Origin of the sequence: Clostridium ihumii AP5 (assembly GCF_000612845.1) — a bacterium.
GTDB lineage: Bacteria > Bacillota > Clostridia > Clostridiales > Clostridiaceae > Clostridium_J > Clostridium_J ihumii.
Genome location: NZ_CCAT010000067.1, coordinates 1 through 49,683, shown reverse-complemented (window position 1 = coordinate 49,683; position 49,683 = coordinate 1). Strand labels below are relative to the sequence as shown.

Annotated in this window: 33 protein-coding genes, 1 pseudogene and 2 riboswitches; of the genes and pseudogenes, 28 read left to right on the top strand and 6 right to left on the bottom strand. The window is 26.4% G+C overall.

The window, feature by feature from the left end:
- On the top strand, window positions 1–920 hold a 920-nt coding region (locus tag BN346_RS14520), incomplete at its 5' end, for a hypothetical protein (protein ID WP_040329574.1).
- Window positions 921–961: 41 nt separating this feature from the next.
- Here the strand turns inward: BN346_RS14520 and BN346_RS14515 are convergent.
- Window positions 962–1,699 carry a sensor histidine kinase gene (locus BN346_RS14515; RefSeq protein ID WP_158644502.1) on the bottom strand — a complete coding sequence of 246 codons (738 nt, stop codon included), beginning with the start codon at window positions 1,697–1,699 and terminating at the stop codon, window positions 962–964.
- A gap of 607 nt (window positions 1,700–2,306) precedes the next feature.
- Window positions 2,307–3,038, bottom strand: coding sequence for a LytR/AlgR family response regulator transcription factor (locus tag BN346_RS14510; RefSeq protein WP_040329572.1), 732 nt, complete (start codon window positions 3,036–3,038; stop codon window positions 2,307–2,309).
- Window positions 3,039–3,231: 193 nt separating this feature from the next.
- Window positions 3,232–3,316: riboswitch (cyclic di-GMP riboswitch) on the top strand.
- A 62-nt stretch (window positions 3,317–3,378) separates the two neighbouring features.
- On the opposite strand from BN346_RS14510, the gene BN346_RS22260 reads away from it, so the two are divergent.
- Window positions 3,379–7,332, top strand: a complete 3,954-nt coding sequence (locus BN346_RS22260) for a glycosyl hydrolase family 18 protein (protein ID WP_074432723.1) — start codon at window positions 3,379–3,381, stop codon at window positions 7,330–7,332.
- 175 nt (window positions 7,333–7,507) lie between these two features.
- Here the strand turns inward: BN346_RS22260 and BN346_RS14495 are convergent, their stop codons facing one another.
- Window positions 7,508–8,200: a hypothetical protein gene (locus BN346_RS14495; protein ID WP_040329571.1), complete on the bottom strand. Its 693-nt coding sequence runs from the start codon at window positions 8,198–8,200 to the stop codon at window positions 7,508–7,510.
- A 308-nt stretch (window positions 8,201–8,508) separates the two neighbouring features.
- Between BN346_RS14495 and BN346_RS14490 the strand changes: the two genes are divergently transcribed.
- From BN346_RS14490 to BN346_RS14475, 4 genes are all read left to right on the top strand, one after another.
- Window positions 8,509–9,807 (top strand): MATE family efflux transporter, encoded by a 1,299-nt coding sequence (locus tag BN346_RS14490; protein ID WP_040329570.1) that lies wholly within the window; start codon window positions 8,509–8,511, stop codon window positions 9,805–9,807.
- A gap of 174 nt (window positions 9,808–9,981) precedes the next feature.
- Window positions 9,982–10,527, top strand: a complete 546-nt coding sequence (locus BN346_RS14485; RefSeq protein WP_040329569.1) for a hypothetical protein — start codon at window positions 9,982–9,984, stop codon at window positions 10,525–10,527.
- A gap of 220 nt (window positions 10,528–10,747) precedes the next feature.
- The gene (locus tag BN346_RS14480) at window positions 10,748–12,496 is read left to right on the top strand and encodes a 1-deoxy-D-xylulose-5-phosphate synthase (protein WP_040329568.1); all 1,749 of its coding nucleotides are present in this window, start codon (window positions 10,748–10,750) and stop codon (window positions 12,494–12,496) included.
- A gap of 343 nt (window positions 12,497–12,839) precedes the next feature.
- Window positions 12,840–14,345, top strand: a complete 1,506-nt coding sequence (locus BN346_RS14475; RefSeq protein ID WP_051540432.1) for a CotH kinase family protein — start codon at window positions 12,840–12,842, stop codon at window positions 14,343–14,345.
- A 668-nt stretch (window positions 14,346–15,013) separates the two neighbouring features.
- On the opposite strand, the gene BN346_RS14470 is transcribed toward BN346_RS14475, so the two are convergent.
- Complete coding sequence (locus BN346_RS14470) at window positions 15,014–15,448, bottom strand: VanZ family protein (protein WP_040329567.1); 435 nt, start codon at window positions 15,446–15,448, stop codon at window positions 15,014–15,016.
- A 439-nt stretch (window positions 15,449–15,887) separates the two neighbouring features.
- Between BN346_RS14470 and BN346_RS14465 the strand changes: the two genes are divergently transcribed.
- Window positions 15,888–16,277, top strand: a complete 390-nt coding sequence (locus tag BN346_RS14465; protein WP_040329565.1) for a (deoxy)nucleoside triphosphate pyrophosphohydrolase — start codon at window positions 15,888–15,890, stop codon at window positions 16,275–16,277.
- Window positions 16,278–16,319: 42 nt separating this feature from the next.
- Here BN346_RS14465 and BN346_RS14460 read toward each other — a convergent pair whose 3' ends face one another.
- A complete protein-coding gene (locus BN346_RS14460; protein WP_040329564.1) occupies window positions 16,320–19,286 on the bottom strand; it encodes a DEAD/DEAH box helicase in 2,967 nt (988 codons plus the stop codon).
- A 154-nt stretch (window positions 19,287–19,440) separates the two neighbouring features.
- Between BN346_RS14460 and BN346_RS14455 the strand changes: the two genes are divergently transcribed.
- The 5 genes from BN346_RS14455 (at window position 19,441) to BN346_RS14435 (ending at window position 24,368) form a co-directional block, all read left to right on the top strand.
- A complete protein-coding gene (locus BN346_RS14455) occupies window positions 19,441–19,746 on the top strand; it encodes a hypothetical protein (protein ID WP_040329563.1) in 306 nt (101 codons plus the stop codon).
- A gap of 607 nt (window positions 19,747–20,353) precedes the next feature.
- Window positions 20,354–20,962 (top strand): methyltransferase, encoded by a 609-nt coding sequence (locus BN346_RS14450; RefSeq protein WP_040329562.1) that lies wholly within the window; start codon window positions 20,354–20,356, stop codon window positions 20,960–20,962.
- Between the two features lie 721 nt (window positions 20,963–21,683).
- Window positions 21,684–22,553: a PhzF family phenazine biosynthesis protein gene (locus BN346_RS14445; protein ID WP_040329561.1), complete on the top strand. Its 870-nt coding sequence runs from the start codon at window positions 21,684–21,686 to the stop codon at window positions 22,551–22,553.
- A 107-nt stretch (window positions 22,554–22,660) separates the two neighbouring features.
- Window positions 22,661–23,410 (top strand): propanediol utilization microcompartment protein PduB, encoded by a 750-nt coding sequence (gene pduB, locus BN346_RS14440; protein ID WP_278245520.1) that lies wholly within the window; start codon window positions 22,661–22,663, stop codon window positions 23,408–23,410.
- A gap of 232 nt (window positions 23,411–23,642) precedes the next feature.
- Window positions 23,643–24,368, top strand: coding sequence for a DUF421 domain-containing protein (locus tag BN346_RS14435; protein WP_040329558.1), 726 nt, complete (start codon window positions 23,643–23,645; stop codon window positions 24,366–24,368).
- Between the two features lie 106 nt (window positions 24,369–24,474).
- Here the strand turns inward: BN346_RS14435 and BN346_RS14430 are convergent, their stop codons facing one another.
- The gene (locus tag BN346_RS14430) at window positions 24,475–24,918 is read right to left on the bottom strand and encodes a hypothetical protein (protein WP_040329557.1); all 444 of its coding nucleotides are present in this window, start codon (window positions 24,916–24,918) and stop codon (window positions 24,475–24,477) included.
- A 643-nt stretch (window positions 24,919–25,561) separates the two neighbouring features.
- On the opposite strand from BN346_RS14430, the gene katG reads away from it, so the two are divergent.
- The 16 genes and pseudogenes from katG to BN346_RS14355 all read left to right on the top strand — a co-directional run.
- Window positions 25,562–27,754, top strand: coding sequence for a catalase/peroxidase HPI (gene katG, locus BN346_RS14425; RefSeq protein ID WP_040329556.1), 2,193 nt, complete (start codon window positions 25,562–25,564; stop codon window positions 27,752–27,754).
- A gap of 820 nt (window positions 27,755–28,574) precedes the next feature.
- Entirely contained in the window at window positions 28,575–29,669 is a 1,095-nt protein-coding gene (locus tag BN346_RS14420) for a hypothetical protein (RefSeq protein WP_040329555.1), read from the top strand.
- Between the two features lie 274 nt (window positions 29,670–29,943).
- A complete protein-coding gene (locus BN346_RS14415; RefSeq protein ID WP_040329553.1) occupies window positions 29,944–30,489 on the top strand; it encodes an ATP-binding protein in 546 nt (181 codons plus the stop codon).
- A complete protein-coding gene (locus BN346_RS14410; RefSeq protein WP_040329552.1) occupies window positions 30,462–31,034 on the top strand; it encodes a hypothetical protein in 573 nt (190 codons plus the stop codon). The genes BN346_RS14415 and BN346_RS14410 overlap by 28 nt, the downstream gene beginning before the upstream one ends.
- A gap of 472 nt (window positions 31,035–31,506) precedes the next feature.
- Window positions 31,507–31,933, top strand: a pseudogene (tnpA, locus tag BN346_RS14405) (IS200/IS605 family transposase).
- A 326-nt stretch (window positions 31,934–32,259) separates the two neighbouring features.
- The gene (locus BN346_RS14400) at window positions 32,260–37,791 is read left to right on the top strand and encodes a DUF4011 domain-containing protein (protein ID WP_040329550.1); all 5,532 of its coding nucleotides are present in this window, start codon (window positions 32,260–32,262) and stop codon (window positions 37,789–37,791) included.
- Between the two features lie 91 nt (window positions 37,792–37,882).
- Window positions 37,883–38,050 carry a hypothetical protein gene (locus BN346_RS21750; RefSeq protein WP_158644501.1) on the top strand — a complete coding sequence of 56 codons (168 nt, stop codon included), beginning with the start codon at window positions 37,883–37,885 and terminating at the stop codon, window positions 38,048–38,050.
- A 169-nt stretch (window positions 38,051–38,219) separates the two neighbouring features.
- Entirely contained in the window at window positions 38,220–38,852 is a 633-nt protein-coding gene (locus BN346_RS14395) for a DapH/DapD/GlmU-related protein (RefSeq protein ID WP_051540431.1), read from the top strand.
- A 95-nt stretch (window positions 38,853–38,947) separates the two neighbouring features.
- Window positions 38,948–39,044, top strand: a riboswitch (TPP riboswitch).
- A gap of 94 nt (window positions 39,045–39,138) precedes the next feature.
- Window positions 39,139–40,173, top strand: a complete 1,035-nt coding sequence (gene thiE, locus BN346_RS21745) for a thiamine phosphate synthase (protein ID WP_158644500.1) — start codon at window positions 39,139–39,141, stop codon at window positions 40,171–40,173.
- Window positions 40,174–40,215: 42 nt separating this feature from the next.
- Window positions 40,216–41,520 (top strand): phosphomethylpyrimidine synthase ThiC, encoded by a 1,305-nt coding sequence (gene thiC / locus BN346_RS14385; RefSeq protein ID WP_040329547.1) that lies wholly within the window; start codon window positions 40,216–40,218, stop codon window positions 41,518–41,520.
- A 465-nt stretch (window positions 41,521–41,985) separates the two neighbouring features.
- Window positions 41,986–42,258 carry a CD3324 family protein gene (locus BN346_RS14380; protein WP_040329546.1) on the top strand — a complete coding sequence of 91 codons (273 nt, stop codon included), beginning with the start codon at window positions 41,986–41,988 and terminating at the stop codon, window positions 42,256–42,258.
- Between the two features lie 201 nt (window positions 42,259–42,459).
- Entirely contained in the window at window positions 42,460–44,262 is a 1,803-nt protein-coding gene (locus BN346_RS14375) for an ABC transporter ATP-binding protein (protein ID WP_158644499.1), read from the top strand.
- Window positions 44,259–46,067, top strand: coding sequence for an ABC transporter ATP-binding protein (locus tag BN346_RS14370; RefSeq protein ID WP_051540430.1), 1,809 nt, complete (start codon window positions 44,259–44,261; stop codon window positions 46,065–46,067). The genes BN346_RS14375 and BN346_RS14370 overlap by 4 nt, the downstream gene beginning before the upstream one ends.
- A gap of 183 nt (window positions 46,068–46,250) precedes the next feature.
- Complete coding sequence (locus BN346_RS14365) at window positions 46,251–46,727, top strand: GNAT family N-acetyltransferase (RefSeq protein ID WP_040329544.1); 477 nt, start codon at window positions 46,251–46,253, stop codon at window positions 46,725–46,727.
- A gap of 54 nt (window positions 46,728–46,781) precedes the next feature.
- Window positions 46,782–48,542 carry an ABC transporter ATP-binding protein gene (locus BN346_RS14360; RefSeq protein WP_074432724.1) on the top strand — a complete coding sequence of 587 codons (1,761 nt, stop codon included), beginning with the start codon at window positions 46,782–46,784 and terminating at the stop codon, window positions 48,540–48,542.
- On the top strand, window positions 48,539–49,683 hold a 1,145-nt coding region (locus tag BN346_RS14355), incomplete at its 3' end, for an ABC transporter ATP-binding protein (protein ID WP_040329542.1). The genes BN346_RS14360 and BN346_RS14355, both read left to right, overlap by 4 nt.

Sequence of the window (49,683 nt, the reverse complement as noted above, 5' to 3'; positions counted from 1 at the left end):
TAGGAGGAGAAGAAGGAAACTCCAATGAAGATGGTAACTTAGGAGGAGAAGAAGGAAACTCCAATGAAGATGGTAACTTAGGAGAAGAAGAAGGAAACTCCAATGAAGATGGTAACTTAGGAGGAGGAGAAGGAAACTCCAATGAAGATAGTAATTTAGGAGGAGAAGATGAAAACTCCAGTGAAGATGAAAATTTAGATGAAGAAGAAAATAATAAATTTGAAGATGTTTTTAAAGTGCCTAAGAGTGAAATAACTCAAAATTTAAAGAATATGATTATACTTGATGGGTATGGAAATGAAGAGAATCCAGTAAGAATAGAAGTAAATAGAGAGTTAGCTTCTATTAATAAAATACATACCATGGATGAGTATTTAAAGAAATTGATAAAATTTAAGAATTTGAAAGTAATAGAAAAAAGGGAAACATCTGAATATAGCATATACAATATAAGAGTACAGGATAAAATTTTAAGTCAAGTATTAAAAATTAATGATAATAATGATTTTTATATAGAAATTATAGTTGATAAAAATGATAAAGAGTCCTATAAGCCTATAATTGAAATGTTAAATAAATTAGACAGTGATATAATTAATGATTTAGATATAAATATTAATGAAAATATGAATGGAAACATTAATTATATTACAGGTAAAAATGATAAATATGAAGTTGAAGAAATTAGAAATATAATTCTAACTAGTAAAATTACTAAAAAAGACGAAAGTGTACAAAAAGAAGAACAATTGATTGTAACTAAAAATAGTTCAGAGGACAAAATAATAAAAAGTAATTATATAATAGAAGGAAGTAAGAAAAAAAATGAAATTGAAGCATTATTAGATACTGCTATGATTTTATTAATAGTTTTTGGTGTAGGGATATTAAGTATTAAAAAAATATTTAAAAGAAAATAAAAGATTTTAAAATAAGAGTGCAATTTTAGTATTTTGCACTCTTATTTTATTGGAATCATAACAAATGAAGAAAATTCATTAGAATCAAAGGAGAACTCATAACAACCATTATATTTAAGAACTGTACTTTTCACGTTAGATAACCCAAAACCATGGTTAATTGAATCTTTTTTTGAAGTTAAAAATATCTTTTTTTCAGTCTTAATTAAACCATCAAAGTTGTTTTTTATTTCAAAAACAAAGTTATTATTAATAATTTTTGACTTTATATTTATATAACTAGGTTTTTCATTTTTAGATTTTTTACAAGCATCTATAGAATTATCTATTAAATTACCTATAATTATGCATAAATCAAAATCTGATATTTCTACCTTAGTAGGTATATTTATATCTAATGTTATATTAATATTATTGGAAATACAGATTTCTTTCTTTTTTAAAAATAAAGCATTCAATATTTTATGATTGGTAAAAACTTCATAGTTAGTACTATTAAATCCAGTGCCGAATTTTTCTAAATATTTAAGGGCTTCTGTATAATCTTCATTTTTTATTAAATTATATAAAATTATTTTGTGATTTATAATATCATGGGATATTCGTCTAATATCAGATTGATATTCTTCTAATTGATTTAGATTGCTTACTTGAAGTTCATATTGCATGTTTAGTATTTTATTTTTATGTTTATAAATAGATAAATCATAAGCCTTAGATATACCAATAATTATAAAAATACAAAAAAATATTTCAATTAGAGAAGAAGTTAAAAACATAGTACTTACTAAATGAGAGTGCTTTGAAAAATTAAGAATGAAGAAAAAACTATAATTTTTTACTATAAGTAAAATAAAAATAAAAATAGGTATAAACATGTTTAATGATGAAAACATAAACTTGAATTTATCAATTGTAAAATTTTTAAAAAATAAAAATTCACATAAAAAATATAAAATTATTGAAGCTAAGAATAATTTTATAAATTTATTATTGGATAAAGCTAAAAAATAAATATTATTTTTGCTAGCAACTTCATATAAGCTAAAAATGGTTGTAAATGATAATAGAAAAATATAATAGGATTTAAGTGAAAGTATTAAAAAACTAAAAAAGTTTTTATTAGAGAAAACATATATAAAACAGCATATAAAAGAAAGATATAGAGAAAATCTTAACAAATCAATTTTGTTTGTATAAACCAACAAAAACAAAGTGGATAGCAAAGTATAATATGGAGTAGTTAAATGTAAAAAACATTTTAAATTAATTTTAAAAAATTTATGGTATGAATAAGGTAAATATATACCAATAAGTCCAAGAATAATAAATAAATATTCTATGCTAATTTTTCATCACTCCTTTATACATTATTAGATAAAGTTATTAATTATTTAAAAGTTTAGATTTTATAAAATTAGTAAATATGTCTCGTGTTGAATTTAGATATTTTTTACTTATAGGTACAGAATCATTTGTAGTAGTTATAATGTTAAAACCTATAATGCTTTTAAGATAAACTAAGTTAACTAAAAAACTTCTATGACATCTAACAAACATATTAGATGATAATTCATTTTCAAAAGTAGACATTTTATTATAAAATGTAATTTTTTCTCCATTTAATAAATGAGCAGTAATTTTTCGTAGATTAGATTCAAAGTATATTACATTATTTAAGTTAAATGAACATATATCTTGATTATTTTTTACATAAATAATGTTTTTGCCATTTAAATTAATCTTTTCATTTAAATCTAAAATAAGTTTTTCTATAGTGTCATAGGAAAAGGGTTTTAATATGTAATTGTAAGCATTTACACTGTAACTATCCAAAGCATATTCCTTACTAGTAGTAATAAATATTATATATTCATTGTAATTATAGTTTCGTATAGATTTAGCTAAATCTACACCATTAATACCATCCATTAATATATCTAAAAAAAGTATATCAAAATAATCTTTATGGTTAGAATAGAAATCAAGTAGGCTTTCACCAGAATTAAAAATACTAATCTCAAATTTAATATCCGTAGAAATGGATATATTTTTTATTATTTTAGATAGCTGTTCTAGATATAATTTATTGTCATCACAAAGTCCTATTTTTATCATAATTAATAAAAATCCTTTCTGTTTAAATATACTGTAAAAAGATTATATATTACTTCAAAAAAAATCACAATAAAATAGAAAAATATTATTATCTAAAACTTACAAAAAACATATCAAAACTTTCAAAGGTATATACCTTGATGATTTTAATTTATATACTAGCAGTGTAAAGAAAAAACATATTATTTAAAATATGAAGAAAAGGCAAACTTAAAGAAATTTAAGGACGCAAAGCTATAGGGACTAAGGTGTTAAAACTATGTCAGCCAGCTACCGAGGAGTATTTTATAGGCTCTGAGGATTAATTTAACAAAAAAATTAATTGAAGGAGAAATGAAGGATGAAAAATAAAGAATTAATGAAAAAAGTATTAGTAGCAACAATGATGACAACAATGATATCTTCAATGGGAGCAGGTGCATTAATACCGAGTATGGAAGTTTTTGCACAAACAGTTAAAAGTGAAGAAGTATCTAAAAGTGATAATAAAGATTCATTAGGAAAACGTAATGTTATGTATTATGGAGATTGGTCAATATGGGGTGGTCAAGGTAACTTTTATCCTAAAGATATTCCAGCAGATCAATTAACACATCTAAACTTTGCGTTTATAGATTTTGATGCAAATGGTAATTTAATATTTACAGATAAAGATGCAGCAGTAGGTGCACCAGTTGGACAAGAAGGTGTACAGTGGGGTGCTCCAAATGCAGGTATTTTAATTGCACTACAACAATTAAGAGCTGAAAATCCAAATCTAAAATTGGGTATATCAGTAGGTGGATGGTCTAAATCAGGAGATTTTTCTGAGATGGCTTCAAATTCTAAATCAAGAGAGAATTTTATAAAAAACATAATCAAATTTATAGATTACACTAACATGGATTTTGTAGATTTAGATTGGGAATATCCAAGTGAAGTTAGAGAAGCTGATTTAGTTGATAATGCTAATGACGAGGGAACACCAAATGCAAAACCACAAGATAAAGAAAATTATATAAAACTACTTGAAGAATTAAGAGTAGAATTAAATAATAAAGGTATAGAAACAAATAAATATTATGAATTAACAGTAGCGCTTCCAGCAGCTAAAAGTAAGGTGGATTCAGGAATAGATGTGGATAAATTATTCAATATTGTTGACTTTGCTAATATAATGACATATGACCTAAGAGGGGCATGGGATAATTATAGTGGTCATCAAACAGGATTGTATCCAAATGAAAATGATCCAATAAATAATCAGTCAGGAAATAAATTATCAGTTGATGAATCAGTAAATTACCTTATTGAAAAAGGTGCTGAACCAGAAAAGATAGTTATAGGAGCTGCTTATTATACAAGAGGTTGGAACAAGGTAGAAAAAGGAAGTAATGCTGAGCTTCCAGGATTGTTTGGAGAAGCTGAAAAAAATGGAAGAGATGCAGATCAAACTCCTTCTTATGGAGCACCAAATGAAGCACCATTAAAATCTGGTGATGGTGGACGAGCTAGTGGAGTATGGGCATATAGAAGTTTAGATAAATTAAAATCTCAATATCCTGGTTTAAAAGAGTATTGGGATGAAAAAGCAAAAGCACCATATCTTTATGATGAAAGCACAGGCAAGTTTTTTACTTATGATAATGTTAAGTCCATAGAAGAAAAAGGAAAATATGTTCATGAAAATAATTTAGGTGGAATTATAGGTTGGATGTCTTCTCAAGATGCATCAACTAATAATACTAGTAAAAGAGATGAATTACAAAGTGCCACTAAAAATGTATTGTTTGGTGATGAAAAATTACCTGAGTATGAAATAAATTATTCAGATTTAGATGTAACTGCTACTGTTAGTACATATGAACAGCAATGGGGAGCAGACAGAAAAGGATATGAAATAACTATAAAAAATAATGAAAGATCAGAAGAAACAGATTCAGTATTAAGAGAAGTTGAAAAAGGTGCAGAAACAATTAAAGCACCTAAATTATATATAAAATCAGATAAGTCACTAAAGAGTGGAGATTATACAGCAGGTACGGTAACTTATGAAAATGGATATACAGTAGTTGATTTACAATCTGTATGGGAAGGCAAAAATATAGAGCAAGGTCAAAGTTACACATTTAAATTATTAGGTGATGCTAAAATTGAAAGTGTAGAGTTAGTTCAACGTATGTCGTCAAACAGTCCTGATATGAATAGACAAACAATATTTGGAGAAGTTGATGAAGAAGTAAAGCCAGAAATAAATAATGCTCCAATTATAATAGGATTAAGCAATAAAACTATAAATATTGGAGATGACTTTGATCCACTACATGATGTAACTGCAAATGATAAAGAGGATGGAGATTTAACAGATAAAATAGTTGTAGAAGGAAATGTTGATACAAATAAACAAGGAAAGTATACATTAAAGTATTCTGTAAGTGATAGCAAAGGTGAGACTACAACAAAAAATAGAATTATAACTGTAGAAGAAAAAACTACAACTCCAGAACCAGAAATAAATGAAGCACCAATCTTAAAGGGTGTCATAGACAAAACTATAAATATTGGAGACAAATTTGATTCATTAGAAGGAATAACTGCAAATGATAAAGAAGATGGAGATTTAACAGATAAAATAGTTGTAGAAGGAAATGTTGATACAAATAAAGTAGGAAAATATAAATTAACATATTCTGTAAGTGATAGTAAAGGTGAAACTGTCAATAGAAATAGAACTATAACCGTTGAAGAGAGCATAACAGGAGAGCCAGAAGATCCAAAATCAGACTTTGGGGTTGGACAAGGTATAGAGTGGCCGTCACAAGTAAATTCTCCATATGCAGATATGACTCGTTGGAATAGTGGAGAATTCTCTAATAATGGAGCTTTAAATTTAAAGAAAATTGCTGAAGATACAGGGGTAAAATTCTTTAATTTAGGATTTATCCAATCAACAAGTGGAATATCTAATGGAAAAGTAAATTGGGGTTGGGGAGGATATGATGTATTAAATGAAAAAAATGCAGATAATTCTCAATACCAAGGAATAAAAAAATCTATAAAAGATGTTAGAGAACTTGGTGGTGATGTAACAATATCCTTAGGCGGATTAAATGGAGTATCAATTTGGGAAGTAACTCAAGATGTGGATATACTATTTAACACTTACAAGGAAATAGTAGAGGGATATGGTTTAACAAGGCTTGATTTAGATATTGAAGGTGGACCAGCAACTAATAAGAATCATAATATAGCTAATGCTAAAGCTATAAAAAAATTACAAGATGCAACAGGGGTTGACGTAGTATTAACATTAGCAGTACTACCAAGTGGGCTTACATCAGTACAACTAGATGTTTTAGAAGCATATTTATCACAAGGTGTAGATGTTAAATTAGTAAATATTATGACTATGGCTTATGGCAATGGAACATTGCTTCCAGGAGAAAATTATGGAACTGGATCATTAAGAGCTGTAGATAGCACAAAAAATCAATTAAAAAATTATTTTAAAAAATATGCTGATGTAACACTTACAGATGAAGAAGCTTATAGAAAGATAGGAACAACTCCATCAATAGGATTTGAAGGAGCAGCCCATCCACTATTTACAACAGAATGGACTGAACTAGTGGTTAATCATGCAATAGATAAAGGGATAGGCATGACATCAATGTGGTCTATAAATAGAGATTCTATGGCTGAATCTAATGAAGGTGTATTAAATCAATATGAATTTAGTAATATATTTAAGAATTTTGGTATAGATGATGAAGTAAATCCAGGAATAAATTCAGCTCCAATATTAAAAGGAGTAATTGATAAGACTATAAAAGTTGGAGATAATTTTGACCCAATGGAAGGTGTAACTGCAAGTGATAAAGAAGATGGAACTTTAACAGATAAAATAGAAATTGAAGGTGAAGTAGATACTAGTAAGTCAGGTAAATACAAATTAATATATAAGGTATCTGATAGCAATGGAAAAACAGCAACAGCAACTAGAGTAATAACAGTAAAAGAGGAATCACAAACTAGTGATACTTATGATGCAAATAAGATATACTTACAAGGAGATACTGTAATATATAAAGGTGACAAGTACACAGCAAAATGGTGGGTAAAAGGAGAAAATCCAGATAAATCACAAGCATGGGAAAAAGAAGTTATACCAAATGAAGATGGAAGTTTAGATTATTATGAAGGAATGATTTGTGTAGGTGGAACACGTGTAGTTTATAATGGAAAAGTATATGAAGCTAAGTGGTGGACAAATACTCTTCCAGGTAGCGATGGATCATGGAAAGTAATAGAATAAAACTATAAAATAGAAATGTACAATTATAGGAAATCAAGCTTAGATTTTAAAATCAATAATTTTGAAGATGAGCTTGGAACTCTATAAGGAAAAAAACCTCAAAGATATAATTTCAAAAATATGTCTTTGAGGTTTTTTTATATAGATATGAATAAATATAGTTTCAAACAAATTGTTAAATTGTACTATCATTATATTCAATAATTTTTTGAAATTTTACTACTTCTGTTTTATTGGTAGCTTTATTATAAAAAGGAATGCTAATAAAAGCAGTTACTTTTTTAGGTGGTGATTTTAATTTGCTAAAGCTTCTAATCATAAAATTGAGATTAAAAGAATCTAAAGTAGTATTTTTACCATATTCAACTTTAATATTTTTAGTAAGTACATTGCTATCAAAATTATTATAGTAAGCTTCACTTTGATTGTCATTAAGGTTACGAATAGTACTCCAATCAAAACAATCCTTACTATCATCATCAAGATATAATTCAATAATTATGTTTTCATTTTTGCACATTTGAATTTTGGAATTCATAATTTTATTAGAATTTAAGTTTTTAAGAAAACTGTTATTAACTTTAATATTTAATGTGCAATCAATAACGCCACCTAAAGGAAGATTTGGAGGCACAAATAAATCTATATAAACACCTAATAGGTCTCTATAATTATTATGTCTTTTAGTGTATTCATTTATATAATAATAGTTAGCTAGGTTATCTGTATTTATATTATTATTACTTTGTAATTTGTTTTGAGATAAAATGTAATCTGAATTGTTAAGATCATATACCTTATCATTTTTAATAATATTTTTTTTATTAAATGTTTTATAATATGTGTTAATGCTAAAAAAGAAAAACATTAATGTAAAAATTATTATCAGCGTAGCTTTTTTCTTATTTTTAATTTTAATCACCTCTTAGAAATTAATTTTATGTACATTAAAATAATAACATTCTCAAGTTTATATTACAAATTATAGAAAAATATCAATTAATTTTAAATTATTTTTTATGTTGTGATACAATATAATCATAAAATGTAAAAGGGAGAGATTTTAATGAATTATCTGTATGTTTTCAGCCTATTGGAAGAATAGGCTATAAAAACAGCTATTCTTCTTTAATCAAGTAAAAATATAAAAGATTATTTGAAAAATGGAGAATAACTATGATAAAAGAAAAAAGAGAATATTATAGGATTTTACTAGGAATGTCATTTCCTATATTAATGAACTATTTAGTTACTACATTATTTGAAGTTTTTGATAAAGCAATTGTAGGAAACTATTCTACAGAAGGTTTTGCAGCAATAAGTATTGCAAGTTCAGTTATATATACTGTGACTGGTTCTTTAGGAATGCTTTCAGTGGCATATAATATAATTGCAGCAGAACGTATGGGAAAAAATCATATTGATAAATTTAGAGAAGATTTTAAGTTAACAATGATTATTTCTATATTAGTTGGATTTATTGTGATAATCGTATCATTATTAGGAGGAAATTTTTTATTTAAATATATCTTTGCAATTGAAGATAATATACTAAAAAAATGTTTAGACTATTTTTATATTTCATCAGTAACAATAATGTTAAATATGATTATATTTATCTTCTCTGCTTATTATAGAAATCTAAAAAATACAATAATAACATTGTATAGTACAATAGTGGCTACTGTCATAAATATAGTATTTGATTACATTTTAGTTTATGGAAAATTTGGATTTCCAGAGTGTGGAGTAAAAGGTGCAGCAATTGGAAGTGTTTTAGGTTTATTATGTGGAATATTAGTTTATATCATAAAAATCTATAAAGATGATACATTCGAACTTAAGATTTGTTGTGATAAAGAAACAATAAAAAAACTTATTAAATTATATGTTCCACTTTTAGGACAAGATCTTATGGAATGTACAGTATTTACATTTATGTTAACGGGCATTATTTCCAGGCTTAATGTATATGAAATTGCTGCTTATGGTCTTTCTGAAAGTATGGCAAGTATTATTTCATTACCAATATTTGCATTTTCATCTGCGGCAATGACATTGTCACTGCAAAAGAGTTTTTCGGGTGAAGAGAATTGTGCTAGAAATATATTAAAGTCTGCTATAACTTTGTCTTGTATTGTAGTTACCACAATTGGAATTTTAATAATGACTTTTCCAAAACTAACTTTTGGTGTTATAAGTAATGATATAAAAGTTATTCAAAGAGTAATAGAGATATTTATAATTGTTATCTTAGTACAATTAATAAATGTTTTTCATCAAATTTATAAAAGTTATTTACAAGGTAAGAATAGTGAAAAATTTGTATTGAAATGCACAATAGTAGTTTCAATAGCATCTACAATTTGGATTTCATTTTTATCCAAAAAATTTGGACTATTTGGAATATACATTGGAATAACAATAAATTATTTACTACTAGCTTTGTTATATAGCAATAAAATGAAAAAATAAGGATAAATAGATAGGTTTTTTAAAGCCTATCTATTTTTGTGAATTTATTTATGTTTAGATTCAAATCTTGTATAAATAATTTTTAAATTTAAGATTGGTTTAAGCATTAAAAATTATAATAAATTATGAAAATATTACTACATTTTAAATATTAAGTTACGAAAGGAGAAATTTATGATAAGTTCAATTGGACAAGGTGGGCAAAGTATAAATGTTTGGCAACAATATGCTGCAAGACAAGCTCAATCTACAGATAATTCAAGTAAAACAGATAATGTAACTGATACAGAAATTGCAAATGACACAGAAAATGTTAAGGGTGCACCACCACAAGGACCTCCGCCATCAGGACCCCCACCAACTAAAGGTGGAAGTAATGCTTTAAGCGATGAAGAAGAGGATTTAGTAAGTTTAATACTTGAAGAATATGATGAAGAAACTTTAACATCAGAAGATGTAAATGCAATTATGTTAGCATTTAAAGAAGCGGGGTTAAAAGCTGGACAAGATTTAACAGATGCTATTAATGAAAATGGATTTGATGCAGAAAAAATGAAGGAATTAGATACATCACATATTAATTATTTAGAAAACAGTGCTAAAATGAGAGAAATGAGTAGTTCTTATAAAGCTGATAGCAATTCAGCAAATAATGTAAATATAAGCTATGTAAATGAAAGTATAGAAGAGACTACAAATGAATTGAATATTAATGTATAAATAATTGATAAAATATATAATAAAAAGATAGATAGATGTAAATATTCTATCTATTTTTTTTGCTATAAATACTTAAATATAAAATAAAATTAAAAATAATTATTGACTTAGAGTTAACTCCAAAGTTTATACTAATGTAGAAGTTCAAAGTTAACAATAAATATATGGTTATAATTTTAAAACTTTAAAAGTATATAAACGATATTTAGGAGGAATTTTTATGTTAAATAATATAAATGAAGTTAAAGATTTAAAGAAGCTTAGTAGTGATGAATTAATAATTTTAGGTGATGAAATAAGAGAAGTATTAATAAAAAAAGTAAGTTCAACAGGTGGACACTTTGGACCTAATTTAGGAATGGTTGAAGCTACAATTGCAATGCATTATGTTTTTAATTCACCAATAGATAAAATAGTATATGATGTTTCACATCAATCATATACTCATAAAATTTTAACAGGTAGGAAGAGTGCATTTATAAATCCCAATGAATACAAAACTATTTCAGGGTATACAGAACCTAATGAAAGTGAACATGACTTTTTTACAGTAGGTCATACATCTACATCTGTGAGTTTAGCATGTGGATTAGCAAAGGCTAGAGATATAAAAGGTAGTAGTGAAAATATTATAGCTGTTATAGGAGATGGATCTTTAAGTGGTGGAGAAGCATATGAGGGATTAAATAATGCAGCTGAATACGGAAAAAATATAATAATAGTTGTAAATGATAATGATATGTCAATTGCAGAAAACCACGGGGGACTTTACAAAAATCTAAAATTACTTCGTGAAACTGATGGAAAAGCAGATAACAACTTTTTTAAATCATTAGGACTTGATTATTATTATGTTAATAATGGAAATGATATTAAATCTTTAATTGAAGCATTTTCAAAAGTTAAAGATATAAATCATCCAGTAGTTGTTCATATAAATACATTAAAAGGAAAAGGGTATAAAGATTCAGAAGAAAATAAGGAATCATTCCATTGGGTTATGCCTTTTGATTTGGAAACAAAGAAACCTTTAGTTGAATTTAATAAAGAAAGTTATGAAGGCATAGGCGAAGAATTACTAATACAAATGGCTATGAAAGATAGTAGTATTGTAGCAATAACAGCAGCAACGCCTAATGTAGTAGGAATGGGAACATTTAGACAAAAATTAAAGAATCAATATATAGATGTTGGAATAGCAGAAGAACATGCAGTTGCACTTGCATCAGGAATAGCATCTCAAGGTGGTAAGCCAGTTTTAGGTTTTCATAGTTCATTTATACAAAGAACTTATGATCAATTATCACAAGATCTTGCAATAAATAATAATCCTGCACTTATTATGATTTACTGTGGAGGAATTACTGGGGGAGATGTTACACATTTAGGAATTTTTGATATACCATTAGTATCTAATATACCTAATATAGTGTACTTAGCTCCAGCAAATAAAGAAGAATATGTAGCTATGATGAAGTGGGGAATAAATCAAAATAAATACCCAGTAGCTATACGTGTTCCTAATATGGAGGTAGTATCAACTGGAAATTATGTTGAACCTAATTTTGACAATATAAATACTTATGAAGTAGTTGAATCTGGAAATAAAGTAGCCATAATAGGGTTAGGAAATTTCTATAGTCTTGGAAAAAAAGTAAAAGAAAAATTAAAAGCAGAATTAGATATAAATGCTACTTTAATTAATCCTAGATTTGCAAGTGGAATAGATGAAAATGTGTTAAATGAATTATTAAAAAATCATGAAATAGTAATAACTTTAGAAGATGGAGTATTAGATGGTGGATTTGGTGAAAAAATTACAAGATTTTATGGCGATAAAAATATGAAAGTATTAAATTTTGGTGCAACTAAAGAATTTACAGATAATGTTCAATTAAATGAATTATATAAAAGATATCATTTAACAGAAGAGCTAATAATAGCAGATTTAAAAAATATAATTGAATAAATTTTCAAAAGTATTTAGTAGAAAATGGGGCTGTATCAAAAATATTTTTGTTAAAATATAGGGTTACAAGTTGAAAAATGAAATTACTCAAATATTAAATGAGAATAATGTTAATCAAGGAACAGGCTATTGGTATTTAAAGTTTACCAATAGCCTTATATTTTTCATTAATTTAATAATATAGTTTATAATTTTAAATTAAACTTATTAATTCATTTATTAACTAAGTTATTTTGATACAACCCCATTTTTATTTAAATAAGACTATAAATTTAAGTTTGGATTAAGGTAGTATTTGTATAATTACATAGAAATAAGTAATTATATTGGAGGGTAGAATCTTATGAAAAACAAGAAAAATATTATAGTAATTATAGCTGTATTAGCTATTTTAAGTATTTTAATATTGTCATCTAATTTAACTAATAAAGATAAAGTAGTAAGTGAAAGTAATGATAAATTACAGGTGGGCAATGGATATGGAGAAAAGTATTTTGACGCTAGCAAAATAATGGAAATAAATATTGATATTGATGAAAATGAACTAAAAGATATGTTTGATAATGCTAAAGATGAAGAACATAAAAATGCTAATGTAACTATAAATGGAGATAAATATAATAATGTTGCAATAAGAACTAAAGGAAATTCAAGTTTAAATGCAGTGGCAAGTGATGATGAATCAAACAGATATAGTTTTAAAATAAACTTTGATAAATATGAAAAAAATCAAACAATGAGTGGACTTACTCAATTAAATCTAAATAATTGTTATTCTGATCCAACTTATATGAGGGAATTTATAGCATATAGTATATTTAAAGATATGGGTCTAAAAACACCAGAGTTTGCCTATGCAAAGATATGGATAAATGGTGAATATCATGGATTATATTTAGCTGTAGAAAGTATATTGGAACCATTTATTGAAAATAACTTTGAATATACTAAAGGAGATTTATATAAATCTACAGGTAAGGATGGCGGTGCTTTAATTTATAATGGAGAGAGTATAGACAACTACAAAAATTTAGAACTAAAAAGCGATTCAGATGCAGATTTTCAAAAAGTTATTAATATGATATCTGCATTAAATAGTGGTGAAGATATAGAAAAGTATTTAGATGTTGATTCAGCTTTAAAGTATATAGCAATAAATACTGCTATATTAAATTTAGATAGCTATCAAGGAACTTTTGCTCATAATTATTACTTGTATGAACAAAATGGCAAGTTTACAATTATACCATGGGATTTTAATATGGCTTTTGGTGGTTTTCAGCAAGGAAATTCCAATAGTGAAGAACTGATTAATATTGATTCACCATCAATGGTTAAATTAGAGCAAAGACCACTTATAAATACTTTATTTTCCAATGAAGAATATAAAGAAAAATATTATAATTATCTTGATGAAATAGTAAACAAATATTTAGATTCTGATTATCTAAAGAATATGACAGAAGACATTTATAATTTGATTTCAAAAGATGTAAAAAATGATCCAAGTGCTTTTTATACTTATGAAGAATTTGAAACAAACATAAAAACATCTATAGAAAATACAAAACAAAATATGGGTAAAAATATGAATCCACCAGAAGGTATGGATATGCTTAATAAAGATAATATGGATAAACAGCCGCCCGAAGATAGAGGTGAAATGAGAAACCCTAATGATATGAAAAAAACAGAATTGCCACAAGAAATGGAATTACCAGAAGGAGTTAATGAGAAGTTTGAGGAAAATGGTATGAAAGAAAAAGGAGGCAAAACTCAAACTTTACCTGGAATATTAGAATTAGCAGAACAAATGAGTAAAAGTATCAAAAATCAATTAAATAAATAAAAGCATAAAATATGAAGTGCAAATTAAATATGTCAAGTAATAAAAAGCAGATAGTGAATTAATCATTATCTGTTTTTTTATTATATGTAAATTTAGACTTATTCAAATATCAAATGAGAATAATGTCAGTAAAGGAAACAGTAATTATTTAAAACGTTATTCATAAAAATTTCAAAGAAACTCTAATAAATTTTCTAAATCAATTTTAAAAGAAATACTTATTTAAATAATTCCTTTTCATTGATTAAAGAAAAAAATTTTTCAATTGACAAATTTGTTATTTTGAAATTGAACTTGGAACACTATAATTGGGATATAAGTATAATTTACATGTTTGTATAAGTTGAAATTAGTAAAAAATGTATAATTTAAATGAAGAGGGGTGAAAAAATGAAGATAGCAATTGTTGAGGATGAAAAGGTTCAGCAAGATTATTTATGTAAAATCAAATCGGACTAATAAAAAATTAATAGTAGATTAGGGATGTTAGAATTTAATTGCGAAATAAAACTAAAATATACGATAATCACAAAGAATTTATAACACTTGAAATTATATTTGAAATGGATTTAAAGCATATAAAATAGTCAAAGAACAAGGACGTTGAATAAATACTATTTTTAATGTAATATAGTTAATTAAGATAAAAATAAATAGTCTTTTATGGTTTATCTACTTTTTATTATATTTTTATAAATTAGAAGAATTGAAATAAAGAGTAGCATACCCAATGAATCTATCATAACATCGGTAATGTTGCCACATCTTCCAGGAATAAATAATTGATGAAACTCATCAGATATAGCATATAAGAAGCTAATTATAAAAGCCAAAAATACAGACTTCTTAAAAGTAAAATCACAAATTAGTCCATTATATAAACAAAAATCTAAAAAGAAAAACTCACTTATATGACCAAGCTTTCTAATTAAAGTATGTATAATATCAAAATTGGAACTTGTAACATCAAGACCTAAAAAGCCACACAAATTAACAAGGGGAACACTTAAAGAATTTGAAGTAGTGGCATCCCTATGCGACATAAGAAATATAAAAAACATAGTAAATATAGATAAAGTCCAGAAAATAACTCTTCTTTTCATAAATAACCCTCCAATGCAAAAACTATTATATTCTAATTAAATCACAATTTTTAATAGTGATGCAAATTGTAGGCTTTACTAAATTTTCTTTTAAATAAATATAAGGAATTGATCATATTTATTAAAAAAAGGAAATCTATATGCTAACATGTGGAATGCCAAAGCTAAATACTATGCTATTAGTTAAAATTCTTTATAAATTTTCAATAAATTAAGTTAATATAAAAACTAAATACAAGCAAATTAGAAAATTCTAATGTCTATTGAATTTTGTGTAATATGTTTTTAGGATCAAACCAGTTAAGTTATGAGGAATAGAAGGATAATTAATTTAAGTTAGAGAGAATTATTAATATTATTATAAAAAAAGATTATGTGTTAAAATTAATGTAGATAAAATTTACAGTTTTACAAAAAGATTAAAAGAGGTGTTATACAGATGAAGACAATAGAAGTAGTTGCTGCTGTAATTAGAAAAGAAGATAAGTTTTTTATTACTTGTAGAGGATATGGGGAATTTATTGATATGTGGGAATTCCCAGGTGGGAAAATAGAAAGTGGAGAAAATAGAGAAGAGGCACTTCATCGTGAAATAAAAGAAGAGCTTGAATTAGATATAGATAAATTAGAATATTTAACAACAGTAGAGTATGATTATTCTAATTTTCATTTAACAATGCATTGCTATGTCTGTGAAATAGCAGGAGGAACGTTACATTTAAATGCACATAATGATGTTAAATGGGTAACGATAGATGAATTAGATAATGAAAGATGGGTGCCAGCTGATATTTTAGTAGTTGAAAGTATAAAAGATAAATATAAATAGGCAATGGAATTTAAACTTCATTGCCTATTTATATTTAAAAAATTAATAAGTTATATATTCATAAATATCAGATCTAACAGGTGTAAGCAATTGATATTCTATTTCAACAGCAGTTTTATTAGTATTTTTCATAATAAACTGATTTGGATTACCGATAGCACGAATACTTCCTAAAAAATAAAATTCTTTAGAGATTTTATCATCTTTATTTTTCCTAACAAATAGATACATTTTTACATTGTCTTTATATGCATTGTAAGCTTGGACAACATCATCAGAAGATGTAGTTCTTCCAGATTTAGATATTGCAATTAATTTTGACTCTGATATAAACTTATCTTCATAATTAATAGAATCATCAATGCCATCATGTTTATCATAATTAATAAAAACTGGATAGGTTTTAGTTGTTTTATCAAATTTATAACCACCTATATTAAGAGCAACTTCGCCTTTTTCCCATTCTAATAATCTACAAACATCTTCATAAGTATACTTTTGATAAAGTTGAAAACATGTGTCTTTATATGAATTACTGTAATTTTTAGAGTATCTTCTAAGTCCAAAGTCAATTAATTCATAAAGCATATCTTTAAAAAATACATTTTTAAAAAGACTAAGAAATTCTTTAGATGCAACATATTCATTATCTGTTTTTTCAATAAAGATACATTTAGAATAAGTTTTTCTTCCTGTACCAGTAGGGAATTCATTTGTTAAGATATTAATAATATTAGTTTTAGTAATATTATTGAAATTAATATTATAGGTATCTTTTAAAGTTACAATTAAATTATCTATTAGATTAGTTTCATTTTTTAGTATAGATTTTAATAATAAAAGTTCATGAGGTCTTTTACCTGATGCTAATTTTTTAGAAATAAACTCTATAAATAATTCCTCAGTATCATTTAATTGGACGTTATAATCTTTTTCGTATTTTTTTAAGAATATATGGTAAGAACCTAAATTTTTGTTGTCAAAAATTCTTAGTGGATCTATAGCTTCATATTTATCAAAATCATATAATGTTGGAATTTTGCCAAGTTTTTGTTTTAAACTTTTATAGCTTTCTTTAATTAGTTTTATATCATTGAAATTAGCAACATCAATAGATTCAAAAATTTTCTTTTTAGATATTTCGTCAAAATTAATTGTGGAACAACCTGGAATTATTCTTGAGCCTTCTAAAACATATTTTCTAAGAGTATCTTTATTAAAAGTTCTATCACCAGATAATGCAATAGGAATCAAAAAGTTTTTATCATAATTACCGACAAAATCAATGATTACAACATATTCCTTTGATTTGTTTTTTCTAAGACCTCTACCTAATTGTTGAATAAACACTATAGATGATTCAGTTGGCCTTAGCATTACAACTTGATTAACAGAAGGAATATCTACACCTTCATTAAAAATATCTACTGTAAAAATATAGTCCAAGGAATTATTTTTTTCATCTTGTTCTAATTTTTCAATAGCAGTATTTCTTTCTTCTTGAGTATTATCACCAGTTAGTGCAACAGTATTGTATCCTCGAGAATTAAAAATATTGGAAAGTGTTATAGCTTCATTTTTATTACTGCAAAATACTAGACCTTTAACTCTATCTCCACAGTAACCATAAAAGTTAATTTTATCTATAATATAATTAATTCGCTCATGGGCTACCAAAAACTTGAAATCAGATTTTTCATTAAGCTGAGCACCATCAACAGTTATATCAGAAATTGCAAAATAGTGAAATGGACATAATAAATCTTCTTCTAAAGCTTGCTTAAGCCTTATTTCGTATGCGATATTGTAATTAAACATTTTAAATATATCAAAATCATCACTTCTTTCAGGGGTAGCTGTCATACCAAGAAGAAAGTCAGGATTAAAATAATTGACTATTTTTTGATACGTATTAGCACCAGCTTTATGAACCTCATCAATTATAATGTAATCAAATTCATCGTTACTAAAACTATTTAAAATCTTATCTTTAGATAAAGTTTGTATTGTAGAAAATATAATTTCTTTATTTAAATCTTTACTATTACCAGATAAAATCCCCATAGATTTAGTGTCTCCAAATACATTTTTATAACTTTCTAATGCTTGTCTTGCTATTTGTTCTCTATGTACAACAAATAAAGCTTTCTTAGGATTATAGTTTCTAAGTTCAAATGCTGATAAGTATGTTTTTCCAGTTCCAGTAGCTGAAATAAGAAGTCCTTTATGCTCTCCACTTTCTCTTAGTTTATTTAAACTTTCAATTGCGGCTACCTGCATCTTATTAGGTCTTAATTTATATTGAGCAATGCTTGGAATCGTAGTTTTTTTAGTATATTCAAGCTGCTTTCTATAGATATTTTCATATGTATTTATCCAATCTAAAGTTAAGTCGTTAGCATCATTCCAAAGAGTATTAAATTCACAAACAACATTTTCAGTTAAAAGTCCTTCTTCAAGAGAGGAAACTTTTAAATTCCATTCTTTATTTTTAGTTAAAGCAGTTTGTGTTAAATTAGAACTACCAACAATTAGTTTATAATGGTTACTATGTTTAAATATATATCCCTTAGTGTGAAAGTTTTCTTTGTTATATACTCTAACTTCAATATTAGAAAACTCTAGAAGCTTTTTTAATGCTTTAGGTTCGCTAAAATTAAGATAATCAGTTGTTAATATTTTACCCTTAATGCCTTTTTTATTTAGTGTTTTTAAAGTTTCTAAAAGAGGTAATATGCCGCTATTAGTTATAAATGCAACAGAAATAAAAAACTCTTCGCATTTATTTAACTCATATATAATTTCATTTAATACTTTACTTCCTTTAGAATAATCATTAATAATTAACTTTGGTGTCAGTGCTAAATTTGAATCAACCCTACTATTAATTAAACCTGTTTCACTAGCTTTAAGCAGTTCTTCTTTTAATGTAAAATTATTTTCTTTAATTGATTTCACATTGAGACTACTTAAGGAATCTTTTAAATTATTACTTTTTAAAATACTCATAAATTCACCCTTTTATATACAAAATAGTAATTTTATTATAACATGATAACGTTTAAACATTAACTGAATAAGGATAAAAAATAATATTTAGACTCACAAGAAATATATGTATTCATACTATGGTAGTATAAATTAATATATGGAGAGATTTTATATGACGGTAAAAAAGACTATAGCATTACAAGAAGATGTTTTTATAATTGCAAACAAAAAAGCTAAAATAAAGTGTAATGGTAATTTTTCTAATTATATTAATTCATTATTATATGATATAAATAAGGATGAAATTAATAAATTACAACAAAATAAACCTAAGAAAAATGGAGTTGAGTTCAAGGCAATAAAAACTAGCACATGTGAATACTGTAAGGGAACTATAAATATTGGTGATAAAATATGTAATGCTAAATTTCCAGATGAACATATTAGTTATACACATGTAAATTGTTGTAAAAAATAAATTTTGATTTAGTAATAAGATTTTAAAATGTAATAGAGTAAAAAATAGGTAGATCTTTAATGGTTTACCTTATTTTTATGGGAAATATTTCAATATTAATATGTGGTATAATATAGGAATACAAGTTTAAACTTTAAGTTATTCATGTTTCAGTTGAGAATTCTAATTAGTTTAATTGAAAATTGAAAGTTGAAAATGAATGTAAAAATGATTTTTTATTAAATTTGCAAAGCAAATTATTTAAACACAATATAAAAACTGAATTTTATAAAATATCCAAAGTAATAGGGATAGTTACTATTGAAACTGTGATTAGTAAGAACATTGTAATGGGGAATTTATTCTCCAAAATGAACTTTTTATGGATAAATATTATACTGATTTTATTTGAAGTACAAATAAAACATTGTAGTGGGGATTTCAATCCCCGTGATATTCAACATAACTTTTCACTATTCACTCTTACTTCTTACTTTCTTCCAAATACAAAAACAGGAATAAACTGTAAGCTTAAGAGTATCATTTGAGAAAGAGATTGCTTTAAATTTTAGCTTGGAACCCTATATATTGAAATAAATTAAAATCATGACAAATAAGAGGATTATAGATGGAAGAACAATATTATGAAAAATTATTAAATGTAAAAACTTCAGGAAAGCAAGATTTGAAAGAAACAACTATACATTACAATAGATATGAACCAACAGATTATGAAGCATTAGATAGATTATGTGAAGAATGTAAAATAGATAAGTTAGATTCAGTAGTAGATTTTGGATGTGGAAAAGGTAGATTGAATTTTTATTTGAATTACTTTTGTAAATGTAAAGTTACAGGAATAGAAATGAATACATATTTTTATAAACAAGCGTTGGACAATAAAAAAAGTTTTTTAGAAAAACATAAAATTGATGAAAGCAAAGTTAATTTTGTTTGTACATTTGCTGAAAAATATGATATTAAGTCAGAGGATAATAAATTCTATTTTTTCAATCCATTTTCAATGGAAATCTTTATGAAGGTAGTAAATAATATTTTAGAATCAGTTTATGAGACTAAAAGAGATATTGAAATTATACTTTTTTATCCAGCAGATGAGTATATATCATTTTTAGATGAGTATACGCTTTTTACATTACATAAAGAAATAAAAGTAGATAACGTTAAAAATGATAGAAGATATAAGTTTTTAATATATAAATTAGCTTATATATAAATTGATAGAAGTAGTATAAGCTAATATATATATAGGGTTTTAAACTGAAAAATGAAATTATTCAAATATAAAATGAGAATTGTTATTTCAAGAAACAGGAATTATTTAAAACGTTATTTATAAAAATTTCAAAGAAACTCTAATAAATTTGTCATTTTATTTCCAAGACTAAACGGCTGAATCGACGTCCTGTCTAGGCAGTCGCTGAACCCGTCCTTGGGTTCAGGTCTTGAAAATAAAACACAAATCAATAAGATTTTCTAAATCAATTTTTAAAGAAATACTAATTTAAATAATTCCTGTTTCTTGATAAAAGAAAAAAGTTTTTCAATTGATAAATGCGTTATTTTAAATTTGAACTTGGAACCCTATATTATAGAAAAACAAGTTAAAAAATAAAATTAATCCCATTTAAGCTGAAAATAAAAAAGTTACAATGTTATACATAAATTAACAATTAACAATTAACAATCAAGGATAGAATTGAAGTATAAGTTTTTTTATATTTCTATTTTTAAATATTAAAAGCTAAGTAAGCAATATCAACCAGTATTGTTAATTGGGTACAAACATGATAATAGAATAAACTGTAAGCTTAATATTATCATTTGAGAAAGGACTTGCTTTGAATTTGAGCTTGTTTCGCTATACTGATAATGATGAAATTATAGCTATGAAAAAAGTCATGGATTAAATGTAGAGTTGAAAAGGGGAATCATTTATGAAGGTACAAACATATATATTAAATTCATTTGGAAAATCGGTAGATGGAGGAAATCCTGCAGGAGTGGTGCTTGAAGCCGATAATTTATCAGAGAAAGAAATGAAAAAAATAGCATCTATTATAGGGCTTAGCGAAACAGCATTTGTTATGAAATCAAAAATGGCAGATTTTAAAGTAAGATTTTTCACACCAGTAGAGGAAGTAGATATTTGTGGACATGCAACCATAGCTACATTTTCATTACTTGCAAATAAAGGAATTATAGAAAGTGGTGAATATACTCAGGAAACCAAGGCAGGAATATTAAAAGTTAATGTTAATGAAGATTTATCTATTATGATGAATCAAAATAAACCAATATATGGGGAAGTTTTAGATAGTGAACTAATAGCTGAAACATTAAATATTAGTACAGAGTCATTTATGGAAAATCTTCCAATTCAAATAGTATCAACAGGGCTTAAAGATATTATTATTCCTGTGAAAAGTATAGAAATATTAAATAATATAAAACCAAATTTTGATGCTATTTCAAAAGTAAGTGAAAAGTATAATGTTGTTGGGTATCATATTTTCACTCTTGAAACTATAGAGAATTCAATGGCACAGTGTAGAAATCTAGCTCCACTTTATGGTATAGATGAAGAGTCAGCGACGGGAACATCTAATGGAGCACTTGCTTGTTATTTATTTAAATATGGAAAAGTTAGTTCTTGTAAACAGATAAATATAACAATGGAACAAGGTTATTCAATGAATAAACCTTCAAAAATAAATGTAGAACTTAAAGTTAAAAATAATGAAGTTATAGATATAAAAGTAGGAGGAAGTGCTTTTAATTTAAAAGAGATGGAATTTGAAATATAGTTAATTATAGGATTTTATAAAAACAAGATTTAAAGAAAGTTAAAATTGTAACGAAAACTTTAAGAACTGAAGAAAATTTGACTACAAAGAATTAAATTAGTAAAATTATAAAATCAAAAGATAAAAAATTATCTCAAAAGGAGTATGAGGCAATGAATGAACTATCACCAATATCTGAATTTGTGGGTGCAGTAAAATATGGCGATACAGTAGGACTTGTTATAGCAAATGTAGACAGTGTATTGCGTGAAAATATGGGATTAGATAAAAGTCAGAGAGCAATAGGAATTATAAGTAACAGGACAGGAGCAGGCTCTCAAATTATGGCGGCAGACGAAGCGGTAAAAGCTACAAATGCAAAAGTAGTTAGCATTGAACTTCCAAGAGATACAAAAGGTGGACCAGGCCATGGCTCATTAATTATACTTGCATCAGAAGATGTATCTGATGTAAGAAAAGCTGTAGAGATTACTCTTGAGAATGTAGAAAGAAATTTTGGAGAAGTTTATGTATTTGATGCAGGTCATTTAGATATGCACTATACTGCAAGAGCAAGTCTTGCTTTAAATAAAGGATTTAATGCACCTATAGGAAAAGCTTTTGGAATAATTGTAGGGGCACCAGCAGGAATTGGAGTTGTAATGGCAGATACTGCACTGAAGACTGCAAATGTTGAGCTTGTTAGTTATTTAAGTCCAAACAAAGGAACTGCACATTCAAATGAAGTTATAATAACTGTAACAGGAGATTCAGATGCTGTAAGACAAGCGGTAATTGCTGCTAGAGAAGTAGGACTATCTATTGCTAAATCAATGGGTCAAAATCCTACATCTATTACAGGAAAACCATATCTATAATAAAGTTTATATATATATTTATCAGATATAATATAAATATATACTTAATGTACCTCAGTATAACAAAATAATTTGTTGTATTGGGGTTTTTCTGTATATTCAATCTTATAAAAATAAATATTTTAAAAAGCTTATAAAATAGGTGATAAAAATCATTTGTAATTTGAAAATGCATAGAATTACTGCACTTGATTAAAATATAGCTATAGTTAAAATAAGGAGAGTAATTTTTATGTATAGTAGTATATTATTTATCACAATAATTAAATGTATTTTAATATATATATTGTCATTAACACTTAGTAAATTAATTGGTATTAAAATTATTTCACAGATGAATTTCTTCGATTTTATAATGGGTGTTTCCGTAGGGTCAATGATTGCTAAAATTGTTATTGATAAAGATCATGTAGTATTTTCAGGAATTACAGCATTACTAATGTTTACATTATTAACTATAGCAACTAGCTATTTAAATTTAAAAAGTTATACAGCTAGAAGAATAATGAATGCTAAGACTCTGATACTAATAGAAAATGGGCGCATTATTGATAAGAATGTAAGAAAACTTAAGATTACAGTAAATGAACTTATGATGAAGTTAAGAGAAAAGGATGTTTTCAATTTAGAGGATGTACAATTTGCAATAATGGAGCGAAATGGTCAATTATCAGTTTTAATAAAAGCTAATAAAAAGCCAGTAACACCATATGATATGGAGTTAAATGTAAAAAATAGTTCATTTCTAAATGATATTATAATTGACGGAAAAATAATAGATAAGAATCTTAAAATAGCAGGCATAGATAAAAAATGGTTACAATCTGAAATAAAAAAGAAAAATATAAATAAAATTGAAGATATTTTTTATGCAGGTGTAGATAAAAATAAAAAGCTTATTATTTCAGAAAAGTATCCTAATAATTTTAATCCAGAAAGTAAGTTTGGAGTAGAATAACTATTAAATAAAATATGTTAAAAATAATATTAAGCTTGGAATTGAATATACTGGTGTTCAAGATTATATTTTGGAACTTGAACACCTAACAATCATTTTATGTATTTTAAATAGAAGCACTATTGATACAATCATAAGTAAAATTCTCTTTTTCAGTATCATAATATAACCAAACTTCTAAGCCTAAATAATCATCCACAGGAAATCTAATAGAAGGATTTTCATAAAAACCTAAAAAGCGTGCTTCAACGCTAAGAAAAATGTTGTCGTCACATTCACTAATAGTAATATCACCAACATACCATTCGCCTGTCAGTTCACATCTACGAGGAAACATATTTTCATCATCATTACAAAGAGCTTCATTTTCCAAGTATTCTCTTGTTTCATTTGAAACTATTTCCATAATTTCAACCTTGTGTTTTATGAATAATTCTTTAAGATAAGCATTGTCAAATTCTATACGAGGTTGTAATTTGTTTTCATAATTTGGGTATTCATTATTTGGATTGGGGTTCATCATAAAAATTTGTTTAAAATCTAAGCTCATAAATATCCTCCTATTGTATAAATATCATAATTAAGACTAATTTAAAGTTAAAAAACAAAATTTAAAATATCATTTTTATAGCACTCTAAATTTTTATCTTCATTTATGTAAATTAAAATTTCTTTTAGTGTGGGTAATGATAATATTTATTTGATATTACCATAATATCTCAATAAAATCTATTAATTAACTTAACTGTATATGTACAATTTAAAATTAATATAAATGTCAATAATGAAAAATTATATTTCTTAAAAAAGTAGAAATGAATTTTCAAGAAATAAAAAGAATATTTTAAATTTGTAATTGTAATTCATGGTAGAAAGTAGAACTTTAATAGATATAGGGACTTGCTTTGATTATTATAATTAGTATCTTATTAAATAATAGGAAGATACAATAAATAAAAGGAACTAAATATACAAATGACTGTCCATCATGGTATAGATATAAGACTTAAAAATTTAATGTTGCATATAATTAGGAGAATACAAAAACCACTCTCAAAATTAAAAAAAATATGATTTAACCTTAAAAATTATATATACAAAGTACAGATTTATACTGAAATAATAGTATAATTATACTATTTATATAATAAATTGTAATAGTATTAATAATGTATATGAGGAGATTTTATATTATGATGGAGATGAAATGTCCTGTGACAGGTAATAGAAATAAAAGTATGACAAGTGATGGAAATACCAATAAAGATTGGTGGCCCAATCAATTAAAGCTTCAAGTTTTACGTCAAAACTCTGAACTAAGTAATCCTATGACTAAAGGATTTAATTATCGTGAAGAGTTTATGAAGTTAGACCTTAAAGCTGTAAAGGAAGATTTATTTAAGTTAATGACAGATTCTCAGGAGTGGTGGCCTGCTGATTATGGTCATTATGGACCACTTTTTATTCGTATGGCATGGCATAGTGCAGGAACTTATAGAGTTTCTGATGGTAGAGGTGGCGGAGGACTAGGAACACAACGGTTTCCACCACTAAATAGTTGGCCAGATAACATTAATCTAGATAAAGCACGACGTTTACTTTGGCCAATTAAAAAGAAATATGGAAATAAAATATCTTGGGCTGACCTCATGATTCTAGCTGGTAATTGTGCATTAGAATCTATGGGAGTAAATTTAATTGGATTTGGTGGAGGACGTGAGGATGTTTGGGAGCCTCAAGAAGATATTTACTGGGGAAGTGAAAAGAAATGGCTTGATAGTGATCGTGAACCTATAGGTGGAGAACTTGAAAATCCTCTTGCAGCTGTTCAAATGGGACTAATCTATGTAAATCCAGAAGGGCCAAATGGAAAACCTGATCCAGTGGCATCAGCTCATGATGTTAGAGAAACTTTTAGGCGTATGGCTATGAATGATGAAGAAACTGTTGCGCTTATAGCAGGTGGACATACTTTTGGAAAATGTCATGGGGCAGGTCCTGTAACTTATGTTGGACCAGAACCAGAAGCTGCACCTATTGAACAGCAAGGTCTTGGATGGAAGAGTACTTTCAAAAGTGGAAAAGGTGAAGATACTATAAGTAGTGGTATTGAAGGTGCATGGAAGAAAAATCCTACACAGTGGAATATGAATTACTTAAAAACCTTATTTAAATATGACTGGGAATTGGTTAAAAGTCCAGCAGGAGCATACCAATGGTTAGCTAAAAATGTAGATAAAGAAGATATGGTAGAGGATGCATTTGATCCATTAAAGCTTCATAGGCCTATGATGACTACAGCAGATTTATCATTAATTTTTGATAGAATATATGAACCTATAGCTAGAAATTACTTAGAGAATCCTAAAAAATTTGAAGCGGATTTTGCTCGTGCATGGTTTAAATTGACTCATAGAGATATGGGACCTATTTCAAGATATCTAGGACCAGAAGTTCCAAAAGAAATATTTATTTGGCAAGATCCTGTACCACCAGTTGATTGTAAACTTATTAATAAGAAAGATATTTCACATCTTAAGAAAAAGATTTTAGATTCAGGATTATCAGTATCAGAACTTGTTAAAACAGCTTGGGCATCTTCATCAACTTTTCGTGGTTCCGATAAGCGTGGGGGAGCTAACGGTGCAAGGATTTGTCTTGAGCCTCAAATACAGTGGGAGGTTAATGAGCCAGAAACGCTTAAAGAAACATTAAATGAATTAGAAAAAATTCAAATAAGATTTAATAAATCACAATCAGGAAGTAAAAAAGTTTCATTGGCAGACATTATTGTTCTTGGTGGATGTGCTGCTATTGAAAAAGCTGCAAGAAATGCAGGATATCATATAGAAGTACCATTTACTCCAGGTAGGACTGATGCAACTCAGGAGCAAACAGATGTAAATTCTTTTGCTGTACTTGAACCTATGGCAGATGGATTTAGAAACTATATAAAAGATAAAAATACATTAAAGCCAGAGGAAGCATTAATTGATCGTGCACAACTGCTTACATTAACTGTTCCTGAAATGACTGTATTAATTGGTGGAATGAGGGTATTAAATGTAAACTATAATAATTCTAAAGATGGTGTATTTACTCATAAATTAGAATGTCTTACAAATGATTTCTTTGTAAATCTTCTTGATATAAATACTATTTGGAAACCAATATCTAAAGAAGAAAAATTTATAGGTTATGATAGAAAAACAGGAAAAGAAAAATGGACAGGTACAAGAGTTGACCTTATATTTGGATCTAATTCTGAACTTAGAGCAGTTGCTGAAGTATATGCATGTAATGACAACAAGGAAAAGTTCATTAAAGATTTTGTAGCTGCTTGGAATAAAGTTATGAACGCAGATAGATTTGATATAAAAAAATAGTATAAATAAAATGAAAACCTCTCAATTTAAGAGGTTTTTATTTTTGAATTAAGGTTATATAGTAAAACATTAGAAAAAATAAAAACTTTCAATAATAACATATATAATGAAAAAACTTAAAACACTAATCTGTGAAATTTTCAAAGAAGCTGTAAATATCTTTCCATTTAATTTTAAAGACTACCTGTTGAAGCGACGTCCTGTCTGGTGCAACAGCTAATCCGTCCTTGGATTAGGTCTTAAAAATTAAATAAAAATCTATAACACCTTCTAATTCAATTTTCAATGAGTAGCTTATTTAAATTTTTCATTATATAAAGATAAAAATTATATTTATTGAAGAAATAGAAATGAAATTTTAATTAATAAGAAGAGTATTTTAAATTTGTACTTGTAACTTATAGTAGAAAGTAGCACTTTCGTAGATACAGGGACTGGCTTTGATGATTATAATTAGTATCTTTTAAATAATAGAAAACTACAATAAATAAAGGTAACTAAACACAAAAAGGCCTGTCCCTCTTGGTGGGGATATAAAACTTAAAAATTCAATATAAGATATAATTAGGAGTACACATAAAACACTTTCAAAACTTAGATAAATAAAGAGTTAAGGTTGTTAAAAAGTTTCAATAATATTATGGATAATGATAGTGAAAAGAAGTTGCATAATGGAATTTTATGTAGGATATAATCGTTATTTACATAAATACAATTTGATAATTTATTTTCAGTTAGACATAATAAAAAAAGTAAACTTAGGTAACTTATATAGAGAAAAGGTTTTACCAAAAAACAAATATAGAGGTGTTATAATGTTATGTTAAAACAATATTTTAATATATTAAATATTAAGAGTTATATGAAAAGCATTTTAATAATAATTTTAACTATTATCTTTGCTATTTCTATTATTTTAAATAAGAGAATTAGCAAATCAGTAATATGTAATTTTGATGAAGATAATGGTGAATGGTTAACTGTGTCTGTTACCAGTACCAATAATGATAATAGAAGTGACATATGGCTAGTAGATACAAAAACTGAAGTAAAAGAGAAATTGGTAGAAAATAGAGAACCAATGATATCAGGTAAAATAAATACAGTTGGAGATATTTTGATTTATTCTGATGCCATTGGAAATGATCCTTGGGATATCTTTAGACTTAATATTAACTCTAAAGAAATCAATCAAATTACTAATGATTCTTTAGGTGAATTTAATTTGCAATTTGGTGACGAAAAGGGAAATATTATATTTGCAAAAAGTGGAGATAAAAACTCACCAATTCCACAAATATCTCAAATAGATGTTAATGAAAAAGAAAGGAAAACTATTGAATTAGGTTCTACTGATTTAGGTGTACAAGATTTTGATATTAGTGATAATAAGATTATAGTATTAGCGTTTTCATATAATGAATACATAACCAAAAAGTTTAAGGAAAATGATGATTTAGCAAAAATTAATTACTGTATTATAGAAATGAATATGGACGGAAGTAACACAAAGGTAATAACTGAAATAAAGGCTTCAACATTAGATTCAATTTCTTTATCAAAGTCTAAAGATTCTATAATACTAGGTGGAAAAGGTATTAATGATAATGAAAAAGGATTTTATAAATTAGACTTAAAGAGTAAAGAAATACATACTTTATTAACACAAGAACAACTTGTGAAATCAAATGAAGTACTTGAAATTTCAAGACCATATATTGCAGTTCTTAGTTCTAATGGGAAAAAGCTTTACTTTGCTGCGGTACCAACTGGAACAAGTGAAAAAACTATTTATGGCAATATAATAGTTTATCCCAATGTACTGTATTGCTATAATTTAGAGGAAAAGAAATTAAACGAATTTTTCAAAATACCAGATACATTTATTTCAAATATCTCTTTTACATATAAATAAATTGAAAATAATCTTATTGCAAGAAAAAGTAATCTATATTTAAATTTTTTAAACCATTGAAGATGGATAATTTTAAGAGTTAATTGCTAATACATTAGAAATAGACTTATAAGAAGCTAAAAGAATAAAAAAAGAAAACAAATAAATTTTTACTATACTATCTTTAAATTAAGTTTTAACTTTAATAGAGTATATAAGTATAAATTTTATAGTAGTAACAAAAAAATATTCTTTGCATAAAGTAATATTAAATTACTAATATAGAAGGGTTGTTATGAAAAGACTTGTTAAAGTTATTATAAATAAAAAAATTCTAAAGGAATATTTAGGTGAAAATGAGGAAATATCAAAATCTTTAAGTAGATTCATAGATAATTCTATAGAAGCTAGAAAAATGATTACAACATATAAAAATCCTTGTGAAGTTAGTATAAATATAAATGAGGATTCAATTAGTATAGTTGATAATAGTGGAGGAATTAATAGTAACATAACAGATGAAGATATATTTAAAATAGGAAATGATAATGGAGAGAATATTTCGGGATTAGGAATAAAAAAATCATTTTTCACATTAGCAAATAAAATAGAAATAACTTCGAATAGAAAGGAATGTTCAAGAAAACTTACATTAGATATAAACTCGCAAAGTGAAGAATTAATGTCTCAGAGTGAAACTATAAAGTATAACTCATATGAAGTAGATGGAACGAAAATTTATATAAGTGATTTAAATAGAAATATAAAGAAAAGGATAATGAAACACTATTTAATAGAGAAACACATAATCAATTGGGAAGAATATATAGTAAATTCATAAACAAGAAAGAATTAATACTTTATTTAAATGGTGAAAAATTAGAAGCTAAGAATATTGAAGCTAAAAAGATAAATTCATGCCACCTGTTAGATAAATATACAGTAAACTTATATAAAGGTAAGAAAAATTTTAGTGCTGGAGGAAGTGGAGCTGGAAAAAAGAAAGATTGTAGTTATGGAGTAGATTTATATATAAATGATTATATGATATATGACGGAGAAAGAAGCAAAGAAAAAGTTAAGTGGAATTTATTAAATGAACATAATTACTCATTTAGAGATTGTATTGTAGAAATTACTTACCATGGAAATAAATCAAAGTTTTATGAAGAAGAAAACATTTTATTTGAACAGGTAATAAACTTTATAAAACAAAACAAATCATATTTTGCAAGTAAAAATGTTATAATTCAGTATGAAGTACCAATAGATAAAGTGGAAGAATTGAAGGAATATTATGGAGAAGATACTGCAAAGGCGGTTGGAAAAAGAGCTTTTAATAAATTATATCAGGATTATAAAGATAGTACGATGTCAAATAAATAAACTTACTTTTAGGGGGATATTCATTTTGTGTTAAATGAGAATAAAAAACTTATTATAAAAGGATTACAGTGAATAATTACTCCATTAGGGTATATGACAACTAGCTTATGTAAGAAAAGTTTAAGGTAAAGAAAATCAATAATAGAATTTAATAAAACTACATTAAAATTTAATAAAATAATTCAAATAGTAACAAAAAGATATGCTATAACAATATTAAATAATTTTATTGCTTATATATTAAGTAAAAATCTTCCATAATGTAAGAAGTTTAATAGGACTTTATTAAAAAAGTTATAATTTACAAAAAACACATTGAAGTAATTTTCAATGTGTCTTTTGTATATTGAATACCACTAGTTCAACTAGTGGTTCTAAAAAGCTTATAGCTATGAGTAGAAAAAAGAAAAACTCCAATATAAAATAGAATTAGGTTTGCCGACCAAAACTAAATTATATTGGAGGTGTCCAAATGGACAATAGTAGCTTAGCACATAGTAAATGGAATTGCAAATATCACATAGTTTTTGTACCAAAGTATAGAAGACAAATAATTTATGGAAAGATAAAAGTAGATATAGAAGTAATGCTTAGAAGGTTATGTAAAAAAAGGAAGTAAAAATAATACAAGTAAATGCATTTAAAGATATTATACATATATTTGTAAGTATTCTACCGAAGTTAAGTATTTCGCAATTTATGGGGTATTTAAAGGTGAAAAGTTCACTAATGATATTTGATAGACATACAAACTTGAAATACAAATATGGAAATAGACAATTTTGATGTAGAGTGTATTGTGTGGATATAGTAGGAAATAATGGTAGATAATAGAGGAATATATAACTAATCAAATACAAGAAAATTTTGAGTATAAGCAATTAAGAAAAGTCAGGTAAAAAACACCTTTTATGTGCAGCTTGGAAAAGCATGCGATTGGCAGAACGTTAAGAGTGCGTAATAGCACTTGCCAGTAATATGATTACTTTCAATATGATATGTGTTCAACCCCTTATAAAAGACTTATTTTAGATATTAAAATTAAATTCACTGATTAAGCAAAGAAAGTATTAGAGATTGCACATAATCTTGTAAAAGAAAGTTTTAAATATAGAAGTGATTTTAATCAGATTTATATGAATTATTATATTAATAATTGTCATATATAGACATAATGTTAGTATTTGTATAAAATAGTATATAGTTGAATAATGGAGGGGTAATAGTGTCACTTTTAGACGTTAAGGTAGAAAATTGGAAAAAGAGGCTTCTTGATTTAGGAAAAAGAAATAAGATGATTAATTATAAAGAAAATGGAAGATCATCAATTCAAGTGACAAATTTAGAATTAGATGAGTTATATTCTGAACTTGTTGAAAATGAAAAGGTATTAAATTTTGATTTTCCTTTAATTTCAGAAATATTCAGTAATGATTCTGAAGAAGAGAATGAGAAGCATAGCATAGTTGAAGGAGACTTAAAGGTTAATTTAGCTATAAAAGAGCAGCAGAGGCTTTTAGGTAATTTGAGAAATAAATCAAAACTTGCAAAAGAAGAGCAGGGGATTAATTCATTGTATTTATCATTAGGTTTTTTAGAATGGACAGAGAGTCCTAATTCTAAACAAATTTTATTATCGCCTATAATATTAGTACCTGTGAAATTGATGCTTGAATCGTTAACTGATCCATATACTATAAGTGCTACAGATGATGATATTGTTGTTAATCCTACACTAGCATTTAAGATGGAACATGATTATGGAATAACTTTACCTGACTTTAATCATGAGGAAGATAGTATTGAATCTTATTTGAAATTATTAGAAAAAATTATTAAAGTGAATAATTGGACTGTTAAAAGGCAATCAAGTATTTCGCTTCTTTCATTTTTGAAGATAAATATGTATAATGATTTAGAAAAGAACATAGAAAAGATACGTTTAAACCCTATTGTAAGTGCAATAGCTGGAGAAAAGAATGAGCTTATGGAGCCACCTGCAAGTTTAAATAATTATAATCACGATAAAAATAAAAGACCATCAGAGGTATTTCAAATTTTGGATGCAGATTCAAGTCAACAGGACGCTGCCTTATATGCAAAGGAAGGAGTTAGCTTTGTACTCCAAGGACCACCCGGTACAGGGAAAAGTCAGACTATAACCAATATAATTTCTGAAGCATTAGCTGATGGTAAAAAGGTATTATTTGTAGCTGAAAAAATGGCAGCATTAGAAGTTGTGTACAATAGATTATCTTCTGCAAAACTTGGAGATTTCTGCTTAACCTTACATAGTCATAAGGCAAATAAAAAACATATAATAAAAGAATTATATGAAATGCTTACAATTAATAAAGTTAAATTGAGAGAAGAAGCTTTATATGATCTGGATACATTAGAACATGAAAGAAATAAATTGAATGAGTATTGTGATGAGCTCCATAAGATATGTGAACCATTGCATAAAAGTGTATATGAAGTGAATGGGGCATTATCAAAGCTTCTTGATGTAGAAAATATCATATTTAATATAGATAATATAAAAGATGTGGATGAAAAGCATTTTAATGAATATAAGTATTATTTAGAAGAGTTTGCTAAAACAGTTGGGAAAAATAATAATGATTATTTATTAAATCCTTGGAGAAATTGTAATATTAATATTGTTACAAATGAGCTAAGACATGATATAGAAAAATATTTAGGTGATTTATTACCTAATGTACAGAAGTTAAGTGTTTTATATAAACAGTTATTAAATAAGTATAGTATAGAATTTGAAAATAAATATAGTGAGGTAAAAAAATTAGAAGAATTCCTATTAGTATGTTCAGAGTCTCTTATAGTTCCAGAAAATTGGCTTATAGATGAAGATGTAGATGAATTGTCAAATGAGGCAAATAGATTTAATAATGTTAAATCTGAATATAATGAACTAATTAGTTTTATTACTTCTAGGTATGGTGAAGAATACTTAATAATTAATGCGGAAAAAGTGCTTAATGATTTTATTACAGTATTTAACAATTTTAAAGAACTAATAAATCAAGAAAAGTTTGATAATGATGATGATTTGATAATAAATAGTATTAGTAATTTAAGGTTAATAGTCTTGGATGTAATTGATTCTACAAGGGAAATCTGTTCAGTAGCAAAAAATATATCAAATATATTTAATATTAAAGAGACCGATATGAATATGGCTTTTATTAATAATAATCTAAAACTAATTGAATTAATAATCTTAAATCCTAAGCCAACTGTTAAATGGTTTGAACTTGAAGAATTTCAAGTAGCTAAACGAATTTGTCAAGAATTTAAAGATAATTATGAAAAATATAAAATTGAAACTGATGAATTATTCAAAGAGTTTGATAAATCAATATTGGATATAGATTATGAAAATATTATAGTTAGATTTAAAACTGAATATACTTCATTTTTAAAAATCTTTAATAAAAATTATAAAGTAGATAAAAATTTATTTAAATCACATTCTATTGAAGTAGTTAAAAAAATAGAAAATGCAAAATGTATTGAGGTTCTTAATAAGATTAAGAGCATTCAAGAATTAAAAAAATATTTTGAAGACAATAAAGAAAAATTTGAATTGTATCTTGGTAAACACTACAAGGCTGAATATACTGACTTTGACGAAATTAATAAATCAATGAATAACTTTGAAAGCATTATCTCAGAACTTAACAATAAGCTTATTCCTAAAAAAATTAAATATATGCTTATCAGTGGTAATTTAGAGGAATTAATTAATATTTATAATGTATTAAATGAAAATATATTGAGCAATGAGAATATCAAACTATTTAAAGAAAATTTTAAGACCAATGCAGATATGCTTGAATTTAATTTCAATGATTGTTTGAAATTTTTAAAAGATATTTTGAATAATATTGACTCAGCTAACCAATGTTATAATTCATTTATAAAATATGCGAAACAAAAATTTCAATACAAAGTGTATCTTCAGGATTTAAATAAACTTATCAGAATACAAAATATATGTAATGACATAAAAGAGAAAGAAGATTTGCTAGAAAAAAAATATAGATTTTTATATCAAGGAATTGAAAGTAATTGGGATGATATTATAAGAAAATTAGAGTGGGTTGGAAAGTTTAAAGTCATTTCAAAAAATTATAATATCAATTATGAATTTAAATGCTCTATATGTTCGGATAAGACATTTATAGATGCTTTAAAAGCAGATTATAATCGATTAATAGAATATGATAATAACACTAAAAGTAATTTAAATTGGTTTATTAGTATTTTCTTCAAAGATGAATTTTTAAGTGTAAACATAGATGAACTTCAAATAAGAATAGAAGAGTGTTTACATAGTATTTCTTCACTTGAATTATGGATTGATTATAGAACAGCTAGAGAAAAGTGTATAGAAATAGGATTAAGTGACTATATAAATAAGATTGAAAGCGAAAAAATTAGTAGCTCTATGATTATTCCTATATTCCTAAAAAGATTTTATAGATTATGGCTAGACAATATTATGAATGAAATGCCAGCAATAAATCAATTTAGAAGGAGAAGTCAGGAAGATAGAATTAAAGAATTTAAAAAGCTGGATACAAGTCAGTTTAAAATTGCGCAAAATAGAATAAAGGAAAGACTAATCAATAGTCTGCCTGATATTAATTATATGACATCAGCCAAAGATGAAGTTGGAGTTTTAAAAAGAGAGGCTAGTAAGCAGAGGAATATTATGTCTCTTAGAAAATTATTTAATAATATTCCTGAACTAATTTTAACATTAAAACCTTGCTTAATGATGTCTCCATTATCAGTAAGTATGTTTTTAGAATCAGAAAAATATAACTTCGATCTTGTAATATTTGATGAAGCTTCACAAGTATGTACAGAGGATGCTATAGGTGCAATACATAGAGGAAAACAAATTATAATTGCAGGTGATAAAGAACAATTACCACCAACAAATTTCTTTAATGCAAGTTTGTCTGACAGTGACTTTGATAATGATGAAGAAGAAAACGATGACTCAGATTCTTATGAATCAGTATTAGATGAAGCACTCAGTGTATTACCAGAAAGAACACTTTTATGGCATTATCGTAGTAGACATGAACACCTTATTGCTTTTTCAAATATAAAAATTTATGGTGGGAATTTAATTACATTTCCATCTAACATAGATAAAGTAAAAGATAATGGAGTAGAGTATATACATGTACCAGATGGTGTATATGAAAAATCAGGAAAGAGGTATAATTTAAAAGAAGCAAATAAAGTTGCTGAAATGGTTTTGGAACATTTTAGAAAGTTACCTAATAGATCACTTGGAGTTGTTACATTCAGCCAATCACAGCAATATGCAATAGAACTTGCAATAATAGAACTAAGAAAAAAGAATCCACAATACGAAGATTTCTTTAATGAAGATAAAGAAGAACCGTTTTTCATAAAGAATCTAGAAAATGTTCAAGGTGATGAACGAGATACTATTATTTTTAGTATTGGTTATGCAAGAGATTTTAATGGAAAGATGTATATGAATTTTGGGCCTTTAAGTAGAACTGGTGGATATAGAAGACTAAATGTAGCAATAACAAGAGCTAAGTATAATGTGAAACTTGTTGGGTCAATTTTACCAACTGATATTGATTTGAGTAGAACAAAAGCAGAAGGTGTAAAAATGCTAAGGAGCTACATGGAGTTTGCAATGCAAGGTATGAATGCTGTTGTAAATGAAATTAAAGAAAGTGAAATTGTATGTTTAGAATCACCATTTGAAGAGTCAGTTTATGATTATTTAGTGTCTAAAGGATATAATGTTGCTACTCAGGTAGGTTGTTCAGGATATAGAATAGATATGGCAATAAAACATCCTACATTAAGTGGAACATATGTATTAGGAATTGAATGTGATGGTGCTACATATCATAGTGCAAGAACATCAAGGGAACGTGATAGGTTGAGACAAAGTGTTTTGGAAAATATAGGTTGGACAATTTATAGAATATGGTCAACAGATTGGATTAAAGACAAAAATACTGAAGGTAATAATTTAATTAAAGCCATTGAAAAGGCCATTGCGCAATATGGTAATAAAATTGAAGAAAAATACACAGGTGCACTAGAATCTAATAAAGACAACAGTAATGAAATTTTATCAGGTGAAGATTATTTAATAGAAGAAAAGAAAGTCATTGACAAATATAATCCTTATGGTTTTAAAATCTATAAAGAAGCTAATACATCTAGAATAATACCAAATGGTGATTTTAAATTATATATATCAGAGTTAATAAAGTGTATTATACAGGAAGAATATCCAATAAATTTTGAATTGTTATGTAAAAGACTAGCTCCGGTTTTGGGAAATCAAAAAGTTACTTCAAAAATAAGAAATGAAGTGTCATACATTATTAGCAACTATTGTGGCAAATTTGTTAATGTGATAAATGGTTACTGTTGGTATAATAATGCAACTAAAGCAGTTGTTAGGATACCAGAAGAAAATGCTTATGAGGTGAGACAGATACAATACATATCTATGGAAGAACTTCAAGAAGCTATGATTACAATTGTTCAGAAAAGTTTTGGACTTACTAAAGATGATTTGATAAGTATTACTGCAAAAGTTTTTGGCTTTAATAGAGTTGGACCTAAGATAGTAAAAGCTATAAATGAGGCATTTGATAAATTAATAGATGCTAAAAAGTTCATATTAGAACAGAATAAAGTAAATATTATACGATAAAAAAGTAGAATCACCAGAAGAAAAGTTTTAGTGATTATGCTTTTCTATGTGTGATGTGTATAGAAAAAAATATATAATTTAGAGAGATTTATTGCATGATAAAAGTTTTAATCAAGCTGTAGAGGAATTGAGGGTTGTTTATATAGAAATTATAAAAATATTAGAGATCATAGAGTATAAGAAGTTATTAGATTTGAATGAATATAATGAAATAGTTGATGAGTTAGCCTTACAAAGGATGTTTAACAATTATATTTAAGAAGATTATTATTTTTCACAAAACTAAGTCCGGGGTGCTAAGAGTTACGCTTCACCTCCACCATACCCCAATGTAACAGAGTAGTTTGTTGTATTGGGGTTTATAATTTTAACAACTTGTATTAAAGTTAATATAATAAAGTATATTACTTAGTGATTAAGGTGTTGAGATGTATAATATTAAAGATGAAAAGTATGAACCAATAAGGCTAAGAAATGTGTATGCTTATTTTGTTTCTGAAAATCCAAGTACTGTGTTTAATACTACAAGTGTATTTCCTAAAATAGATGAAAGTGTATTTATAGGACCATTTTCTAGTGTGATAGGAGATGTAAGCATAGAAAAAGATGTTTTTGTAGGTTGTAGTGTAGTGTTAAGGGCAGATGAGGGAAGTCCATTTTATATAGGATCTGGTTCTAATATACAAGATGGAGTTATATTTCATGGATTAAAGAATAATAAATTTTATGTAAATGATAATGAGTATTCAATTTATGTTGGAAGAAAAGTAAGTATAGCGCATGGAGCATTAATTCATGGGCCAGTTATTATTGGAAATCATACATTCGTGGGATTTAGAGCGGTTGTTTCTAATGCTATAGTTGAAGATAACTGTTATATTGATACTGGAGCAATAGTGACTAGTGGTGTTAGGATATCTGAAGGTAAATATGTTCCAGTTGGAGCGATAGTAGATACACAAAAGAAAGCAGATAATTTGTTAAGTGTATCAAGTGAGCAAGTGGATTTTTCAGGAAAAGTTGTTGATGTAAATATGGAGTTTGGTAAGAATTATAAATAAAATTAATTTGGAAATAAAATAAATAATTTGAAAATTTATGTTGCAATATGTGTAAATGTTGTTATAATGAAGATGTAAGAAGAATTGAATATTGGAAATGTAGCTAGGGGTGCCTTAAGGCTGAGAAGATTATGTCTAACTCTTGAACCTGATGTGGTTAATACCACCGTAGGGAAGCAAATTGTTAAGTTAATTTATGATGTTTGTATGTTTTAAGCTTGCCTAGGTGCAAGCTTTTTATTTTTGCAAAAAGTTATGAGATAGAATAAAGGGGTGACTGAAGATTATGTCATTATATAGAGCTGTGGATGCAAATATTAATAGAGTTTGTGAAGGTATACGAGTTTTAGAGGATATTTCAAGATTTCATTTTGAAAATACATATACAACAAAGAAGCTTCGAGAGCTTCGTCATGAAGTAAGAAAAACTTTTAGTTCAAATGAACTTATATATAGCAGAGATTCAAGTGGCGATGTTGGAAGAAAAATTTCGGAAGCATCTACTTTGGATAAAAAGAATACTGTAGATGATATTATAAAATCTAATTTTAAAAGAGCTCAAGAAGGTTTAAGAACAATAGAAGAAATATTAAAAATTTTGGGAAATTACGAAATAGGTAAAAAATACGAAAAATTAAGATTTAAATCATATGAACTTGAAAAAGAAATGATTAAAAGAAAATTTATCTTTAAAGATAGTATATATGCTATTTTAGGTGAAGATTTTTCAAATGGAAAAGATAATATAACAGTTATAAAAGAGTTAGTGGAGAATGGAATTAAAGTAATTCAGTATAGAGAGAAAAATAGAGATAAGAATTATAAGATAAATCAATGCTTGGAGATTAAGAAAATTCTTAAAGGAACAGATGTAACTTTTATAGTTAATGATGATATTGATATTGCTTTAGCTGCTAATGCTGATGGAGTACATTTAGGACAAGAGGATTTAAAACCTGTTGTTGTTAGAAATTTAAATCCAAATTTTATAATTGGACTTTCAACACATAATAAGAAACAAGCTTTAGAAGCTTTAGAATTATATTATTCAAATGTAATTGATTACATTGGCGTTGGTCCTATGTTTGATACAAATACTAAGAAGAACATAGAAAAAAGTGATGGTTTAAATTATTTAAAATGGGTCTCAGAAAATATAAATATGCCAAGTGTTGCAATTGGTGGAATTAAAGAAGAAAATATTAAGTCAGTTATAGAAAATGGTGGAAATTGTGTTGCTATGATTTCTGAATTAGTTGGAGCTAGTGACATCACTGAAAAGATAAATTCAATAAGAAATGTTTTTTCAACATCATTTTAAAAATATAAGTATAATTTTATAAGTATGAAAGGGGATTTAATTATGCAATATACAACTCAAATGGATGCTGCTAAAAAAAATATTATAACAAAAGAGATGGAAATAGTAGCTAAGAATGAAAAAATGGAAGTTGAAACTTTAAGAAAGTTAGTAGCAGAGGGGAAAGTAGCTATACCAGCAAATAAAAATCATAAAAGTTTAGTAGCAAAGGGTGTAGGACAAGGTTTAACTACAAAAATAAATGTTAACTTAGGTATATCAAGAGATTGCTGCAATGTAGATGCAGAGCTTGAAAAAGTTAAAGTTGCATTAGATATGAATGCAGATGCAATAATGGATTTAAGTAACTATGGAAAAACTTATGAGTTTAGAAAAAAACTTATTGATATGTCTACAGCAATAATAGGAACAGTTCCAATGTATGATGTAGTTGGTTTTTATGATAAAGAACTTAAAGATTTAACTGTAGATGAGTTTTTTGATGTAGTTGAAAAACATGCTAAAGATGGTGTTGACTTTGTAACTATTCATGCAGGATTAAATAGAGAAACTGTTGAAACATTTAAAAGAAATCCTAGACTTACAAATATAGTTTCAAGAGGCGGTTCATTATTATATGCTTGGATGGAGCTTAACAACAAGGAAAATCCATTCTATGAACATTTTGATAGATTATTAGATATATGTGAAAAATATGATTTAACATTAAGTCTTGGTGATGCATGCAGACCAGGATGTATAGATGATAGTAGTGATGCATCTCAAATTAAAGAACTTATGGTTCTTGGAGAGCTTACAAAAAGAGCATGGGAAAGAAGTGTACAAGTTATTATAGAAGGACCAGGACATATGGCTATAAATGAAATAGAAGCTAATATGATTTTAGAGAAAAAACTTTGTCATGGTGCACCATTTTATGTACTTGGACCTTTAGTTACAGATATAGCGCCAGGATATGACCATATAACAAGTGCTATAGGTGGAGCTATAGCAGCAACTTATGGAGCTGATTTCTTATGTTATGTTACACCAGCAGAACACTTAAGACTTCCAAATCTAGAAGATATGAAAGAAGGAATAGTTGCATGTAAAATAGCAGCTCATGCTGGTGATATAGCAAAAGGTGTAAATGGAGCTAGAGAAAGAGATAATGAAATGGGCAAAGCAAGAAAGGATCTTGATTGGGATAAGATGTTTGAAATTGCAATAGATAGTGAAAAACCAAAAAGATATAGAGAAGAATCACTTCCACAGCATAGTGATACTTGCACTATGTGTGGAAAAATGTGTGCAGTTAGAAACATGAAAAAGGTTTTAAAAGGTGAAGATGTAGATATATTAAAATAATATAAAAAAACCTAACTAGAATAAATAAAAAAACTGTAGGAGTAAAATCTTACAGTTTTTCAATGTTTTTACATAAAAAAATGATATAATAAAAAGGAAATGATTTCAAATAATGTAAGATATGTTTGGAGGGATATAGATTGTTAATTACAGTAGATAAAAGAACTATCTTTTATTTAAGACTTTATGAAGGCTCATAGCAATGACTGCTATAGAGGAAACAAGCTCCAATTTAAAACTATTTTTTAGTTGTAAATATATTGATTTCAAAACAAATATTTAATTTAAGATGGTTGCGAGCTAGTCTCACTATTTAGGGATTTTAAGTTTTGGAGTTAATAATTTTAAAGATGAATTTAGAACCCTATATAAGATAAAAACTTATGTTTTTGTTATGAGCGTAAAAGTTATTATAGCAGTCTTTGCTGATAAATCTTTATAAATATTATAAGGAGGAGCAAAGATATGGCTTATATTAAGGCTGAAACTGTTTTACCAGATGAAGTAATAAAAATAATTCAAAAATATATAGATGGAGAGTGTTTATATATTCCAAGAAAAGATGGAGAAAAGAAATCTTGGGGAGAAAAAAATGGAACTAGAAGAAGTCTTAAAGAAAGAAATAGATGTATTTTTAATAAATATAGTAATGGATATTCAGTTTCAAAATTATCAGAAGAATATTATCTTTCTGAAAAAAGTATAAGAAGAATAATAAGTTCTGAGAAATATAATTAAATAATAATTTTATTATAAAGGTTTAAGCTTTTGCTTAAACCTTTATAATGTATTGGAGTTTGTTTAAAAAAATAGAATATATTGTAAATAGAATTTTAATAAAATAGTAATATAATATAAAAGGGAAATAAATTACATAAATTGTATGCATTTAGAATTTTTATATTTTAGCAATTTAAAATTATTAAGGAGGAGAAAATTTTGGAGATTGGGTTAGAAAAGAAATATTACAAAACCTTTGACATTGTAAGAATTCCATTTAAAGCATCTAAACTATATACAATATTGTTGTTTATAATTAGCTTATTAGATGGAATAGTCCCTACTTTTCAAGTAGTGGTAACAGCTACTTTTTTAGATACAGCAATTGCAGTATTTAAAAATGAAAAAAGTTATAATGAAGTAATTGCTCCAATAATCATATTAATAGTATTACTTGCATATATTTGGGTTTCTGACAAGTTAGCAAAACTTGTAGAGGCAAAGCTGGAAATTAAACTAAGAGAAAGTTTTAAAACTAGTATAATGGAAAAAAGGGCGAAGTTAGAGTATAGGTATATAGAAAACGATGAGACTTGGAATTTAATGTCAAGGGTTTCTAAAGATAGTGAAATTAAGTGTAAAGATGCGTATAAAAATCTATTAGCTATGTGTAAATTTTCAATTAAAGTTATAGGATTACTTTTTATATTATTTACAAAAGTATGGTGGACACCACTTGTTATAATAGCAATCTCAGTGCCATTGTTAAAATTAGCTTTAAAAGGTGGAAAGGCTAGTTATGATGCAGAGAGAATACTTTCAAAGTATCAAAGAAAATTTGAGTATTTGGGAGAAGTTCTTACAGGAAGAGAAGCTGTAGATGAAAGAAGTTTATTTAGATATACTGATGATATAAATGAAAAATGGATAAATGAATATGAAACTGCTAGAAAAATAGAGTATAAAGTACTTTTGAAGTGGTTTATAAAAATGAAGTCTAGTGGAGTTATAACAACATTGCTTTCAGTAATTATAATTATAGTATTTATAAAGCCAGTTTTAAATGGTGAAATTACTATAGGATTTTTTATAGCTATATCTAATGCAGTTTTTGGTTTAATTCAAATAATGTCATGGCAGATTTCTAATATTGCAGATACCTTAGCAAAAAATAAAGAGTATTTAAAAGATTTAAGTGAATTAGTAAATTTAGATGAATGTGAAGGTGCTATAGAGAAGCCTTATAACATTTCTGAAAATGTAAAATCCTTAGAATTTAAAAATGTGTCTTTTAAATATCCAGGAACTAATAATTATATACTAAAGGAACTTTCTTTTAAAATTGATGAAGGAAAACACTATGCATTTGTAGGAACAAATGGTGCAGGAAAAAGTACAATAACAAAACTTATAACTGGTTTATACGATAACTTTGAAGGTGAAATCCTTATAAACGATAAAAGTATAAGAGAATATACAAAGAGCGAATTAAAATCTTTATTTGCTATAGTGCATCAAGATTTTTCGAAATATTTTGTAAAATTGAAAGATAATGTTGCACTAGGAAATATTAATTCTATGGAGAATAAATCTGATGATGGATATATATATGAAGCTATAAAAACAGTTAAATTAAATGATTTTGTAGATACTCTCCCAAATAAGTTAGATACAGAGCTTGGAAAAATAAAGGACAATGGAATAGATCTTTCTGGAGGACAGTGGCAAAGACTAGGAATTGCTAGAGCAATTGTAAGTAATGCTTCACTTAAAATTTTAGATGAACCAACGGCAGCATTAGATCCAATAAGTGAAAGTAATATGTATGAGGAGTTTGAAAAAATAAGTAGAGGAGGAACTACTATTTTCATAAGTCATAGACTCGGTTCTACTAAACTAGCTGATGAAATTTTTGTTATAGACAATGGTAAAGTTGCAGAAAGTGGTTCTCATGATGAACTTATGAATATAGATGGAATATATAAAAATATGTATGAAAGTCAAAGGGGATGGTATTTATGATGGATAATAATAAAGGAATATCTTTTTTTACAATACTAAAGAAAACAATACCATTAGCGTTGTTTGCATGCCCTATATATTTTATTATTAATAACATTGTAGGAATATTTCATGGAATGAGTTTTGGTGTAAATACCTATGTAACACAAAGATTTTTTGACTTAACAGAAAGAGAAGTAAGATTAGGAGGATCATTTTCAAAAATACTTTATGGTGCTATAGTACTTGGCATTGTGCTTGTTATAAGTCAAGTACTGAATGGTGTTTCTAATTTTATGAGCAATAATATGGAAAAGAAGATGACAGGAAAGTTTTTGAAGTTAATTAATGAAAAAGCTGGAAAGCTTAATCAGGTTGATTTTGAAAATCCTAAATGTTTGGATGATATAAATAAGGCAAAAGAAGGAGCTAAGGGAAGTATTAATCTTATTCTAGTACTTAGTTTTATACTTATGTGTTATTTTCCATATATTATTTTCATGGCAATTTATCTTTATAGATTAAAACCTATTTTAGCTATATCATTAGTAATAATATTTATACCAGTAGCATTTACCCAATTTGTTAGAGTTAAAATATTTGGAGATTTAGAAGATAAGTCAGCACCATTAAGAAGGCAGACTGAATATTATGAAGGTTGTATAGTTGGAAAGGAATATTATAAGGAAACTAGAATTTTAGGTGCATTTAATTATTTTAGAAAATTATATACTGATGCTGTAAAGTTGCTTAATAATAATATATGGAAAGCTGAGAAGAAGGCAGCAATTATAGAACTTTCTATGAGTATATTAACTTTTTTGGGATATGCTGGTGTTTTATATCTATTATTAGATGCATTAATGAAAAAGGAAATATCTATAGGAGCATTTGGAGCAGTATTTGCATCTGTAGATATGATGTTTGGAATGATGGAAGAAATAGTTTATATGCACATTGGTAGTATTACCAAGGAAATAGGTTTAGTTAGAAATTTTATTAGATTTTTAGATATGCCTGAAAGATGTGGTGAAGAAATTTATACAAATGGAGCAATAGGGATTGATATAGACAATGTTTCATTCCAATATCCATGTGCTAATAAAAAATCACTGGATAGTGTAAATTTAAAAATAAAAGAAAATGAAACTATAGCTATTGTAGGTGAAAATGGAGCAGGAAAAACTACGTTAGTAAAGCTTATAATGGGTATTTATATGCCAACAGAAGGAACTGTAAACATAGGGAATGTAGATACTAAAAAAGCATCAATGAAATCATTGTATAAGGATATTTCATGTGTTTTTCAAAAATATCAAAGATATAAAATGACACTTAAAGAAAATGTAGTTATTGGGTATGTAGATGGTGATGATAAGTACATTGAAAATAATTTTGATAATTCTATATATAAGTCTGATTTAGATGTAAATAAAAAAAGTTTTCCAGATGGATATGAAACAATGCTTTCAAGAGAGTTTGATGGTGTGGATCTTTCTGGTGGACAGTGGCAAAGAGTTGCTATTGCAAGAGGATTTTATAAAAATCATAAGATGATAGTTTTAGATGAACCAACAGCAGCAATAGATCCTGTTGAAGAAACAAAAATATATAAAAAGTTTTCAGAAATGGCTAAGGGGAATACAGCAATAATAGTTACTCATAGATTAGGCTCAGCTAAAATTGCAAATAGAATAGTGGTTATGGATGATGGAAAAATATCAGAAATAGGAAGTCATGAAGAACTAATGGAGAGTAATGGGAAATATAGAGAAATGTATGATGCACAAAGACAATGGTATTTAAGAGAAGAGGAAACAGTTTAATTTTAAAATATGTAAAATAGAAAAGAATCTAAGAAGTAGTTAAAGCTTTTTAGGTTCTTTTTTATGCTTCTATTATTTGAAAGTCTATATTCTCAAGTTTAATTAGTAATTGTTTAAGGGATATAGTTTCCTTTAGGGCTATGTTAGTATTTTAGTATAGAAGTTATTTGAGGAGGGGGAAAAATGAATTTAGATTTTAGAAAAGCTACAACAGAAGAGTCAAAGTTAATGGCAAATTGGAAATTTGAAGGGGAGTATTCATTTTATGACAATGATAAAACAAAAGCCAAAAAAGAATGTATAGAAAACATGTTTGAAGATGAATTTGCATTTGTCATTTACAATGAAAATAATGAACTTATAGGAAATTGTTGTTTTGATAGAGATGAAGATGATAATGGTAAAGAGATGCTTTTATTTGGCATTCAAATGAAGCCAGAACTTACGGGAAAAGGACTTGGTAAAGAAGTTGTAGAAAAAGCTTTAGAATTTGGAAAAAGCAAATTCAAGTATAATGAAATTAATCTATTAGTTGCAAAGTTTAATAAGAGAGCTATAAAAGTATATGAAAAAATAGGTTTCAAAAAAATTGATGAGTTTATAATGAATGCTAATGGAGAACAGAAAGAATTTATTGAAATGAATAAAAAATGGAAATAAGTTAAAATGATGATAGAGTTGGAATTTAAATTAGAATCAAAAACTTATAACATTATGGATATTATAAAAATACCATTTAAAGCATCAAAAATTTATTCGTTATTATTATTTGTATTTTCAATTTTAAATGGGGTAGTTCCAACATTACAAGTAATAGTTACAGCTAAGTTTTTAGATGTAGCAATATTAATATTTAAAGGTGAAAGAGATTATAGTGATATTTTTATGTATATAGCACTAATAATGATTTTAATAGCTTATGTATGGATTTCAAATAATGTTATAAGGATGATAGAAACAAAATTAGAAATTAAACTAAGAGAAAGTTTTAAAGTTAAAATAATAGAAAAAAGAGCAAAATTAAAATATAAATATATTGAAAATGAACATATATGGGATTTAATATCTAGGGTTTCAAAAGATGCAGAAAGCAAATGTAAAAATGCATATAGAGATTTATTATCAATGAGCAGTATGGTAATTAGGGTATTAGGATTATTAATTGTGTTATTCACCAAAGTTTGGTGGACTCCATTTACTATAGTTTTAGTTTCAGTTCCACTATTTAAAGTAGCATTAAAAGGAGGCAAGGCTACATATAATGCAGAGAGAAAAGTTTCAAAATATAAAAGAAAATTTGAATATTTAAGTGATGTTCTTTTAGGAAGAGACTGTGTAGATGAGCGAATTTTATTTGGATATACAAATAAGATAAATGAAAACTGGAAAGAACAATATGAAATTGCAAGGAAAATAGAGTATAAAGAGGAAGTAAAGTGGTTTATAAAAATGAAATGTAGTGGCATATTAACTGCAATACTTTCCATATTAATAATACTTGTTTTTATAAAACCAGTTTTAGATGAAAAAATTAGTATTGGACTTTTTATATCAATTTCAAATGCAGTGTTTGCATTAATACAAATGATGTCATGGGAGTTAACAAATTACTCAGATCAACTTGCAAGGAATGCTGAATATCTAAAAGATTTAGATGAATTTGTAAAATTAGATGAAAGTGATGGTGCCATAGATAAACCATATAAAAAACAAATTAAAGTTAAGTCTTTAGAATTTAAAAATGTATCTTTTAAGTATCCAGAAACAAATAATTATGTATTAAAAAATCTTTCATTTGTAATAGAAGAAGGAAAGCATTATGCATTTGTAGGAACGAATGGTGCAGGAAAGAGCACAATAATAAAATTAATAACAGGATTATATGAAGAATTTGAGGGAGACATTCTTATAAATCAAAAAAGTATAAATGAATATACAAAAAGTGAATTAAAGGTTTTAACTTCAGTAGTTTGGCAAGACTTTTCAAAATATTATATAAGTATTAAAGATAATATTGCATTAGGAAATATAAATAATATGGCAAAGGAAGATAAATATATAGAGGAAACGTTAAAAACTGTTGGATTATATGAATTTGTAGAAAAATTATCTAAAGGACTCAATACTGTGCTTGGAAAAATTAAGAATGATGGCATAGATCTTTCAGGGGGACAGTGGCAAAGAATAGGAATTGCTAGAGCTATCGTAAGTAATGCATCACTTAAAATTTTAGATGAACCAACAGCAGCATTAGATCCAATAAGTGAAAGCAATATGTACAAGGAATTTGAAAAAATAAGTAGAGGTGGAACTACTATCTTTATAAGCCATAGACTTGGTTCCACTAAACTTGCGGATGAAATTTTTGTTATAGATAATGGAAAAGTTGTAGAGTGTGGATCACATGAAAAATTAATGAATTTAAATGGAACATATAAGAAAATGTATGAAAGTCAAAGGAGTTGGTACTTATGATAAATAATAATAAACGTATATCTATTTTCAAAATGCTAAAAACAGTAGTACCAATAGCTTTTTTGACTTGTCCATTATATTTTATTTTTAGTAGTATATTAGGTGTTTTTCATGGAGTTTCTTTTGGAGTAAACACATTTATGACTCAAAAGTTTTTTGATACGGTGGCAAATACTATAAAAATGAAAGGTGAGTTTAAGAATGTAGTTTATATGACTATATTGTTAGGAATAGTACTTATTATAAATCAGATTTTGAATGGACTTAGTAACTTTGCAAGTATGAATTTAGTAAAGAAAATAACAGGTTCTATGAATAAAATAGTAAATGAAAAGTCTGGAAATATAAGACCAATTTATTTTGAAAACCCTAAATTTTTAGATGATATAAATAAGGCTAAAGAGGGAGTAACTGCTAGTGTAGAAATAGTTATAGTCATTGTATTGTTGTTAACATTTTATGTTCCTTATTTTATTTTTATGGGAATTTATCTTTATAAATTAAAACCTATTTTAGCATTTTCAATCATATTAATATTTATACCAGTAGCATTAACACAATTTGTTAGGGTGAAAGTATTTGGAGATTTAGAAGATGAAGCAGCTCCATTAAGAAGAGAAAATAATTATTATGAAAGTTGCATGGTAGAAAAAGAGTATTATAAAGAGACTAGAAATTTAGGGATTTTTGGATATTTTAAAGATTTGCATTTAAAATCATTAAGGTTACTAAATAAAAACATATGGAAAGCAGAGAGAAAAGTAGATTTTATTGAAATTGGCATGAGTATAGTAACACTTTTAGGATATGCCAGTGTTTTATATTTATTGTTTAGGGCATTAATGCAAAGAGAGATATCAATAGGTGCATTCGGAGCTGTTTTTGCATCGGTAGATATAATGTTTAGTATAATGAAAGAAATAATTTGTAATCATATAGGTGAACTCACAAAAGGTTTAGGAGCTGTTAGAAACTTTATAAGATTTTTAGAAATACCTGAAGAAACTGGTAAAGATATAGATATAGATATAGATACTTTTGACATTGTTATGAATGATGTATCTTTTATATACCCATATTCAAAAAATAAATCTTTAAATAGTGTAAATTTAAAAATTAAGGAAAATGAAACTATAGCTAT

Excerpts from the sequence above, each read along its gene's own strand:
- BN346_RS14515 (WP_158644502.1), bottom strand. The coding sequence starts at position 1,699 with ATGTTTTTAACTTCTTCTCTAATTGAAATATTTTTTTGTATTTTTATA.
- BN346_RS14510 (WP_040329572.1), bottom strand. The coding sequence starts at position 3,038 with ATGATAAAAATAGGACTTTGTGATGACAATAAATTATATCTAGAACAG.
- BN346_RS22260 (WP_074432723.1), top strand. The coding sequence starts at position 3,379 with ATGAAAAATAAAGAATTAATGAAAAAAGTATTAGTAGCAACAATGATG.
- BN346_RS14495 (WP_040329571.1), bottom strand. The coding sequence starts at position 8,200 with ATGTTTTTCTTTTTTAGCATTAACACATATTATAAAACATTTAATAAA.
- BN346_RS14490 (WP_040329570.1), top strand. The coding sequence starts at position 8,509 with ATGATAAAAGAAAAAAGAGAATATTATAGGATTTTACTAGGAATGTCA.
- BN346_RS14485 (WP_040329569.1), top strand. The coding sequence starts at position 9,982 with ATGATAAGTTCAATTGGACAAGGTGGGCAAAGTATAAATGTTTGGCAA.
- BN346_RS14480 (WP_040329568.1), top strand. The coding sequence starts at position 10,748 with ATGTTAAATAATATAAATGAAGTTAAAGATTTAAAGAAGCTTAGTAGT.
- BN346_RS14475 (WP_051540432.1), top strand. The coding sequence starts at position 12,840 with ATGAAAAACAAGAAAAATATTATAGTAATTATAGCTGTATTAGCTATT.
- BN346_RS14470 (WP_040329567.1), bottom strand. The coding sequence starts at position 15,448 with ATGAAAAGAAGAGTTATTTTCTGGACTTTATCTATATTTACTATGTTT.
- BN346_RS14465 (WP_040329565.1), top strand. The coding sequence starts at position 15,888 with ATGAAGACAATAGAAGTAGTTGCTGCTGTAATTAGAAAAGAAGATAAG.
- BN346_RS14460 (WP_040329564.1), bottom strand. The coding sequence starts at position 19,286 with ATGAGTATTTTAAAAAGTAATAATTTAAAAGATTCCTTAAGTAGTCTC.
- BN346_RS14455 (WP_040329563.1), top strand. The coding sequence starts at position 19,441 with ATGACGGTAAAAAAGACTATAGCATTACAAGAAGATGTTTTTATAATT.
- BN346_RS14450 (WP_040329562.1), top strand. The coding sequence starts at position 20,354 with ATGGAAGAACAATATTATGAAAAATTATTAAATGTAAAAACTTCAGGA.
- BN346_RS14445 (WP_040329561.1), top strand. The coding sequence starts at position 21,684 with ATGAAGGTACAAACATATATATTAAATTCATTTGGAAAATCGGTAGAT.
- BN346_RS14435 (WP_040329558.1), top strand. The coding sequence starts at position 23,643 with ATGTATAGTAGTATATTATTTATCACAATAATTAAATGTATTTTAATA.
- BN346_RS14430 (WP_040329557.1), bottom strand. The coding sequence starts at position 24,918 with ATGAGCTTAGATTTTAAACAAATTTTTATGATGAACCCCAATCCAAAT.
- katG (WP_040329556.1), top strand. The coding sequence starts at position 25,562 with ATGATGGAGATGAAATGTCCTGTGACAGGTAATAGAAATAAAAGTATG.
- BN346_RS14420 (WP_040329555.1), top strand. The coding sequence starts at position 28,575 with ATGTTAAAACAATATTTTAATATATTAAATATTAAGAGTTATATGAAA.
- BN346_RS14415 (WP_040329553.1), top strand. The coding sequence starts at position 29,944 with ATGAAAAGACTTGTTAAAGTTATTATAAATAAAAAAATTCTAAAGGAA.
- BN346_RS14395 (WP_051540431.1), top strand. The coding sequence starts at position 38,220 with ATGTATAATATTAAAGATGAAAAGTATGAACCAATAAGGCTAAGAAAT.
- thiE (WP_158644500.1), top strand. The coding sequence starts at position 39,139 with ATGTCATTATATAGAGCTGTGGATGCAAATATTAATAGAGTTTGTGAA.
- thiC (WP_040329547.1), top strand. The coding sequence starts at position 40,216 with ATGCAATATACAACTCAAATGGATGCTGCTAAAAAAAATATTATAACA.
- BN346_RS14380 (WP_040329546.1), top strand. The coding sequence starts at position 41,986 with ATGGCTTATATTAAGGCTGAAACTGTTTTACCAGATGAAGTAATAAAA.
- BN346_RS14370 (WP_051540430.1), top strand. The coding sequence starts at position 44,259 with ATGATGGATAATAATAAAGGAATATCTTTTTTTACAATACTAAAGAAA.
- BN346_RS14365 (WP_040329544.1), top strand. The coding sequence starts at position 46,251 with ATGAATTTAGATTTTAGAAAAGCTACAACAGAAGAGTCAAAGTTAATG.
- BN346_RS14360 (WP_074432724.1), top strand. The coding sequence starts at position 46,782 with ATGGATATTATAAAAATACCATTTAAAGCATCAAAAATTTATTCGTTA.